The following is a 56,665-nucleotide window of genomic DNA, read 5'->3' as shown; positions in this document are numbered from 1 at the left end:
AGGCATGCCATAGCCGATGTGCTCGTGAATCGCAACAAAGCCCAGCTCGGAAGCCGAAATGGTGCCCAGCACCGTATTTACACGTGTCATTTGACTTCCCCATTGACGCTCAGCAGGTGTGCCGTGTTGGTGATCAGCATGTCTGCGATGTGTTCTTGTGACACCCCTGCGGCGTGGAGCATGGGCACGAACTTCGTCAGTACGTCGCAGTAGGGAATGTCGTTGCCGGGTTCGCCGAACGCCACGCCGGTGGCACTCGACGAGAGGATGATGCGATCGGCGTAGCCCGCTTCGATCAATTCGCGGATCAGCTCGACGCGTTCGGCGTCGCTGATATGGAGCGGATCGGTCGAACCGATGTGGTCCACGCCCACGCGCACGCCCGCGCGTGCGACGGCCATCGGCCAGCCTTGGGCGACGGCGTCGCGGCGGTCCATGCCGCCCATCACGAGGCGTTCCGGGCTCAGCACTTCGTCGAGAGCCAGTTGCATTTCTTCGAGCGCATCGGCGCCGCAGCGGATGAAGACGGGCACGCCATAGCTCGCGCCCGCGCGCGCCGCGCCGCGCACGAGGCTGCCGTCGGTCGGCGTCATGCCGCTGCGGGTGACGGCCGTGGCCACCATGCCCGCGGGCGCGCGGCGCTCCAGGCGGGGCACCACCATGCCTTCGTTCACTTCCCGCCCGAACATCTCGGCGAACTTGGCCGCCGGCCAGGGCGCGGGCGGATTGGTCTGCGGCGTCAGAAAGTAGCCGCCGAGCATGGCTTCCGGTCCTTGTCCGGTCGACGCGACGATATGAACGCCGGTGGCGCGCGACAGCGCCTCGTACAGACGCAGGTCGCGTCCCTCGAACATGCCGGTCGCATCGACGATGGCGCCACCGCCTGCCGCCTTGAACGCGCAGAGCTTGGCCGCGATCGCATCGAAGATTTCGGCGCGGTCGATCTTGATGTCGTACGCGTACTGGGCGCCGGGCAGCACATACAGCAGCGACTCGCTGATCAGCGTGACGCCCAGCTGCCTGGCGTCGACGGGGCCGAGCACCGTGTTGACCAGCGTGGTTTCGGCGCCGCCGTCGTTGCGCGGGGCGAGGATGAGGGAGGTGAAGGGCGGCGTCGGTTCGGGGACGCCCTGGCTGTGTTTAACGCACATGGTTGCCTCCAATGGGCTCCGGGGTGCGATGCACGTCACCAGCAATAGAAACGGTCATGCCTCTCACGAGGATGTCTCCTGTTCGTTAAGGATAATGTTGTATTGTTATGACAAAGTTCGGGGCAAAAAAAACCTGCTAACGACTCAGGCCGAACGCGTACTTGAAGTCTTCGGCGCGATGCACGGCACGGCGCCAGCCGCCCGGCTGCCCGTCACTGCTAAAGAGCGTGGTCTCGGCGACGAGGACGGGCGCGCCCACATCGACTTCGAGCGCTTGCGCCTCTTCCTCGCTGGCGCCCGACGCCCAGATATGTTGCTCGCCGCGCGTGTACACCACGCCGAGAGCCTGCTCGATCAGCGCGAACACGGTGCCGACGCGTTCGAGTTCTTCGACTGACGGCGCAAAGTCGGGCGGCGTGCACAGGTAGGTGCATGCCCAGACCAGCGGCGCGCCCTTGACCGAAATGACGCGCTGGAGATACAGCAGTTTCTCGGCCGCATCGAGCCCGAGCGCCTCCCGCACCCCCTCGGGCGCCTCGACGTGCCGAAGGCCGGTCACCCGCGAAGTGGGCGTGAGCCCTTGCTCGGTGAGGTAGCGGGTCAGGCCGCCGAGTTCCAGCGCCGGAGGCAGGCGGACATTGACGCCGTGTACGGGAAAGGTGCCCTTGGCGCGCTGGCGCACCACGTAGCCCTCGTCGACCAGTTCCTTGAGCGCCTGACGAATCGGCGCCCGGCTCACGTGAAACCGCTTCATCAGGCTGGCTTCCGTCAAGGCCGGCGCGGTGGCGTTGCCCGCGCCCTGTAGCTCGCTGATCAGGATCTGCTTGATCTGGCTATACAGGGGAACAGTCGAAATGCGGTCGATGGTCTGTTGCATGTGAGTTTATTGGTACAGGTGTGTACCAATAATATTGTTATGCCAAAGTGATGTCAACCTGAACCTCGAACGTTAGCGACGTTAGCGACGTTAGCGACGTCAGCGGCGACTGCTCCGCCTGGTTAGAGGCGGTGCGCGGTCAGACGGCGCAGCTTCGGGATCGGGAGGCGATAGTCGAGCGCGGCAGCGGTCGCCGAGCCATCCTGCTGCCGCCAGCGGAGCACACCTTGCCTGCCGGTGCCCTCCACGATCTCCGGCTCGCCGACGACCGGCGTCGGTCCGATCGCCTTGAGCGAGAGACCGAACGCCTCCGTCCAGAAGTACTGCTGAAACGCCAGTTCCGGCGCATCGGGCTTGAGCAGCGCGGCGGCGCTCACCTTCGCCTGATCGATGGCGCTGGTCCACAGCGGCACACGGGCGACGCGCCCCGCGTGCGGGAAGGCCGCGACATCGCCAGCCGCCGCGATAGTCGGGCGGACGAGACCGCGCCTGTCGACCACGAGCGCGCCGCCGGTAAGCAGCCCGCTCGTGGCGAGCCACTCGACATTGGGCGCGTCGCCGATGGCGGTGACGATCACCTCCGCTTCGATCACCGTGCCGTCGCCCAGCGCCACCACCGAGGCGCCGTCGCGTGTGACCACCTCCGCCGCGCCCGTCGTCACGATCGTGAGGCCCTGCGCGCGCGCGGCATCGTGGAACGGCGTCGCGAGCCACGCGCCGAGCTGCGCCGCGAGCGGCATCCCTTTCGCGACGAGTGTCGTCGCGCAGCCGGCCCCGACCGCGCCGGACGCGATCTCCATGCCGAGCGGGCCGCCGCCCACCACCACGACGGACGGTCGTGACGCGAGCCGTGCCCGCAGCGCCAGTGCATCGGCGAGCGTGCGGACGGTGTATTCGTCGCTGCCGCCAGGCGGCCCTAGTCGCCGCGCGCGTGTACCCGTGGCGATCACCAGCGCGTCGTACGGCACCTCGTCGCCATCCGCGAGTCGCACGCGTTGCCGATCGACATCGAGACCGACCGCCGCGACGCCGCGCCGTTCGTCCGCGCCGTGCGTCGCTTCAGGCAGCAAGTGCGAGCTCAGATCGTCGCCATCGCGCAGCAAGGCCTTGGACAAGGCGGGGCGGCTGTACGGCGCGACCGTTTCGTCGCCGATGACCGTGATCCGGCCATCGAATCCTTCGGCGCGCAGCGTGTCGCAAGCGGTCAGGCCCGCGATGCCGTTGCCTACCACCACGATCTCGCGTGGGGCGTTCCGATGCGTGCTCATGAGGTTCACCCTGTCCATTACGTCGCCTTGATCTCGATGAGCCTGAGCGCGGCCACCGGGCAGACGCGTGCCGCAGCCTGAGCCGCCGCGAGGTTCGCGTCGTTGATCTCGTCGACGTCGATGGCGGCATAGCCCTCATCGTCGATATGCAGAAGCTGCGCGGCCACCTCTTCGCAGAGGCCATGACCTTCGCAGCGCGGACGATCGAGAATCAACTTGTTCATACGGTCTCCAGTTCCAGGACGGGAACGGTGTCGAACGACACCGTGACATTGCTCGGGACACGCGCGACTTCGCCAATGCGGAACGACTTGATCTGCGTGGCCAGCGCCTCGATGATCGCCGCGCCTTCCATGCGCGCGAGGCCTTGACCCGCGCAACCGTGCGGGCCATAGCCGAAGGAGAGGTGGTCGATCGGGTTGCGCGTCACATCGAAGACTTCGGGGTTCGCGTAATGGCGCGGGTCGTGGTTGCCCGCGCCCAGCATGAGCGCCACGCGCGAGCCGCCCGGAATCGTCACGCCGCCGATCTCCACGTCTTGCGTCGTCACGCGGCTCCACACATGAACGGGCGAGTAGTAGCGCAGCACCTCGTTGAACGCGGCGGGCACGAGCGAGAGATCGGCGCGCACCTTCGCGAACGCGTCAGGGAAGCGCCCAAAGAGCGCGACCGTGTTGCCGATCGCGGCGAGCGTCGTGTCGAGACCCGCGCCGAGATACTGGTGGATGATGTGGCGCGCGGTGCCTTCGGGAACCACGCCTTTGCGCTCCGCCTCGAAGACGCCCCAGCCGACCGAGCCCGCGGCGAGCGCGTCCTGGGTGATCTGCGAGCAGTAGCCGTAGAGTTCACCCGCGATGGGGAAATGTTCGGCGGTACGCGGGTTCATCGGCCCGATGACTTCCATCGCGGCTTGCCCCCAGCGGAGCATGTTCGTCCGCGCTTCGCCCTGGAAGCCCACGAGGTCGGCGACGACGCCGATCGGAAAGCGGCGGGCGATGTCGTCGATTGCGTCGAAGGACGGCTGCTTGACGAGGCGCGCCACCAATGCCTGCGCGTTGGCCTTGATCTGCTCGCCCAGCCCGCGCAGCGCGCGTGGCGTGAGGTTTTCCGACAGCACCGCGCGCAACTGCGTATGCACGGGCGGATCGGACGCGAGCGAGGTGCCCTGCAAGGCGCGGTTGACGTCGTCGTTGAAGCCGACGCCCTGAGCGGAGGAGAACCGCGCCGGATCGGCCAGCGCGTGCTTGATGACGTCGTAGCCCGTGAGGGCGTAGAGCTTCGAGTGCGTCAGATAGACGACGTCGCCGAGTTCGCGCAGCGCGCGGTAGACGGGGTAGGGGTCAACGAGGACCTCGTCGGCCCAAAGGTCGATGCCTGAATGGGGAATGGGAGTCACAGGCCTGCTTCTCGTAGTGGAGTAAGGCCTGTATTTTTAATTTCACTTTATAATGTGTAAACCCAATGGATACCATAACAGGGTAATCCCTGAATCAGGATGCGCCCAGCATCTTCCACCACAATTCGCTCAATACGTCGAGCGCCGGTTCGGCTTTCAAATCCAGCTCGCCGCGCATCCAGGAGAGCGCGGTCTGTTCGAGCGCGACATAGGCCAGTTCGCCGCGAAAATGCCGCGTGCCCGGTTCGTAGCGGTTGGCTGCATCGAGACCTTCGCAGATGTCGGCCACGACTTCCTCGATCCAGCCGCGCATCAGCGAGCGCATTTCGGCATCGACCGCGGCCGCTTCGGTGACCGCGAGAAGATAAGGCTTGATCGTCGGCCAGCGCGCCGACTGCTCGCGCAGCCAGCCGCCCAGCTTTTCGCGCGAGCCTTCGCGCACCGCCGCCACCAGCGAACTGGCCGTGGAGCTGCCGCCGGGTTCGTCGAGCCGTTCGAGGATGCCGTTGAGGTCGTGGATCAAGGCGCGCATCAATTCGCGGCGCGACTCGAAGTGAGAATAGAAGGTGACGCGGGTGGTGTTCGCGGCGGCGGCAATATCATCGATGGTGGTGGCCACGTAGCCGCGCGAAACGAACGATTCGAGCGCCACGGAAAGGATGCGCTGCCGGGTCGCTTCCTTCTGGAGTTGCCGTTGGTTTTTGCGTTCTTCAGTCATGGCGGCAACGATAACATCAACAGCTACGGCCGCAACGCCAGCAAATGCGGCGTTTTACCGGGCGCGGATGACGCCCGTCTCCCGCTCACCCGCTCACCCACCCCGCCCCTCACACCTCAAGACGCGGCACCGCCGCCACAGCAATACGGAAATTACCGCGCGCATCGCCGCTCGTCTGATCGCGCGGCTGATAACGCTCCTGCACGACGCCATTCTTGCCGAAGCCCGGAATCAGCGAACGCGGCGAACTGCGGCGCAGCCACAGCCGCAGCAAATGGCGGCGGCGCTGCGGTTCCGCGAAGTCGGTGAAGCGCGTGCGCGAATGCAGCGCCGCGTAATTCGACAGCCATTGGATGTCGCCGGGACGGAAATCCATCGCGAGCGACATGCCCGGCTCGTAGGTGATCGCTTCGAACAGATTGAGCACTTCGATCTGTTGCGGCGTGAGGCGCGGCACCTCGGGGTAATCCTGGGCCGTGAAGATATAGAGCGAGCCCGCGTACATGCTGAACGTGCCCTCGGCGAGACTCACGATCGGCGAAACATAGGTGTTCGCAGGCGCGTTGTGATCCTGACGCCGCCAGTCCCAATGAAACGGTTCGAGCAGCAGCGGCGCGAGGTCGGGGCGGCGCTTGAGAATTTCGTTGTAGATCTGCGCGCCCGAGACGAGGCACGACGCGCCGCCATCGAGCGACGGGCGCAGGCACATCAGCGCGACCACGTCGGAGCTATCGGAATGGAACGGCAGCACGTCGCGGATCTTCGAGGAAAGCGCTTCGGGATCGTCGAGCGTTTTGTCGGAGGTGGCGTAGACGTGATCGAGCAGATCGCCGAGTTCGTTCTGGCGGATCGGGTCGCCCATGTGCAGGCCGAGAATGTAGTAGATCGCCGCCGAGAGTGCGTCCGAATACAGATGCGTGCGCAGGCCGCGCACGAGTACGAAGCCGCGGCCATCGTCCACGTCCTGGCACCAGGCGTCGACGGCGTCCGCGCAGGCGTCGACGGGATAATCGGCGGCCTTCACGAAACGCAGATCGGGATCGTCTTCGACGAAGCGGCGGCCGAGCGCTTCAAGCTCCGCAATCTGCGCTTCGCTCAGGTGATAGATCCAGTTTTGCAGGGTGAGAAGCTCGTCACCTCGCCAGGCGGCGGGGCCGGTCACGGGAGACAGCATTGCGGAGGTTGTCATGTCGGTGTCGATGGAAAGTGGCGTGGGGAGGTGATCGGCGATCACCACTGTATCATGGTCAAATTTCCGGCCGCGATCTTGTCTGCGGGCGTATGGCGGCTTGATGTCCGCGCGGGTCGGGCGCGTTGGCGGGTGTCGCGGCAGCCATGCTGGCGGGCGCGACGGCGCGCCACCAGCACAGCGCGCCGAGCGTGACGGCGCCCGCGTGCGCGAGCGCCATGCGCCACGCGCTGTCGAACACGAAGTGCGGCGCGGCGGCGGCAATGCACGCGAACAAGGCCATCTGCACGAAGCTTTGCAGCGACGCCGCGAGTCCGCGCGCGTGAGGCAGATGCGCCTGCGTGATCGCCGACATGCCGGGCATGGCGATGCCCATGCCGAAGGCGTAGACGCCGATCGGCACGACGGCCCACGGCAGTGCGGCAGCACCGTGCGCGTTGCTCGCGAGATTGATCAGCGCGGCGAGCCAGGCCGTGCCGAGTCCCACGCGCACGCTCGCCGCCGCGCCCGCGCGCGTGGCGAGCCGGGCGCTGGCGGCCGAGCCCAGCATCACGCCCGCGATCATCGGCACGAACAGCCACGCGAACGCCGTGGCGGGCCGGTGCAGCACGTGCATCACGAAGTTCGCGGCGCACGAGATATAGAGCGCGAAGCCGCCGAACGCGCAGCCGTTCGCGACGATCCCCAGCACGAAGCGCCGGTGGCGCAGCGCCGACGCGTAATGGCGCGCGAGCGCACGCGGCCGCCACGGCTGGCGATGCTCGGGCGCGAGGCTCTCGGGCAGCCAGCGCAGGCAGGCCGCGAGCAGCGCCGCCGCGAACAGCGCGAGCAACGCGAAGATCGAGCGCCAGCTCCAGTGCGCGTCGAGCTGCCCGCCCACCACGGGCGCGGCGGCGGGCGCGAGCGCGAACACCATCATGATGTTCGACAGCATGCGCTGCACCGCCGCGCCGCGAAAGCGGTCGCGCACGATCGCCTGACCCACCACGATGCCCGCGCCCGCCGAGAGCCCCTGCAAGACGCGCCACGCGAGCAGCGCGCCGAAGCTGGGCGAAGCGGCCGCGCCCGCCGAGGCGAGCGTGAAGATCGCCAGCCCGCCGACGATCACCGGGCGACGTCCGAACGCATCGGAGAGCGTGCCGTAGAGCAGCGTCATCGCCGCATAGCCCATCAAATAGGCGCTCAACGTAATTTGCGCGCTTTCGTCGCCGACGCCGAACGCGCGCGCCACGTGCGGCAACGCGGGCAGATAACTGTCGGTGGCGAACGGGCCGATCATCGCGAGCGCGGCGAGCAGCGTCGTGAGGCCCGCGCCGCGCAGGCGCCGGACGCGTGGATGCCGTGGGCGCGCGCGCGTCATACCGGCTGATTCGTCGACGCCAGCATCAGCTCGCGGATGCACACGTGCTGCGGCATCTCCAGCGCGAAGCGGATCGACTCCGCGACTTCCTCGGGTTGCAGGATCACGCCGCCGATCGACGCCTTCCATTCCTCGAAACCTTGCTTGATGGCCTCGTTGGTCGTGACCGACTGCAATTCGGTGTGGCACGCGCCCGGCGCGATCAGCGTCACGCGCACGTTGTGCGGCGCCAGTTCCTCGCGCAGATTTTCGGAGAGCGCGTGCACCGCGTGTTTCGTGCCGACATACGCGACGTGCGAGGGATAGGTCTTGCGCCCCGACGTCGAACTCACATTGACGATCGTGCCGCGCCGCCGCTCGACCATGCCCTTGACGACCGCGTGGATGCCGTTGAGCACGCCCTTCACGTTCACATCGAGCATGCGGTCCCACTCCTCGGGATCCTGTTCGGCGACGGTGCCGAGCAGCATCACGCCCGCATTGTTGACGAGCGATTCGACCGGACCGAAGCGCGCTTCGGCTTCGGCCACGGCGGCGAGCAGCGCGGCGCGGTCGGTGACATCGGCTTCGCGGCAGAGCGTGTTGGGCAGGTCGAGCGCTTCGAGACGGTCGAGCCGCCGCGCGAGCAGCAGCAGCGGATAACCGCGGCTCGCGAGCAGACGCGCCGTCGCGGCGCCGATGCCGGAGCTTGCGCCGGTGATGAGGGTGAGTCCTGGGGTTCGCTGAGGCACGGTGTCGATCTCCTTCGTTGGGGGACAGGTTGCGCGCACAAGCTTAGACAGCCAGCCCGGCGCGGGCTTGTCCCCACGCGCGCCGCGACTTGATGCGGCGCGCCCGATTTTTGACGGCGGAACGGCGGGATTTTTGACGGAGTATTAAACAAATTGCCACGCGCATTGGGTCAAGAATCCTGGAAATTGCCTGGATAGCGTTGAGCGTGCTGACTCGGGCCGCACAGAGGCGAGCGGCGGCGGTTCGGTTTTCGACAAGTACGTTTCTCCACTACCCAGGATCACGCTATGAAGAAATATCTGCTGGGCGCGCTATTGATGGCCGCCTTCGGGGGTGCGCATGCGCAAAGCTCAGTCACGCTCTACGGTCTCATCGACGCGGGCCTCACCTACATCAACAACCAGGGCGGCGGACGCCTGTTCGAGTTTCAGGACGGCGCGAATTTCGGCAGCCGCTTCGGCCTGAAAGGCTCGGAGGATCTGGGCGGCGGCCTGAAGGCGATCTTCACGCTGGAAAACGGCTTCACGCTCGGCACGGGCGAGTTGCGCAACAACGGCGCGCTGTTCGGGCGACAGGCCTTCGTGGGTCTTTCGAGCCCTTACGGCACCTTGACGATGGGTAATCAGTACGACTTCATCGCCGACTACATCACGCCGTTCAATCTGAACGGCTATGCGAGCGTCTACGCGGGCCACATGGGCGACATCGACCGCATCTCGGCCGTGCAGTTGCCGAACTCCGTGAAGTACCAGAGCCCGGACATCGACGGCTTCAGCTTTGGCGGCATGTGGAGCTTCGGCAACGTGGCCGGCAACTTCAACGAGGACAGCGCGTGGAGCGTGGGCGCGGGCTACAAGCACGGCGGCTTCAGCGCGGCCGCGATCTACGAGCGGCTCTACAACGTCGATATCTATCCGTTCGCGCAGTTCGGCGTGACGAGTTTCCTCGGCCAGACCGTGGCCACGCGCAACGCGGACGGCAGCATCAACGATCTCTACTACACGACGCCGTTCGAGGTCGATCGGCAGTCGGAATTCGGCATCGGTGCGAGCTACACGATCAACCAGCTCACGCTCTCGGCCAACTTCACCTCGACGAATCTGCGCAAGGGTTCGGAGAGCGACACGATGAACGTCTACGAAGTGGGCGCGATGTACTTCCTGCGCCCGCAGATCGCGATTCTCGGCGGCTATCAGTACACGACGTGGGATCACACCCACTGGCACCAGCCGACCATCGGCGCGCAGTACTACCTGAGCAAGCGCACGAGCTTCTACGTGAATGTTTCGTATCTGCACGCGCAGCCCGGCGTCTACGCGAACCAGGGCGCGGGCTTCTACTCGCTGCCGTCGAGCACCAATACGCAGATCACCTCGCGCATCGCGATGATTCACCAGTTCTGATGCGCCCGGCGCGCACGCGGTCGCCGCAGTCAGGTCCGCGTGCGCGCAGCGACAAGACGCGCCGTTTTTGCCCTTTTAACCTGTAGCCATGCCGTGAAGCCGACGAACGCTCACTCAAGACAACGAAGGCCGGCGCGGCGCCGCATAACAAGGACTTCCCCATGACCACTCGCAGAAACTTCATCCAGATGCTCGGCGGCAGCCTGGCCGGACTCGCCGCGCCGGGCGCGGGCACGCTCGGCGGCCTGACCGGCCTCGCGGGACTGGGCGCGCTGACGGCCAGCGGCGCGGCGTCGGCGGCCGCGCCGCTCACCATCGCGTTTCCGACCGACGTGCCGTCGTGGGACCCGCTCGTGCGCGTCGCGCCGAATCCCATTTCGATCTATCGCAGCGTGTTCGACGCGGCCATCGACATCGACGAAAAGGGCGTGCTGCGTCCCGGCGTGGTGACGGCCTGGCGCTGGAAAGACGCCTCGGGCAAGGCGCTCGAACTCGATTTCCGCCCCGACGTGCTGTTCCATAACGGCGACAAGCTCACCTCCGACGACTTCAAGTTCACGCTGTTCGACCGCCTCCAGGCCGACAAGTCGCTTCAGGTCGGCGGCATCTGGTGGGCGCTCGAAGGCATCGAAACGCCGTCGCCCACGCGCGCCGTCATGCACTTCAAGGCGCCGATGGTCACCGCGCCCGCGTTCCTCGGCTACATGGGCAGCTATCTGCTGCCGCGCAAATACTTCGAGAAAGTGGGCGCTCAAGGCTTCGTCGCGAAGCCGGTCGGTTCCGGGCCGTACCGGCTCATGAACTACGAGCGCGATTCGCGCATGACGCTCGCCGCGTTCGACAAGCATTGGCGCGGCGCGCCGAAGATCCGCGACGTGGTGTTCCAGGTCGTCAAGGACCCGACCGCGCGCGTGGCGGCGGTGCAGGCCTCGCAGGCCGACGTCTCCGGCATGCTGCCGCTGCGCGAGGCGCTGCGGCTCGCGCAGGGCGGCACGCACGACAGCAAGATCACGCCGACGATCGACTCGTACATCGTCCACATGGTCAACGGCGGGCCGACGGCCGACCGCAACGTGCGCCTCGCGATGCATCACGCCATCGACAAGCAGGCGCTCGTGCGCGCGTTCTTCAACAACGTGCCGGTGCCGATGGCCACGCCCGCCGCGCCCGGCACGCCCGCGTTCGATCCCGGCTTCACGTTCGCCTACGATCCGGCGCAGTCGAAGCAGCTGCTCGCGCAGAGCGGCTATTCGGCGGCCAAGCCGGTGCGCGTGAAGTTTCTCGCCACCAACGGCGTCTATCCGAGCGATTACGACGTGGCGCGCGCGATCCAGCAGATGTGGAAGAAGGTCGGCATCGAAGCCGATCTGAGCCCGATCGAGCCCGCGCAGTTCTTCTCGCAGGCCGTCGCGGGCACGCTGCCCGGCCCGACGCTGTGGCTCTGGCAGAACGGCAGCGGCGACCCGGAACTTTCGGCGGGCTCGTACCTGAATCCCAAGACCGGCTTTTCCGTGTGGCGCAGCGCCGATGTTTCGCCGCGTCTCGATCCGCTGCTCGTCGAACTCGACGAAACGAAGCGCATCGAGGGCTACAAGGCGTTTCACCGCTGGGCGGTCGGCGAGGGTTACGCGCTGCCGCTGATGCAGGGCATCGCGACCGCCTCGTATCGCAAGGGCGTGCAGTACACGCCGTTCCTGAGCGGCTGGATGCTGCCCGACTACTGGAGCGCCTGAGTCCGCCGCGCGGCTCAAACGCGCAGTTAAACGCTTATCGCAGAGAACCACCGATGAAGACCCGATCCCTGAATCCGAAGTACGACGCAGCGTTCTTCGCCGCGCTCGACCGCTCCGCCGTGCCCGTGAGCCAGGCGGAAACCTTGCCGCCCGACTGCTACACCGACGCCGAATTCTTCGAGTTCGAGAAAGAGGCGCTGTTCAACCACGAATGGCTCTGCGTGGGCCGCGAGGAATGGCTCAAGCAGCCCGGCGATTATTTCACGACCTCGATCGTCGGCGAGCCGCTCGTCATCACGCGCAATGCGCGGCGCGAGATCAAGGCGATGTCGTCGGTGTGCCAGCATCGCGCGATGGTCGTCGCCGAAGGATTCGGCAATGCGCGCGCGCTGCTGTGCCCGTATCACCACTGGGCGTATTCGCTCGACGGCGAATTGATCGCCGCGCCCGCGATGGACGAAACCGAGGGCTTCGAGAAGAAGGACTTCTGTCTGCCGACCATGCAGGTCGAATGCTGGCAGGGCTTTATCTTCATCAACTTCGATCACGACGCGCCGCCGCTCGCGCCGCGCCTCGCCGCGCTCGACGCCGTGCTCGCGCACTTCGATCTCGCCAACGCCGAAGGCCCGCGCCCCGAGAAGCCGTTCCACTTTCCGTGGAACTGGAAGGTGATGTTCGAGAACAACAACGACGGCTATCACGCGAACCGTCTGCATCACGGCCCGCTGCACGATTTCGTGCCGAGCGCGCTCGCCACCTTCCCGACCGATCTGCCGAAGGACACGGCCGGTTACTACCGGTTCAACGGCACGCTGCATCCCGACGCCGCGTTCAACCCCACGCAAAAGGCGCTGTTCCCGATCTTCCCGAAGCTCACCGACGAGGAGCGCCATCGCATGGCGTTCGCGAATCTGCCGCCGACGCTCTCGCTCGTGCTCTCGTGCGACAGCGTGATCTACATGATCCTGCGCGCGGATTCGGCGGGCACGCATCATCTCGATCAGGGCGTGCTCTACGCGCCCGGCGCGATGAAGGACCCGCTGTTCGAGAAGCGCGTGGAGATGAGCATGAGCGCGGTCTCGGACATCATCGCGCAGGATCTGCATGTCGATGAGATGGTGCAGGTCGGCCTGCAATCGCGTTACGCCGTGCGCGGGCGCTATTCGTGGCAGGAGCGCGCGCAGCAGGAACTTAACGCGTGGCTCGTGCCGCGTTATCAGACCGCGTATGCGCGTTTGAGCGAGACGGCAGAAGCGACGGCAGCGGCGACGAGCATCGCGCAAAGCAAGCTCGCCGATATCGCCGTGACGGTCGCCTGAGCGGAGGACGTGCAGATGGAGACGCCAATGCAGACGCAGATCGGCACGCCGATAACCACGCCGGTAACCACGCATGCCGCAACACAAAGCGCGGCGGCCCGCTTCGCCTGGCGCTTCATAACGCGGCTGATTCGACGCGCCGCGATTCTGGCCGCCGTCTCGGTGGTGATCTTCGCCACGCTGCGTCTCCTGCACGCCGATCCGGCGGCGATGCTGCTGCCCGCCAACGCGACGCTCGAACAGGTCGCGGCGATGCGCCATCAGCTCGGCCTCGATCAGCCGATTGCCGTGCAGTATCTGCATTGGCTCGGCGGCATGCTGCACGGCGACTTCGGCCACTCGATGCAGAACGGCCAGCCCGTGGCCGCGCTGATCGGCGCCGCGCTGCCCACGACGCTGCAACTGCTCGCGCTCGGCCTGCTGCTGGGCGTGAGCGCGGGCGTGGGCAGCGCGCTCTACGCGTTCAGCCGGCGCGGCACCTTCGCGGAGCGCCTGTGCGAACTCGTCAACGGCGTGGCGATGGCGGTGCCCGATTTTCTCTGGGGCATTCTGTTCGTGCTGCTGTTCGGCATCGCGCTGCGCTGGCTGCCGTTTCTCGGCCCGATCGACAACGTCTATATCGTCGCGCGCCATACCGGCTTTTTGCTGATCGACACGCTGATCGACGGCCAATTCGCCGCCTTCGGCAACGCGCTGCTGCATCTCGTGCTGCCGTGCGTCGCGCTCGCGCTCGGCATCGCGCCGCCGCTCATGCGCATCCTGCGTTCGAGCCTGCTCGACACATGGGCCGAGGAATACGTGCACGCGGCGCGTCTGCGCGGCCTGAGCGAAGCGCAGATCCTGCGCCGCCACGGCTGGCGCAACGCCGCGCTGCCCACGCTCAACCTGCTCGCGATGCAGGCGAGTCTGCTGATCGGCGGCACGCTGCTGATCGAAAAAGTGTTCGGTCTGCCTGGCATCGGCGCGCTGATGATCAACGCCATCGGCTCGCGCGACTTGCCCGTGATCGAAGCGCTCGCGCTGATCTACGCCGTGGTCGTGCAGTGCGCGAATGCCGCCGCCGACGCGCTCGAAGTCCTGCTCAACCCGCGCCTGAGGATTCAATGAGTACGCCGCTTCTTCCCCATGCCGCGGCCGATCTGTCGACCGCGCATCCGAACGCCGCGCCGTCCTGGCGCACGACGCTGCGCCGCGTGCTGCACGAGCCGCGCGTGCTGTTCGGCGCGTTCGTGCTGTGTGCGATCGTGTTCGCCGCCGTCGCCGCGCCGCTGATCGCGCCGTTTCATCCCGACGATCAGGATCTGCTCAATACCTTGCTGCCGCCCGCGTGGATGCCCGGCGGGATGCGCGAGCACGCGTTCGGCACCGATTCGCTCGGCCGCGACGTGCTGAGCCTCGCGCTCTACGGCACGCGCATCGCCGTGCTGGTGGGCGGCATCGCGCCGCTCGGCACCGCGCTGGTGGGCGGCGCGCTCGCGCTGCTCGCGGGCTGGTGCGGCGGCAAGGTCGACTGGTTCGTGCTGCGCGTCGTGGAAGTGTGGATGTCGTTTCCCGCCGTGGTGCTCGCGCTCGTGCTGGTCGTGGCGCTGTCGCCGAGCGAGACCAACGTCATCATCGCGCTGATTTTCGTCGACTGGACGCGCTTTTGCCGCGTGCTGCGCGCGGAGATCGTCGTGATCCGCCGCCGCGATTACGTGGCCGCCGCGCGCATCGCCGGGGCGAGTCCGCTCGGCATCGTCGTGCGCGATGTGCTGCCGGGCGTGCTGCCCGCGCTCATCACGCTGATGAGTCTCGAAGTGGGCATCGCCATCGTCGCGGAATGCAGCCTCTCGTTTATCGGCCTGACCGGCAATGCCGCGAATCCCGGCTGGGGCGGCATGATTTCCGATGGTCTCGCCAACGTGTTCGCCGCGCCCTGGGGCTTGATCCTGCCGATCGCCTGCATGGTGCTGACCGTGGTGGCGACGACCTTCCTCGGCGAAGGGCTGCGCCGCACCACCGATTCGCGGCTCATCGAGCGCACGGAGTCCGCGTCATGATCGCGCTGTTTCGTTCCCTGCACGCGCATGCGCAAGGCGCGCCCGCTGGCGTGGCGGCGGCTTCGCCTTCGTCGGCTTCGTCGGCTTCGAGCGACACGCCGCTGTTGACGATCGACGCACTCAACGTCGAGCGCAACGGCGTGGCCCTGCTGCGCGACATCACGCTGACGCTGGCGCGCGGACGCACGCTCGGCCTCGTCGGCGAATCGGGCGCGGGCAAGAGCATGCTCGGCCGGGTGCTCGCGCGCAGCCTGCCGCGCGGCTTCGCGCTGAACGCGCGGCGGCTGAATTTCGCGGGCATCGATCTGCTCGCCGCGAGCGACGCGCAGCAGCGCGCGCTGCTCGGCAAGCGCATCGCTTTCATTCCGCAGGAGCCGATGAGCGCGCTCGATCCGACGCTCTCGATCGGGCGTCAGTTCGCGCTGCATCTGGCGCGGCTCGGCGTGTGCGCGAAGGAACGCCGCCAGCGCAGTATCGACGCGCTCGCCGAAGTGCTGCTGCCCGATCCCGAGGCGCTGCTCGCGCGCTATCCGTTCGAACTGTCGGGCGGCATGTGTCAGCGCGTGTGCATCGCGATGGCGTTCGCGAGCAATCCCGACCTCGTGATCTCCGACGAAGCCACCACGGCGCTCGACGTGACCACGCAGCGCCATGTGGTCGAGCTGATGCGCGAGATGCAGCGGCGGCGCGGCACGAGCGTGCTGTTCGTCACGCACGACATCGGCCTCGCGCTGCACGCCTGCGATGAGGTCGCCGTGCTCTACGCGGGCGATCTGGTCGAACGCGGCGGCGTGCGCGAGGTGGTCGGCGCGCCGCGTCATCCGTACACGCGGGCGCTGTTGCGCGCGAATCCGCCGCTCAAGGGCGAGCGCGTGCGCGTGGTGCCGCTCGACGGTCATATGCCGGGCTTCGAGGAAATGGCGGCGCTGGCGGGCTGCCGATTCGCCGCGCGCTGCGCCCATGCGAGCGACGTTTGCACGAGCGCGCCGCCGCCTGAACAGACGATGAGCGCCATCTCGACGGATTCCGTACCCCGCGCCGCACGCTGCGTTCACGCCGATGCCTTGCCCGACGCGCCCGCGCGCGCGCCGCTGCCGCCGCAAACCGCGATGAACGCCGCGCCCTTTCTCGCGCTGCGTGGCGTGACCAAGCACTACGCCGCGCGCGGCGGCGCGAAGACGCCCGTGGCCGCGTTGCAGCCGCTCGATCTGGAGATTGCGGCGGGCGAGTTCGTCGGCGTGGTGGGCGAGAGCGGCAGCGGCAAGAGCACGCTCGGCCGCCTCGTGATGGGGCTTGAGACGCCGGGCGCGGGATCGGTGATGCTCGACGGCGTGCCGCTCGACGCGAGCCGCGCCATGTGGGCGAAGCGCATCGACGCGATCCAGATGATCTTCCAGGACGCGCGCGCCGCGCTCAATCCGCGCCGCCGCCTCGCGAGCATCGTCACGCAGCCGATGGAAAACCGCACGCATCTGCATGTGGACCGCGCGCGCCGCGCGCTCGATCTGCTCGACGAAGTCGGCCTCGCGCCCGAACACGCGGCGCGCTTTCCGTCGCAACTGTCGGGCGGCCAGCGCCAGCGCGTGAATATCGCGCGCGCGTTGTGCGAAGTGCCGCGCCTGCTGGTCGCCGATGAAATCGTCTCGGGCCTCGATGTTTCCGTGCAGGCGCAGATCATGGAACTGCTGCTCGCGCTGCGCGAGTCGCACAAGATCGCGCTGCTGCTGATTTCGCACGATCTCGCCGTGGTGCGCTACCTCTGCTCGCGCGTGCTGGTGATGCAGCGCGGCGTGGTGGTCGAAGCGGGCCCGACCGAAAGCGTGCTCGGCAATCCTCAGCATCCCTATACGCGCAGCCTCATCGCCGCGGCTCCGCACGCCGACCTGAGCGCTCCGTGCTCGACTCTTACCGCCATCGACTCATGACCTCGACTCCGTCCTCCCCGCGCATGCCCGTGATCTTTTTCGGCCACGGCAGCCCGATGAACGCCCTCGACGACAATCGCGCCACGCGCGCCTGGGCCGCGCTCGGCGCGGCGGCCGCGAAGCCGCGCGCGATCCTGATGATTTCCGCGCACTGGCTGCCGCGCGGCGTGGCCGTGACGGCGATGGACGCGCCGCGCACGATCCACGACTTCGGCGCGTTTCCGGCGGCGCTGTTCGCGCAGCGTTATCCCGCGCCCGGCGACCCCGCGCTGGCGCGGCGCATCGCCGAACTGCTCGCGCCGGAGCCCGTCACGCTCGACCAGACCTGGGGCTTCGATCACGGCACCTGGTCGGTGCTGCTGAAGGCTTATCCAAACGCCGATATTCCCGTCGTGCAACTCGGCCTCGACCGCACCCGCGACGCGCGCGCGCATTACGAACTGGGCCGCGCGCTGCGTCCGCTGCGCGACGAAGGCGTGCTGATCGCGGCGAGCGGCAATGTCGTGCACAACCTCGGCGCGATGGACTGGCGCGCGCGCGACAGCGCCTACGACTGGGCGCAATCGTTCAACGATTACATCGCCGATGCGATCGTCGCCAATCGCCCCGAGGACGCGATCCGCTTCATGGAGCAGGGCGCGATGGCTGAACGCTCGGTGCCGTCGCCCGATCATTACTGGCCGCTGCTCTATGCGCTGGGCGCGCGTCACGCCGACGATCCGGTGCGGCTCGAAACCAACTTTCTCGAACACGGCTCGCTGAGCATGCTGAGCTTCATGCTCGGCGAACCGGTGCGCGCGCTGGAGGCCGTATGAATCTGCACGACGCTTCGGCCGCGCACCTCGACATGCGCCTGAGCCTGCGCGTGGCGGCGCGCGAGGACATCGCGCAGGATATCGTCGCGTTCGATCTCGAAGCCGCCGATTATCTGCCGCTGCCGGGGTTCGAGGCGGGCGCGCATATCGAAATCGATTGCGGCGGCGTGGCACGCCAGTATTCGTTGTGCGGCGACCCGCGCGCGCCCGAGCGCTGGCGGATCGCCGTGCAGCGCGAAGCCGAAGGACGCGGCGGCTCACGCTTTCTCTGCGAGCAGGTGAAGGTCGGCGACACGCTCGACGCGCGTGGTCCGCGCAATCTGTTTCCGCTCGTGCCCGGCACGGCCCGCGCGCTGCTGATCGCGGGCGGCATCGGCCTCACGCCGATGCTTTCGATGGCGTGGGCCTTGCATTCGGCGGCGCAGGATTTCGCGCTGCACGCCTATGCGTCCACGCCCGAGCGCCAGCCTTTCGCGGATGCGCTCTCCCGCATGCCGTGGGCCGCGCGCGTGACGCAGCACATCGGACGCGGCGCGGGTTTCGCCGATGTCGTCAGCGCGTTCGAGCCGGGCCGCCATCTCTATGTCTGCGGGCCGTTCGCGATGATCGACGCGGTGCTCGATACGGCGCGCGCGCTCGGCTGGCCCGAGGATCATCTGCATTGCGAGCGCTTTGCCGCGCCGTCGCCGAATGTCGCTGCGCAGGCCGATCGCGCGCCTGATACGGCTTTTGAAGTCGAACTCGCGTCGAGCGGCAAACGTATTCACGTCGCGGCGCAACAGAGCGTCTGCGACGCGCTCGGCGCGGCGGGCGTCTACGTGCCGGTCTCGTGCGGCGAGGGCGTGTGCGGCTCGTGCGCGACGCGCGTGCTCGCGGGCACGCCCGAGCATCGCGACTGGTGCCTGAGCGCCGAACAGCAAGCCGCGAACACGCTCTTTACGCCGTGCTGCTCGCGCGCGGCATCGTCGCTGCTCGTGCTCGATCTTTAAACGCTCGATCTTCGAGCTATTCCTTTCCCGCTCACCGAAACGGACCTTCCATGGCACTGATTTCCTCCGAAGCCGCCGCGCGCGAGCGCGTCGAACCGGGCGCGCTGCACACGCTGCGCGCCACGCGCGAGAACGTTCACTGGGGCTACTTCGACGCCTCGCTCGCGCCCGCGCTGACCGTGCGCAGCGGCGACCTCGTCTACGCCGAAGCCGTCACGCACCACGCGGGCGACGCGCCCGAGCTGATGATGGACGAAGCGCTGCACGCGCTATGGCGCGCGATCCCCGAGCACGACCGCAATCCCGGCGTGCACATCATGACCGGCCCGATCTATGTCGCCGACGCGCAGCCGGGCGACATGCTCGAAGTGCGCTTCCTGAACCTCACGCCGCGCTGCCGCTACGGCTCGAATCTCGCGGCGAACTGGGGCTGGCTCTACAAGGAAATGGGCGAGAAGGAGCGCGTGACGATCTACGAACTGGACGAGGGCGCGAATCACGCCTCGGCGCTCTACGCCTACGATTTCAAGGGCAAATACATGACGCCGGGCACGATCACGAATTGCCCGGTCTGCGACCGCGAGACGGCGCTCGACGGCGTGCGCGTGCCCGCGCGGCCGCATCTGGGCACGGCGGGCGTCGCGCCGGCGGTCGATGGACGCGTGAGCACGATTCCGCCTGGCCGCCACGGCGGCAATATCGACAACTGGCGCATCGGCGCGGGCGCGACCATGTATTACCCGGTGCAGGTGCCGGGCGCGCTGTTCTCGATCGGCGATCCGCATGTTTCGCAGGGCGATGGCGAGATCAGCGGCACGGCCATCGAGTCCTCGCTGAACGTGACGATGCAGATCGTGCTGCGCAAGGATTTCGCGTTCCCGACGCCGCTGCTCGAAACTGCCGATAGCTGGATCGTGCACGGCTTCGATCCGCAACTCGACCGCGCGCTGCGCAACGCGACGCTCGACACGATGCAACTGCTCGAAGATCACATCGGCCTGTCGCGCAACGACGCCTATTCGCTGCTGAGCGTGGCGGGCGACGTCGGCATCACGCAGGTCGTGGATGCGACGCTCGGCGCGCACGTGCGCCTGCCGCGCGGCATCTTCCCGAAGCTCGGCAAGAAGTGAACCGGCTGCGCGAGATCGAAGCGTTCGTGAGCGTGGTGGACTCGGGCGGCTTCGCGGCGGCCGCCGACACCGAGGGCATTTCGCGCGCGCTGGTCTCGCGCACGATTCAGGGACTGGAAACGCGACTCGGCGCGCGGCTGCTGCATCGGACCACGCGCAAGATCGCGCTTACGGCGGCGGGCGAGGCGTATTACCGTTCGTGCCGCGAGATTCTCACGCAGCTCGATCACGCCGAACGCGCGGCTCAGGGCGAACGCGAGCACGCGTCGGGCGAGTTGCGCATCAGCGCGCCCGTGAGCTTCGGCATCAAGCATCTCGCGCCGCTCTGGCCGGGCCTGCTCGTGCGCGCGCCCGACGTGCGGCCGGCCATCGCGCTGTCCGATGCGTTCGTCGATATCGTGGCCGAGGGCATCGATCTCGCCATCCGCATCGCGCGGCCCGCCGAATCGTCGCTCGTGCACCGGCGCCTCGCGAGCACGCCGCTCGTGATTTGCGCGTCGCCGTCGTATATCGCGCAGCACGGCGTGCCGCACACGCCCGCCGACCTCGCGGCGCATCGCTCGATCGCTTACGGACACGTCGCGGAGCGCGGCGAATGGCGTCTGCTCGACCACGCCACCGGATGCGAGCAGATGGGCCGCCCGCATCCGGCGATGACCGCCAACAACGGCGAAACCTGCGTGGCCGCCGCCGAAGCGGGCCTCGGCCTCGTGCTCCAGCCCGCGTTTCTCGTCATGGACAGCCTCGCGCGCGGCACGCTGGTGAGCGTGCTGGAATCGTTCGCGCCCGCGCCGATCGGCATCTACGCCGTGTATCCGAGCCGCCATCAGCTGCCCGCCAAGACGCGCGTAACGATCGACTATCTCGCCGAGCAGTGGCAGGGCGCGCCGTGGACGGCATAAGTGCGAGGCATACGCGGACGGCATACGCGAACCGCGAGCGCGTTCAGCACGGTGCGAGGCATGCACTCATACGGAACGCATAGACGCCCGTTTGGGGCAATCGGCGGACAATCGGCGGCCGCGACGCACGCCAATACGCCGAAAACCGTTGTTCACGCTGGCGCGACAATTGCATAGCTTGATCTGCATCAATGTTCACGCGGAGGCTATGCATGTCGCTGAAGTCCTGGCATTTTTCCACGCAAGCGGGTACGGCCGATCAGCGGTCGCACGTGTGGCGCGAGGCGATGGATACGGTCTGTCTGCCGTCGAGCATGATGCCGGTCGACGAGCACTTCAGCGGCGACGTGGTGGGCATCGAGTCGCCGGTCGGTATCGAATTTTCGCGCGTGCGCGCGACGCCGCTGACCATTTCCGGTAGCGCGCGCAACGATCACGCGGCGCTGTGGCTCGCGCTGCTGCTCGACGGGCAGTCGGTGTTTCTCGAATCGGGCGAGCGCGTGGAAGTTTCGCGCGGCGACATGCTCTACGGCCCGTGCGGCCGCGATTCGACGCTCGAACTCTGCGCCGACTTCCGCCTGCTCTACGTGCGCGTGCCGATGACGCTGCTGCCGCCGCGACTCGTCGATCCGCGCCTGCTTGCGTGCGGGATCCTGCCCGGCAACGCGGGGCTCACGCGCGTGCTGGGCGGCATGCTGCAGGCGGTGGGCGAGGAACTGGAGTCGTTCGAGGCGAGCGACCTGCATCCCGTGGAAGTCGCGCTGGCCGAGTTTCTGACCGCGAGTCTCGCGCGCCTGCTCGATACGCCCGGACTCGGCGATCATCGGCGCACCGCGCATTTTCTGCGTATTTGCGAGTCGATCGACCGGCAACTCGGCGACGCCGATCTCTCGCTGAATCAGATCACGGACCAGCATCGCGTGTCGTCGCGCTATGTGCAGAAGCTGTTCGCCGATGTGGGCCTGAGTTTTACGGGCTATCTGCGCGACAAGCGGCTCGAACGCTGCAGCCAGGACTTGAGGAGTCCGGCGCATCGCGCGTTGTCGGTGTCGGAGATCTGCTTTCGCTGGGGCTTTAACGACGCCGCGCATTTCAGCCGCACATTCCGTGCGCGTTTCGATATGACGCCGCGCGAGTGTCGGCGGCGCGCGGGGCTGTGAGGCGGGCCGCTCGCGGTTGCGCGGCATAGCGGTGTCGATATGAAAACGCCGCGTTTCCCTGGGGAAACGCGGCGTTTTTGATTGGCGGCGGCGTTGCGGTTGGCGTGAGCCGCCGAGGCTTGCGTTAGCGCTTGATCCAGGTGGGCGCGATCTGCACGCCGAGTCCCGCGCCGTAGCCGAGATAGATGTTAAGGCCCGCGACGCTTTCGAGGTAGCGCGCGTTCTTGAGACCGCCCGCGTCGACGATCGCGAAGCCCATCGATTCGCCGAGCGCGGCGACTTGCGCCTTGGCGTCGGCGTCGTCGCTCGCGACGAACACGCTCGCGGCCTGCGACGGGAACTCGGCGCCGCCATCGAGCACCTGCGCGAACAGCGTGTTGAACGCCTTGACGACGCGGGCCTTCGTGAGCCTGGCGATTTCCTCGCCCGCCGACGTGGTGTGACCGAGCGTGAGACCCATGTAGTCGCTCGTGAGCGGATTCGTGACGTCGACGAGCACCTTGCCGTCGAGCGCGCCGAGTTCCGCGAGCGCGGCGGCGGCGTTGTCGTAAGGCACGGCCAGCACGACGATTTCGGCTTGCGATGCCGCGGACGAGAGCGGCGCCGCGTTCGCGCCATGCGCTTGCGCGACATCGCGCGCGCCGCTCAGTTGACGTCCCGTCACGGTGACGGCGTGGCCCGCCGCGGTAAGCTGCTTGACCATCGCCTTGCCCACGTTGCCGTAACCCACCACGGTAATGTTCATTCGTTCGCTCCTCGCTGGAGTTGTGTGTGAGCGAGTAATTTACGTGGCGGGCGAGCGTGGATAAATGGCGGTGAGGTTGACGGTGTGTCAACTTGCTTCGGGCATCGGGCGTGGCGGCGAGCGCTTCGATTTAGCCCATCCGGTTCCCTTAAATTTCTCCCGACGCGGTCATTCAACGCCAGGCGGGCCGAGCGCATCAAACCGTGCTCCAACTGCATCCATCTGGCTTTCCAACGCCTGCTCGACATACGCGATGAAGGCTCTCGCTTTGGCATTCATCGCGGATCGCTCGGCGACGCAGGCATAGAGTTCCATCGGCTCGGGTTCGGCATGGACGAGGCTCAGGTCGCGTGGCTCGAACAGCGTGACCAGCTTGCCGCTGTCGATCAGCGGTTGCGCCACGAAGCTCGCGAGCCGCGCGATTCCCCCGCCGTTCGTGGCGATTTGCGCGAGCATATCGATGTCGTCGCAGATGAACGCCGGGTTGACGGGCGCGTCGAAACGCCGGCCTTCGCGCACGAATCCCCACGGCAGGAAACGGCCATCGGTCGGATACCGGAAGACGACGCAGGCGTGATGTTTCAGATCCTCGGGCGTGAGCGGCACGCCCGCCTGGTTCAGATACGAGCGCGACGCACAGAACAGAAACGGTCTTGACGCGATTCGCCGGGCGACCAGCCGATCGTCGAGTTGCGCGGCGATGCGGATACTCACGTCGACGCCCTCCAGCCGGTGATCGACGGACCGGTCGGTGCTGATGAGTTCAAGGTCGATGCGCGGGTAAGCGGCCTTGAAACCGGGCATCAGCGGCGCGAGCACGTGGCGGCCAAACGCCGCCGTCGTGGCGACGCACAGCGACCCTTGCGGCGCGGCCTCGACCGTTGCCGCCTGCGAGGCCAGATCGATATCGCCCGGAATATGGCGCACCTTCGCGTAGTAACGCGCACCGCTCTCGGTCAGCGCCATGCTGCGTGTGGTTCGCGACAGCACGCGCACGCCCAGGTGTGTTTCGAGCCGCGCGATGCTCTGGCTCACGGCGGCTGCGCTGACGCCTTGCGCGCGCGCCGCCGCCGCAATGCTTCCGGTCTCCACGACGCGGATGAAGCAGTTGATCAACCCGAGAATATCCATCGTCCTGTGTCGCTCTCATCGGCTATTTCGTAAATTTTACTTATAAATGAATCAAGTCTCTCGCGGCTAGTGATGGATGGACCGGCTTGTTACGCTGACCGTCCGTTAAACAGCTCACGCTAAAGAGGTCGAATTCATGCCTGATGAATTGATGCAAGCCCGCAGTATTCGCTTTCCCATCGCCGCTACGCCTTATGTTTTCGCGCTTTATATGGCGACTATCATGGCGTTTCTCATGTGTCTCGTGATTACGGTCGCCGAGTTTGGTATCGACGCGCATTACATGGAAAACGTGATGAATGCGTATCGGGTGGCGATGCCATCGGCGTTTGTCTGCGTGCTGATCGTGCGTCCGGTTGTGGCCCGGCTGGTGGCGTGGACGGTGCATGCGCGCTGAGCCTGCACGTTGGACCTGCACGGAAAGCGGAATGGCAATGCAGATGTTCTTTTATTCGCTGTAACCCCGGGAACGTTTACATGACGACTCAATGCGTTGCCACTTTTTTTCTGGCAGCACAATAGGACTTTCGTCCGATAGCTCTGCTGCGCTGTTCATCGACAATGGGGCGCGAATTCCAAATGGAAGATGGGCGATCTTGACTGTTTTGTGACTTCCAGACAGGGCCGACAGTGCAGACCATGGACACGACGTACGCGACCTCTAAAGATTGTCGATTCACGCTCGTCCTCATCAAGCCGACCCATTACGACGACGACGGCTACCCGATTCAGTGGCTCCGCTCGGTCATGCCGTCCAACACGCTCGCCTGCATGTATGCGCTCGCCGATGACGCGCGAAAGCGAAACGTGTTGGGCGCTGGCGTCGATATCGAAATCGAAACCTGCGACGAGACCAATCAGCGCGTGTGGCCGGCGCGCGTGATTCGCGACCTGAAATCAAAGGGCGGGAGAGCGATGATCGGGCTGGTCGGCGTTCAGTCGAACCAGTACCCGCGCGCGCTCGACCTCGCGCGTCAGTTTCGCGCCGCGGGCTTGCCGGTAGCGATCGGCGGCTTCCACGTTTCGGGCTGCATCTCCATGCTGCCCGAGATGACCGCCGAGCTGAAGGAAGCGCAGGCGATGGGTGTGGCACTGTTTGCGGGCGAGGCCGAGGAGCAGCGTTTCGACGAGGTGCTGCGCGACGCGTGGAATGGGGCCATGAAGCCGCTGTACAACTTCATGGACGCGTTGCCCACGCTCGAAGGCGCGCCCCAGCCTTTTTTGCCGCGCAAGCATATCGAACGCACGGCAGGCACTTATACCTCGGTGGATCTCGGTCGGGGTTGTCCGTATCAGTGTTCGTTTTGCACGATCATTAACGTGCAGGGGCATAAGAGCCGCTTTCGCACGCCTGACGATCTGGAAAGAATCATTCGCGAGAATGCCAAACAGGGCATCGACCGGTTCTTTATCACGGACGATAATTTCGCTCGTAATCACGACTGGGAAATCCTGCTCGATCGCGTAATCGAACTTCGCGAAAAGCAGGGCATTCACTGCGGCTTCACGATCCAGGTCGACACGCTCTGTCACAAGATTCCCGACTTCATTGAGAAGGCGACGCGCGCGGGTGTGCGCCGCGTATTCATCGGGCTTGAGAATATCAATCCCGAGAATCTGATTGCCGCGAAGAAGCGGCAAAACAAGATCACCGAATACCGCGCCATGCTCCAGAAGTGGCGCGCGCACGGCGCAATTACCTACGCGGGCTATATCATCGGATTTCCGGCGGACACGAAAGAATCGATTCTGCGCGACATCGAAATCATCAAGCGCGAATTGCCGATCGACATTCTCGAATTCTTCATGCTCACGCCGCTACCGGGTTCCGAGGACCATCAGACGATGGTGAAGAACGGCGAGTGGATGGACCCGGACATCAATAAATACGATACCAATCATCGCGTCACGCATCATCCGAAAATGTCGGACGCCGAATGGGAAGAAGCGTATCGGTGCGCATGGAGCGCGTTTTACTCGTACGAGCACATTCGCACGATCGTGAAGCGCGCCGCGCAGATTCCGAATGGCCGGCCGAAGACGATCATGCGGACCATCGCCTGGTTCAGACTGATGATCGAACACGAGGGCGTGCATCCGCTCGAAGGCGGCGCGCTGCGAATGAAACATCGCCGAGATCGCCGTTGGGGGCTGCCTGTCGAATCGCCGCTTCGCTTCTATCCGCGCTACTGGAGCGAGACCGTTGTCAAGGCGGGCAAGTATCTGCGCTTCTACCTGAAGACAGAGACGACGCTCCGGGCAGTCATGAAGTCGGCGGATCGCTACGCCTACACGGATCTCGCTATCACGCCGCTACAGGACGAGGAGTTCGAGCAGCTTGGGCTCTTTCACGCTACGAGCGGTGGCGAGGCGGCGCTGGCGGTCCACCACCGGCGTATTGCCATCCGCTCGACGGGGCCGACTGCCGCGTGATTTTTTTGGCGGCTCAATGCTCCCAACTGAGCAGGTAATCGCGCCGATACCGGCGCGCGCGCACTCACGCACTCAAGCGATCGTCCGGTTGCCCGCAAAGGGCAATTCGGCACTGGCGGATTCGATTTCGTGAATGACGCGATCGCTGCCGTGATTCATCTGCTCGTTCCAGATCTGACTATCGGGAAACCAGAAAGCATCTTGACGCGGCGGCACGGCGAGTTTCACTCGCAGCGACGGATTGAATATCTTCGACCACGCCGAGAGATAGGACGGCGTCTTGATCAGCGATCCGCATTGGGCGAGCAGCAGGCTCGTGACCAGCGCTTCGCGGCCGATCGCGAGTCCTGGATGGCCGCTGAAGTGAACGGGCTTCTCACCGCTCGCAAGCAGCGTGGCGGGCGCGACGCTGACCGGCACGGCGAATCCCCAATTCACGAAGAAGTCGAGAAACGCCGGCTCATCGCTCGATACGAAGAGATTGGTGAGGTGGGGTTCGTCGGCGAGCGTTTTCTCGACCAGACGGCAAAACGCGTCCCGTTCGATCGTATGGGCTTCGAAGCGCTTGTCGGTGCCGCGAAAATGAACGGCAAGTGTCGACGCGCCGATATCCAGCCGCTGGCGAATCTGATCGACTTCCTCGCGGATCGATTCGGCGGGTCGATAATTCGACAGGAATAGCGTACTCGCGCGTTCGAGACCGAGGCCGTGTTCATACCGGCGGAAACCCAGATCGCCGAGATCGCGCACGACGGATGTTCGCAAACGCGGGCTCGCGGCCATCGATGCAGGTGCGAGGTTTTCGAAGCATTCGGCGAACCAGTCGATCTTGCCTTGCGCATCGCCATAACTGCCGCCGCGCGCGGAAATGACGGGCTTCAGATGTTTTTCATCGCAGTACAGCAGGATGCATAAAACAATCTGCATCACGGAGAAAAAGCCGGAATCCGCCCGGATCTCGATGGCGAAGTGACCGCGGTTGAGGCGCTGCACCGCGTGCAGGGAAAGCCGCGTTGGCGTATTGAGCGCATTCTTGACGCCTTCGCTGCGTCGGACGTGTCTTGCGAACCCGATGAAATCTCCAAACATGCGATTTCCCCTTGTCGCCAGTATTGGATAGCAGGCCAGCGTGAGTTTGAGCGTTGATTTGTCGCGCGTGAAAAGCGGATTCGCGCTCTCATCGGTTAATCGGGTGCGGCATTAAGCAATGGAGCGGTATGGCATTTTTATCACTTGCCCCATCCTAGCCGACGTCGATGTGTGTGCTCGACTGAAAAAAATAAGGCTATGTGGGGCGCCGTACGCAGTGCGCGCTGTAATCGTTTTACGAGGCGGCAGCGGGATCGGTGTTGCCTGCTTGCCGTGCAGCCACAAGTGCAGCCGATATGCACGTTTGTGCACGTTTACATTCTCGTTGTTGCACGATATCATTGGGCATGAACGAGGATATTCCGCTTGCCCGCCGTGAACTGATCGCCAGCCGCCTGAGCGCCGGCGAGTCCGTCGTGGCCGCCACGCTCGCCGCTGAATTCGGCGTTTCCGAAGACGCCATCCGCCGCGACCTGCGTGCGCTCGCCGCCGAAGGGCGCTGCCGCCGCGTCTACGGCGGCGCGCTGCCCGTTTCGCCCGCATCGGCGCCCATGTCCGCGCGCATGGACGCCGCGCGTGAGCGCAAGGCGGCGCTCGCGCGCGCCGCCGTCGCGCAGATCGGGCGCGGCGAGTTGCTGTTTCTCGACAGCGGCAGCACGCATCTCGCGCTCGCCCACGCGCTGCCCGAAGACCACGATCTCACCGTCGCCACCAATTCCATCGACGTCGCCGCCGCGCTGCTGCGGCGCGCCGATATCGCGCTGATCATGGTGGGCGGCGGCGTGGACCCGGTGGTGGGCGGCAGCGTCGACGCGGCGGCGGTCGCCGCCGTCGCGCAGATGAACATCGACCGCTGTTTTCTGGGCGCGTGCGCCGTGGCGCCGCAAGAAGGCGTGAGCGCGTTCGAGTTCGCCGACGCCGGTTTCAAGCGTGCGTTGCTCGCGCGCAGCCGCCACGCAACCATACTCAGCACCACGGATAAGCTCGGCGAGACGGCGGCGCACCGCGTGGCAGCCATCGACGAGATCGCGAACGTGATCGTCGAGCACGACGCGCCCGCCGCGCAAATCAAGGCGCTCACGAAGGCGGGCACGGTCGTCATCAAGGCCGAACGCCCCGACGAACGCTGAAGCGTCCGCCCGCATCCAGTCGCCCATCTAGCCACCCATCAAGCCACCCAACCTCATCGCATGGAGCCTGTTCCGATGGATTTCGCCGATCGTCCCGCCACGCGTCTCGCGACGCGGCTGGCTTTTCTCGTCGCCGGATTCGGCATTGCGTGCTGGGCGCCGCTGGTGCCGTTCGCGAAGCACCGGCTCGACGTGGACGACGGCCTGCTCGGCATGCTGCTGCTGTGCATCGGCCTCGGCTCGGTCGCGGCGATGATGGTCACCGGCGCGCTGAGCGCGCGCTACGGCAGCAAGCCGATCATCGTGACGAGCGGCGTCGGCCTCGCGGTGATCCTGCCGCTGCTGACCGTCGCGGCTACGCCGCTCGCGCTCGGCGTCACGCTGCTCGCATTCGGCGCGGCACTCGGCTCTCTCGACGTCGCCATGAACGTGCACGCGGTGGAGGTCGAACGCGCGGCGCAACGGCCGCTGATGTCGGGCTTTCACGCGCTGTTCAGCGTGGGCGGCTTCGCGGGCTCGACGTTCATGACGTTTCTGCTCTCGATGCATGTCGGCGCGCTCGAAGGCACGCTGCTGTGCTCGGTGCTGATGCTGGCGGCGATGCTCGTGGCGCGTCCGCGTTTGATGCGATCGAAGCAGGTGGCGGGCGGGCCGCTGTTCGTCACGCCGCGCGGCATCGTGCTGTTGATCGCGGCGCTCACGGGCATCACGTTTCTCGCCGAAGGCGCGCTGCTCGACTGGAGCGCGCTGCTCATCACGGGCAAGGGGCTCGTGAACGCCGCACAGGGCGGCCTCGGCTACATGCTGTTCGCGATTGCGATGACGGCGGGCCGCCTGACCGGCGACGCCGTGACCGCGCGCATCGGCGACCGCGCGACGCTGATCTGGGGCGGCGCGGTGGCGGTGGCGGGATTCGCGGTCGTGCTGCTGTCGCCGCTCGCGACGCTGGCGCTGGGGGGCTTTCTGCTGATCGGCCTCGGTGCGGCGAATATCGTGCCGGTGCTGTTCCGCCGTGCGGGTTCGCAACAGGCGATGCCGGCCGCGATGGCGATTGCTGCGATTACCACCACGGGTTACGCGGGCATTCTGGTCGGGCCAGCTGGCGTTGGGTTCGTGGCGAAGGCCGTGGGACTGGAGACGGCGTTCTGGGTGCTGCTGGGTTTGTTGTGCATCGTGCCGTGTTGCGCGACGCTGGTGACGGCGAACGCCAAGCAATAATTCGGATATCGAACCAAAAAGTAAAAAGCGGCGCCGCCCTGCCCGGGCGAGCGCCGCAAACACGCATGCTGGCGTAGCGATGGGCGTTATCGATGCCGCCGCTCACATAATCATGGGGCGCCGGGTAGCCCCGGAATTCGATGAAACCGCAGTTGGGGTGCGCGGTAATCGTTCGAATGGAGATTCGGACTACCTGCGCCCCTTTAGCGTGAACGGTGCGAGAAGCGACTGAACGTCGACCTGCTGTCCTTGCAGTAACAACAGCCGCGCGTGCAGCACGGTATTTTCCAGAACGAGCTTCGCGGTGCTGAGAAGGTACAGCGCGTGGATATCGGAGGCCGGCATGCCCTCTTCGACAACATGGTGCCGTTCTACGAGGGAGCTCATCACAAGACGCCTGAGTTCTTCCTCGCCAAACGGCAAGTCCGCATAGTCTATGGGGTCCTCGGCTTCGACTTCACGCAGCATTTCAACCAGGGTGTCGGTGCTCACTTGCATGTGCAGCTCCTTAACGTCGGGTCGCGAAACACTTTCAGGCTAACGGCTTCCTCAATGGGTGTCCAGTGGGCAAACTAAACCGGCTGTGCGGACGCGCCGCGCAGCGGGCGAGCAACGAGCGCGCCGCGAAATCGGGCTCTCGGTGTATTCATGCGCTGTGGCTATCCGCTGGATTGCCTCTGTGCGGTTGCCTACTTTGACCTGGAATATCGCAACGCTTCAACGAGCAGAGCGAACGCGGGGGTAGGTTGACGGCGGCTCGGGTAGTAAAGGTGATATCCAGAAAACGGCTCGCACCAATCTTCCAGTACGCGGACCAGCCGGCCGTCCGAGAGATACGGCGCCATTTGGCCTTCCGTGAGATAGGCCAGGCCTCGCCCGTCAATCGCTGCATGCAGAATGAGGTGACTGCTGTTGAAGACGAGTTGACCGTCCACGCGCACGTTCAGCTTGCGCCCGCGTTTTTCGAATTCCCACGTGTAGAGCCCGCCGTGGCCAGATAGCCGAAGATTGATGCAGCCGTGGTTCGTGAGCTCCTGTGGAGTTCGCGGTGGCTTTCGTCTGGAGAAGTATTCTGGCGACCCGGCTACGGCCATTCGCATCGGCGGCCCAATCCGCACCGCAATCATGTCTTTCGCAATCGTTTCGCCTGGTCTCACGCCAGCGTCGAAGCGGTCTCGCACGATGTCGGTCAAGCCGTAGTCAATCAGCACCTCGACCTTGATGTCGGGATACTCATCAACCAGTTTTGCGATTGCAGGCCAGAGCACAGCTTCCGCTGCGTATTCGGTGGCCGTCAGCCGAATGACGCCCGACGGCTTTTCGCGCAATCCGCTCAGTACCATGAGCTCCCGCTGAATCTCTTCGATGCGCGGCCCGATGGACGCCATGAGTCGTTCGCCGGCTTCGGTCGGCACAACGCTGCGCGTCGTGCGCGTCAGCAAACGCATGCCGAGACGCGCTTCCAGCGCGCGAACAGTTTGACTCAACGCTGACTGGGAAACGCCGAGGCGCTTTCCGGCACGCGTGAAGTTTCTTTCCTGCGCGACGACCATGAAAGCCGCCAGGTCATTCAGGTTGTCGGCCGCCATTGAGAAGTTCCTCTTATAGGTCCAATCTCATTTTAGCACCTAGTTTCTTATTAATGCCTCGCCTACATTTGAGGCACTGGGACAGCGGCTACAGGATGCGCAGGTCTCAATCGACACCTGTCGCCCGAGCGCTTGTTGCGCGATGAAGCTCGCGTCCTGACCCGAATGAATACGAGGTAACGATGAAGCATGTACTGGCAGCAGCCGCGACAGCGGCAGGCATTGCCTCGAATGCGGCGATGGCGGCTGGCATCGAGATCCGCCATGGCGCGGAAGTTCAGGCGGTCGCAGGAAAGCCTGGCAACTTTACTGGCGATGCTCGCGTGAGGCCGCTTCTTCCTCCCAACGATTCCACGCGTGCGAACGTAGGTCTTGTCGATTTCGCACCCGGCGCGCGAACCACCTGGCACACGCATCCGGCGGGGCAGCTTCTGATTGTGACGTCGGGCATGGGGTGGATACAGGAGGAGGGCGAGGAGCGTCGCGTCATCGAGTCCGGAGACGTTGTCTGGATTCCCGCCGGTGCAAAGCATTGGCATGGAGCGACCGACACAACCGCGATGAGCCATGTCGCGATGACTTACGTTGTCGACGGTAAAAACGTGGATTGGCTTGAGCCGGTCTCTGAAGACGAATATCGATAGTCATCCAAATCAAATAATCCAGAAGGAACTGTGTCATGTCATCAGGCATTGAAAACAAGGTCGTTGTAGTTACGGGTGCCAGTAGTGGTCTCGGTGCTGAAACCGCGCGTTACCTCGCGAAGGCAGGGGCCAACGTCGTACTCGGTGCGCGTCGCATTGAGCGTCTCGAAGCCTTGGCGGGCGAAATTGGCCTTAATCCGCGGGCTATCCAGCAAACAGACGTCACCGACCGCAACCAGGTCCAGGCGCTGGTAGATCGCGCTATCGACCTTCATGGTCGCGTCGATGTGATTTTGAATAACGCCGGCCTCATGCCGAGTTCGATGCTCGACAAGCTCAAGGTCGATGAATGGGACCGCATGATCGACGTTAACATCAAGGGCGTTCTGTATGGCATCGCGGCGGTGCTGCCGCAGATGCAGAAGCAGATGTCCGGCCAGATTATCAATGTGTCTTCGGTTGCGGGTCACAAGGTCGGTCCTGGCGGCTCGGTGTATGCGGGCACGAAATGGGCGGTGCGAGCCATCTCCGAGGGACTGCGCCAGGAAGTGAAACCCTGGAACATCCGAACCACAATCATCTCGCCGGGCGCCGTGGCGACTGAACTCACCAGCACGATTACGGACAGTGATGTCGCTGCTGGCATGGCAAAGACCTACGAAAAAGCGATTTCTGCCAGCGCCTTTGCGCGTGCTGTCGAGTTCGCTATCAGTCAGCCGGAAGACGTCGACATCAACGAGATTCTGTTTCGTCCGACAAGTCAGATGTCCTGATGGTCATGATCGCGCTGCCATGTGGCCGTTCAGTGGCCACCTCTTCGCTGAATCAACACATTGAGGTAAGCACATGCCACACGTCATTGTGAAAGCATGGCCCGGAAAAACCGAAGCGCAGAAGCATGCGCTAGCCGTGGCGATTACACGGGAAATCGTGTCCATTCTGGGAAATGGGCCGGACTCGGTGTCAATCGCGTTTGAAGAAGTCGAGCCGAGTCGTTGGAAAGAGGCGGTCTATGTTCCAGACATTCAAGTGCGCCCCGACATTCTGCTGAAAAAGCCCGGCTATGAAATGTAGGAAATCGTTGGATGCTGGATTCAAAATCTCTCAAGCCGAGCGAAAGCTCGGTTCTGGTGACCTTGATGCCTATCATGGCCACCGTCCTCGTCGGCTTCGCGATTATCGGTGTCGCACTGCCGGTTCTTCCTCTGCATGTTCACAACGACCTGGGCTTCGATACGTTTGTCGTTGGACTGGTTGCAGGGGCTCAATTTGCAGCGTCATTGGTCTCGCGCATCTGGGCTGGTGCGTATGCTGACCGGCATGGTGCGAAGCAGGGCGTTGTAACCGGACTGGCCGCCGCCGTCGCGGCAGGCGTGCTCTATCTGCTGTCTCTCGCGTTCGTGAAGACGCCGGTTTTGTCGGTCGCCATTTTGCTTCTGGGCCGCGTGGTTCTCGGCGGCGCGGAAAGCTTTATCATCACGGGCGCAGTATCGTGGGGATTGGCTCTCGTTGACAGGGAACACGCCGGTAAAGTCATCGCCTGGGTCGGCACAGCCATGTTTGCGTCGATGGCTTTTGGCGGTCCGATTGGAACGATGCTGTTCGACTCGTTCGGTTTTGTTGCGATCGCCTCGACCACATTGCTCCTGCCAATGCTGGTTCTGATTTATGTTGCGCCGATGCCGGGTGTGGCTCCGCATGCGTCCAGCGAACATGCTTCGGCGAGGGCGGTGCTGCGCGCAGTCTGGCTGCCGGGGATGGGGGCGGCTTTCGCCAGTATTGGTTACTGCGCAATCCTCGCCTTCAGTTCGCTGTTCTACGCCCACATGCATTGGCAACCCGTATGGCTTGCATTCACGGCCTTCGGCATTGCGCTCATGTTCGCGCGCACAGTCGGCGGCCATCTTCCGGACAAGCTTGGCGGCGCGAAAGTCGCACTGATATTCGTATTTGTCCAGGCGATTGGCTTGCTCGTGATGGGGCTCGCACACACGTCGCTAGTCGCGGCGACAGGCGCAGCGATAGCAGGCTTTGGCTATTCGCTTGTCTATCCCGGGCTCGGCGTAGAAGCCGTCAGGGCTACGGCTTCGCAGAACCGTGGGTTGGCAATGGGCATCTACACCGCCTTCCTCGATGTCGCGATGGCGGTCGGGAGTCCGGCACTCGGGTGGATTGGAGGTCGAGCCGGCCTTGATGCTGTGTTTCTGGCAAGCTCGATGGTCGTTTTCTGCACAGCCGGAGTGGCGCTCATTCTGTTGAGAAGGAATTAGCCCGAGCACCCGATTAGTTCTGAGCGATGTAGTTTCAAAGCATGCGAAGTACGCACGTCGAGACTCCATTGGCCAGGTCATCATCGCAATCGGGTTAGCGACGATCCCGCTGGCATCTTGAGCCAATCCAATAACGTTGATTCCGCAACGTCATAAAAAAGCGGCGCCGCCCCACCCGGGCGAGCGCCGCAAACACGCATACAACACTGGAGCAAATCCAGCCGACTAAACTGCGGCCACCGTGTGCCGCAATTCCTGATAGCTGCGCAAACCCGCCAGTCCCAGTTCGCGCCCGAGACCGCTCAAGCCCATTCCGCCCCAGCACACCTGCGGGAAGATCAATTGCGGCGTGTTGACCCAAACGAGTCCCGCGCGCAGTTCCGCCTTGTAACGGCGCTGTGCTTCGACGTCCTGCGTCACGACCGTCGCGACCAACCCGTAACGCGTGCCGTTGGCGAGCGCGATCGCCTCGTCGTCGGTGCGGAACGACTTCACGCACGCGACCGGCCCGAACACTTCATCGGTCCACAACACGTTATCGGCATCGGGCTCGGCCACCACCACGGGCGCCATGAAAAAGCCCGCGCCGCGCGCGCTGTCCGCGTTGCCGCTGAAGGCGATCTGCGCGCCCGCCGCCACGCCTTGCTCGACGAGCGCCTGCACGCGCGCGCGCTGCGCCTGCGAGATCAGCGGCCCCATCGACACGTTCTCCGCGCCCGGCGCGCCCACGTTCACCGCGCGCACCGCCGTTTCGAACGCCGCCATGAATTTGCGGTAGACGTCGTCCTGCACGAGAATGCGCGCCGTCGCCGAGCACATCTGTCCGGCGTTCGCGAAAGCGCCGCTCACGGCGAGCGAGACCGCGTGATCGATGTCCGCATCGGCGCGCACGATCAAGGCCGATTTGCCGCCGAGTTCGAGCGTCACGCGCTTCATGTCCAGCGCCGCCGTCTGCATCACCTTGCGGCCCACGGCCGTGCTGCCCGTGAACGAAATCTTGTCGACGAGCGGATGCGCCGAGAGTTGCGCGCCCACGTCGCCGCCGCCGTTGACGAGATTGACGACGCCATCGGGCACGCCCGCTTCGCTGACGATCTGCGCGAGCAGATGCTCGACCGGCGAAGTCAGTTCGGACGGCTTGAGCACGACGGTGCAGCCCGCCGCGAGCGCGGGCGCGAGCTTCCACGCGGTCGTCACCATCGGGAAATTCCACGGCACGATCAGCGCGGCCACGCCGACCGCTTCGTAGTAGCGCTCGCCCGTGACGGTCTCGTCGGGCAGCGCGATCGTTTCGGGCGCGAACGCGCCGGTCTCCGCGCAGAGGTCGCCGTAATACGTGAACGTGGCGATGGCGTCGCTGACGTCGAGATCGGCTTCGAACGGCGGCTTGCCGCTCACCTGCATCTGCATCGCGGCGAGGCGCGCGCGGTCCGCTTCGATCAGTTCGGCGATCTTGCGCAGCAGCTTGCCGCGCGCGGCGGGCGAGGTCGCGCGCCATGCGCCGAGCGCGTCATGCGCGGCGCGCACGGCGGCGTCGATCTGCGCGGCGCTCGCGTGTTCCTGCCAGCCGATCGTTTCGCCGGTCGAGGCGTTGTGGATCGGCGTGGCGCGTTCGGCGTCGTCGGCGTGCAGCGTGGCGCCCGCCACGAGGGCGGCGGGCAGCACGAGCGGGTCGTTGCCAGGGTCGCGGCGAAGGGGAGTGACGGTGGTCATGAGGTTAGCCCTTGAGAGTTCAGCGATACGCGACGCCCGGCATCACGCAGAGCATTTCGAACGCGAGATTCGCGCCCACGAGCGCGGTCGTGCCGGCCTGGTCGTAGGGCGGCGAGACTTCGACGAGATCGGCGCCCACCACGTTGAGGCCCTTCATGCCGCGCACGATTTCGAGGCCCTGCTGCACGGTGAGGCCGCCCACTTCGGGCGTGCCGGTGCCGGGCGCGAACGACGGATCGAGACCGTCGATATCGAAGCTCAGATACACGGGCGTATCGCCCACACGTTCGCGCACCTGCGCCATCAGCGGTGCGAGCGACTTGTTCCAGCATTCCTCGGCTTGCACGACGGTGAAGCCTTGCTGACGACACCAGTCGAAATCGTCGGCGTGATAGCCGGTGCCGCGCAGGCCGATTTGCGTGACCTTGTCGCATTGGAGCAGGCCGTCTTCCACCGCGCGGCGAAACGGCGTGCCGTGCGCGATCTTCTCGCCGAACATGGTGTCGTTGACGTCGGCGTGCGCGTCGATGTGCACGACCGCGACCTTGCCGCACTTCTTGTGCAGCGCGCGCAGGATCGGCCACGCGATCGTGTGGTCGCCGCCGAGCGTGATCGGCCGGCAGCCGGTCGCGACGATCTCGTCGTAGGCCGCTTCGATCAGGCGGATCGAGTCCTTCAGATCATAGGGATTGGTGGCGACGTCGCCGATATCGGCCACTTGCAGCGAGTCAAACGGCGCGGCGCGCGTCGCCATGTTGTAGGGCCGCAGCAGCACCGATTCCGAGCGGATCTGACGCGGACCGAAGCGCGCGCCCGAGCGGTTCGAGGTGCCGAGGTCGAGCGGCACGCCGACGAAACAGGCGTCGAGGCCTTCGGTGCTGGTCGCTTGCGGCAGCCGCATCATGGTGGCGATGCCGCCGAAACGCGGCATGTCGTTGCCGCCGAGCGGCTGGTTGAGTTCGCGCTGCATGTCCGGTGTCTCCGATCTTGAAGTGATGACGATCGGGCGATGGTAGGCGAGACGCGCGCCGCGCGAATTACGAAGTGGAGATGTTTACATCGACGCCAATCGATGCAAAAGGCGCGTTACGCGCCCTGCAAACGGGGGCAAGCCTGGCCCCAGCCGACCAGTTCGCGCTTGGTGCGCACGCCGAGTTTCGCGAACGCGCGCTTCACATAGGACTCGGCCGTGGCGGTGCGCACGCCGAGAATTTCGGCGGCTTCGGGCACCGTGCGGCCCGTGATCAGATGCGCGCAGATTTCGTATTCGCGCTTGGAGAGACGAATGGCGTCGGCGGCGATGCGCGCGTCGAATTGCGCGAGCGGATGCAGAAACGAAGTGGGATGCGCGACGCGCCGCGCGGCGCTGGTGGTCGCGTGCAATTCGAGCAGCGGAAACAAAAAGTCACTCACGTTGCGAAAGCGGTTCATCTCCGCGAGCGTGAACGGCGGCGCATTGAGGGCGCGTTCGAGCGCGATCGAATGCTGGCCGTGGCGCGTGCCGCGCGCGAGCACGCATTCGTGCGCGATCAGCGCTTCGTCGAACAGGCGCTGGCGGAATTCGCCCGGTGGAATCGCGCCGATGTCGCGCACCACGAGCAGCGTGCCCACCTTGCCGCGTATGCCCGCGAACAGCGGATCGCTTTCGTAGAAGCGGTCGTAGTAGAGCGTCATCACGTCGGCAATCGTGCCGCTGTCCACGCCCACGCCGCTGCTGCCGATCCACTCGCAGCGAAATCCCGTGGGCATGCTGCTGTCCACACGCGAGCGTTCGATGTGCACGACGTTGAGCGGCACGATTTCGTTGAGCAGCACTGTGAGGCGCGGCACGAAATCGGGCGTGCCGACGGCTTCGATCACCTGACCGAGCGTCTTGAACGAGAGCGGGAAATTCGCGGAATCGGCGTGCGGAGGGACGTTGAGCAGCATGGCGCGCACCGGAAAACAAGGCGAATCGATTATAGCCGAAGGGCTGGAGGCTCCCGAGGCGGGGTTTTGCGCGCGTCGATCACACGCGCGGCAATAAGCAAGGGAAAACCCCTGGAAATATGACGAAAATGCGGCAAAAGGCCTATTGCCCCCCCTGAGGGGGGGCATACCAGTGCGTCGCGAGTCGGTAACTTTGGCGCCACCGAATCATTTGAAACCGACACATCGAAGGAAACCAACATGAGCAAGCTGATTCACGACGTCAAGGAACTGGGCGCAGGTCTGGGCGACTACACCAAGCTCGATTACGGCATGGACGAAGGCGACTGGCGCGGCGCCGAAGGCCAGAGCGGCAACTACGTGGTGGGCTGGTGGGAAGGCAAGGTCGGCTCGGTCGAGTTCCCGGCCACGGGCGCCGACGAAGCCGTGTGGCTCGTCGAAGGCAAGATCGCGCTGACCGACGTGAACGGCGGCCGCAAGGAATTCACGGCGGGCCAGGGCTATCTGCTGCCCGCCGGTTTCGCCGGCCGCTGGGAAACGGTCGAGGACGCGAAGAAGTTCTACGTCCTGCTCGAACCGCAGCAATAAGTCCCCCAAACCGCGCCGCCCGCCGAGGGCGCGCGGTCTCTCCCGCCTCAAGCAGTGAAGCCATCATGAGCCTCTTCGCGCACCTCCGCACCACGCCCGCCGCTCGCGGCGCATCGGCGTCCGCTTTCGTCACGACCCGCCGCGTCTGCGGCCACGCGCTTCGCCGCGCCGCCCAGGCGCTGGAACAGGAGACGCATCATGAATGATCGCGCCCAACTCTTTGAAGCGGGCATGCCCGCCGATGCACAGACCGACGCGCGTCCCGCCGCCCGTCCGCCCGTCGCGCTGGGCGTGGAAGCCGCGCTCGCCCGCACGAAACTGTTTCCCTACTGGCTCGACAATCCCGCCGAGCCGCCCGCCGAGCCGAAACTCACGAGCGACACGCGCGCCGATCTGCTGATCGTCGGCGGCGGCTTTACCGGTTTGTGGGCCGCCGTGCAGGCGAAGGAGCAGATGCCCGAACTCGACGTGGTGCTGATCGAAGCGGGCCAGGTCGCGCATGGCGCGTCGGGCCGCGCGGGCGGCATCATCTCGACGTCGGTGATGCACGGTCTGCCGAACGCGGTGCGTGTGTTCCCCGACGATATCGCCGAACTCGAAGAATTCGGCCAGCACAATCTCGACGGTTTCGAAGAGACGCTCAAGCGCTACGACATCGACGCGGATATCGAATGGAACGGCGAAATGACCGTGGCCGTCGATCCCGAGCACGTCGCGCATCTGCAGGACGATTACGATCTGCACACCGCCTACGGCCATAACGTCGTGCTGCTCGACGAGCAGGCCACGCGCGAACAACTGAATTCGCCGCTGTTCGCGGGCGCGCTCTGGTCGCGCAATCGCAGCGGCATCGTGCATCCGGCGAAGCTTGCGTGGGGTCTCAAGCGCGCGGCGCTCAAACTGGGCGTGCGGCTCTACGAACATAGCCCGCTCGTGACGGTGACCGACGAAGGCGCGACCGTGTTCGTGAAGACGCCCGAAGGCAGCGTGCGCGCGCCGCGTGTGGTGTTCGGCAGCGGCACTGCGAAGGTGGGCATTCCCGACATCAATCGCCGCGTGCTCCAGGTGCGCGACCACGTGCTCGCCACCGAGCCGCTCACCGACGAACAACTCGCGCGCATCGGCTGGAAAAATCGCCAGGGCATTTACGACACGCGCACGCAGCTCAATTACTTCCGCCTCACGAAGAACAACAACATCATTTTCGGCGGCCTCGTGAGCTATCACTTCGACGGCAATCCCGATCCGCAGCAGGATCAGCGCCGCGAAACGTATTACCGGCTCGCGCAGGCGTTCTACAAGACCTTTCCGCAACTCGCCGACGTGCGCTTCTCGCACGCGTGGGGTGGGCCGATCGATTACTGCTCGCGCGGCTCGGTGTTCGCGAAACGCTATCTCGGCGACAAGGCCGTGTTCGTCGCGGGCTACACGGGTTTCGGCGTGGCCGCGAGCCGCTTCGGCGCGTTCATGGGCCTGAACATCCTGTTCGATCGAAAGAGTCCCGAACGCATGCTCGACATCGCCAATCAGAGCCCGACGTATATCCCGCCGGAGCCGGTGCGCTGGCTCGCCGCGAAGGTCACGTTCCATGCGTTCGACGGCGCGGACGCCGAAGGCGGCTGGAAGCGCGCGTGGATCAAGGGCATCAAGGCGATGGGTTTCCCGATGTAAGCACAGGCGGCGCAGCGGCATGTTCTCCAATACTTCCGATCTCGACCTGCGCCTCGTGCGGGTCTTCCTCGCCGTCGTGGACGCGCGCGGCATCACCGCCGCCGAAGCCACGCTCGGCGTACGGCAATCCACCATCAGCTCGCAGCTTTCGGCGCTGGAAGCGCGCGTGGGCTTCACGCTCTGCGAGCGCGGACGCGGCGGCTTTCGTCTCACGTCGAAGGGCGAGCGCTTCGTGGCGTCGGCGCGTGCGCTGCTGTCGGCGACCTCGCAATTCGTGGCGCAGGTGCGCGATATCGATCGCAAGCTCGTCGGCACGCTTTCGATCGGCTTGATCGGGCAGGCCTCGCATGTGGAGAACGCGCGCCTCGCGGAAGCCATCGGCGCGTTTCGCAAGCGCGATCAGGCCGTGCGGTTCGCGATGCGCGTGGCGCCGCCGCAAGAGCTCGAAGAAAGCCTCGTCAATCATCAGCTCGATCTCGCGATTGGGTATTTCTGGCATCGCGTGGCGGGGCTCGATTACACCGAACTCTTCAGCGAGCGCCAGGTGATCTGTTGCGGGCGCGGGCATCCGCTCTTTCACGAAGCGCCCAACGTGACGCTCGACGATCTGCGCACGCACGACTGGATCTGGCGCAGCTATCCGGTGCCCGAGGAACTCGCGAGCATCGGCGAGCGCCAGGTCACGGCGATCGCGGACAGCATCGACGCGGCCACGGTGCTGATTCTTTCAGGCAGTCATATCGGCTATCTGCCCGAGCATCACGCGGAGCCGTTCGAACAGCGCGGCTTGATTCGCGTGTTGGGACGCTCGGCGTTCGGCTTCGATGTGCCGCTGCATCTCGCGGCCAAGCGCGGCACCGCCGATAAGCCCATCGTGCGCGCGTTTTGCGAGGATCTGCTCAACGTGTATGGCGCGCATGGCAACGAACGCGCGGCGGCATGAGCGGCACCGCGTCGCTCAGGCGTCGATACATTGGCAACGTGTGATGTGAACGTTTCGAATACGCAATATGGCGCGCACTCGCGTGATTTAGAGTGACCGTCAAAGTGGAAGACAGTGCATCGCCACGATGCGCAAGGAGTGAGACACATGGCTGACAATACGAGTATTACGCAGATCGAAACATTCGGTTTCGAACGCATTCCCGATGCTTCGCGTTACGCGCGTCCCATCGATCTGTTCCGGCTGCTGTTCGGCGGCTGCAATACCTTTTCGACATCGGTGCTGGGCGCGTTTCCGGTGCTCGTCGGCTTGTCGTTTCAGGCGAGCCTGTGGTCGATCGTGATCGGCGTGCTGGCGGGCACCTTCATGCTCGCGCCGATGAGTTCGTTTGGCCCGCGTAACGGCACCAGCGACCCGGTTTCGTCGGGCGCGCACTTCGGCATTCATGGCCGGATCGTCGGCTCGTTTCTCGCGCTGCTGACCTCGATCGCCTTCTTCTCGCTCGCTGTGTGGAGTTCGGGCGATGCGCTCGTGGGCGGCGCGCACAACATGGTGGGCGTGCCCGTGAATGGCTGGACGCTCGGCTCGGCCTACATGGTGTTCGCGGTGCTCGTGCTGGTCGTGTGCATCTACGGTTTCCGCTTCATGCTGTGGGTGAACAAGATCGCCGTGTGGGCCGCGAGCCTGATGTTCATCCTCGGCGCGTTCGCGTTCGCGAAGACCTTCGACATTCACTACGCGGGCACGCTGCAACAAGGCAGCGCCGGATTCTGGGCCGCATTCATCGGCGCGACGCTGGTGGCGCTGAGCAATCCGGTCTCGTTCGCTTCGACGCTCGGCGACTGGGCGCGCTACATTCCCGAGACCATTCCGCGCCGCCGCGTCATGGGCGCTGTCTACGCCGCGCAGATCGCGACCTTCGTGCCGTTCTTCTTTGGCCTCGCCACGGCGACGATCATCGCCACGCACGCGCCGAGCTATATCACGTCGAACGATTACGTGGGCGGCCTGCTCGCGGTGTCGCCGCGCTGGTTCCTGTTGCCGATGTGCCTGATCGCGATTATTGGCGGCATGTCGACGGGCACGACCGCGTTGTACGGCACGGGCCTCGATATGTCGAGCATGTTCCCGAAGTTTCTCAACCGCGTGCGCGCCACGCTGCTGATCGGCACGCTCGCGATTGCGTTCATCTTCATTGGCCGCTTCGCGTTCAATCTGGTGGAAAGCGTGTCGACGTTCTCGACGCTCATCTGCACGTTCAGCTGCCCGTGGATGGCGATCATGGTGATCGGCTACATGCAGCGGCGCGGCTTCTATCTCGCCGACGATCTGCAGGTGTTCAATCGCGGCGGACGCGGCGGTCACTACTGGTTCACGCACGGCTGGAATCTGCGCGCGATGGGCGCGTGGCTGCCGGCGGCGTTTATCGGCCTGTCGTTCGTGAATCTGCCGGGCCAGTTCGTCGGTCCGCTCGGCTCGCTCGCAGGCGGTTGCGATTTGAGCGTGCCGATCTCGTTCGCGATGGGCGGCGTGCTGTATATCGTGATGCTCTCGCTCTTTCCCGAACCGGATGCTGTGTATGGTCCGCAAGGTCGCCGCTTTGTGCGCGGTGCGGGCAAGACGAACGCGGCGCGCGAAGATCGCGATGGCGTGCGCGCGTTTTCGACGAATCGTGAATATGCCGAGTAAGCTGAATCGAAGCGCTGAATCGAAGCGCGCAGTAAGCGCCGATCGATCGATGTAACCGCATCGAAAGACGCAGGCATGCCGCCTGCTTCCAACTTACCAGTGCGAGCTTGCAGACTGGCCCCGTTTGATCGCCGCTTGAAGCGGCGAGGGGTGCAGCGCAGGCTCGCGTCCTTTTTTGCGCGATTTTTCGCAACAGGCTGGTGAGCGACCATGGAAGATTTTTTCAATCGATTGTTTCATTTGCAACCCTCGCTGCTCGACTCGGTGACGCACGACGTGGTTCATCTGGTCGCGGCGGTGCTGATCCTCGCGGTGGGCTGGTGGATTTCGAATCGCGTCGCCCAACTCTCCGAGCACATGCTGGCGCGCTCGCACGCCGACCCGACGCTCGCGCCGATGCTCGCGGGCATCGTGGCGTGGGCCGTGCGCGTGATCGCGATCGTGGCGGCGCTCAGCGAAGTCGGCATCGCGACGGCGAGCGTGCTCGCGGCCCTCGGTGCGGCCGGTCTTGCCATCGGTCTCGCGCTGCAAGGCACGCTGCAAAACATCGCGGCGGGCATCATGCTGCTGTTTCTGCGGCCGTTTCGCGCGGGCGACGTGATCGAAGGCAGCGGCGCGGCGGCGGGCATCGTGCGCGAAGTGGGACTGTTCACGACGCGTATCGAGCGCGGCGACGGCAATGCCGCGTTCGTGCCGAACAGTCAGATCTGGAGCAATCCGGTCATCAATTACAGCAGCGGCGGCACGCAGCGCGTGGACGTGACGATCGATCTCGCGCGACGCGAGCAGGTCGATCCGGCGATCGGCGAACTCAAGAAGATGGTCGCCAATGAACCGCGTGTGCTGGCGGGCACGACGCTCGCCCCCGCGATTGTCGTGGACAGTTATCCCGGCGACGGCGGCGTGCGGCTGCGCATGAGCGTGTGGGTGCGCGATCCCGATGCCGCGTTCGCCATCGACGATCTGCGCGAGCATGCGGGCGAGGCGCTCGCGAATGCAGGGATTGCGATGACGGGCGACGCGAAGGCGCGCGAGCGCGAGGATGCGGACGCGGCGTTGGCGCACTGACGTTTCAGCGGCTCATCATTTGCGAATCACGCGCACCGGCAATCCCATTGTCGCGGCCAGACACAAGCCATGCAGCGCGGCGAGCAACACGAACGCGGGCACGAAGTGATGTGCCTGCGTTGCGCCGCTATCGCGCATCGCCAACGCCACGGTCAGCGAAATGAGCGTGGTCGCGAACGGTCCGCCAATGCGCTGCGCGATATTCAACGCGGTGTTGGCCGTCGGCAGATTCGCCTTCGGCAACGCAGCGTAAGCCGCCGAAATCGACGGCACGCTAATCGTGCCCTGACCGATTCCGGCCAGTGCGAGACTCACGAGCGCCCACGCGGTGGAGTAGGTGTGCGCGGCCATCCACGCGAACACGAACGTGGCGGCGCACGCGAGCAGCGCGCCGCCTGCTGCGAGCGCGCGGCAGCCGAATCGCTCCGTCAACGGCCCGAGCACGGCGAACGCGGCCATCATGCCGACGCCCGTCGCCGCGAGCAACACGCCCGCCTGCGCCGCGCTCAATCCGCAGGCGAGAATCAGATAAAGCGGCACGAGCAACTGACGCCCGAATAACATGCCATTCGCGCAGAATTGCGTAACGGCGGCGAACGCAAAAATGCGCGTGGAGAAAATGCGCACGTCGATCAGCGCGGCGTCGCCTTTACGGGCCGAATACACGATGAACGCCGCGAGCAGCAGCACGCCTGCGAGCACGCAGGCCAGCCCTGCGCTGTGCGCCGCATTCTGCAAGCCGTAGACGAGTGCGACGAGCCCCGGCGAAATCAGCGCAAAACCCAGGAAATCGAAACGCCGCCTGTCGAGCGTGTCGGCGTCACGCGGCAGCAATCGCCAGGCCATCGCTACGCCGATCACACCAATCGGCACGTTGACGAAATAGAGCCACGGCCACGCGGCGTGCGTGAGAATTGCGCCGGCCAGCACGGGGCCGAGTATCGGTCCGAGCAGAATGGGTAGCGTCGCGTAACCCATCACGCGTTCGAGATGCTTGCCCGCCACGCGGCCGATCATCATCTGCGCCATCGGCACGAGCATGCCCGCGATGAGCCCCTGAAACAGCCGCGCGGCGATCAGCGCGCTCATGCTGTGCGCGAATCCGCAGAGCGCCGAGGCGAACGTGAACGTCGAGAAGCAAAACAGGTACAGGCGTTTCGCGCCGATGCGATCGACGAGCCAGCCGTTGAGCGGCAGCGTAAGCGCCATCGCGAGCAGATAGCCGGTCACGATCCATTGCGCGGTGGCGAGACGCGCGTCGAGCGCGTGGCCGATGGTGGACAGCGACACGTTCACGAGCGTCGAATCCATCTGCGACATGAACGAGCCGACCGACACCACCGCCGCGACTTTCCAGACAGCGGGGGCAATGCGGTCCGCCGCTGCGGGGCGTGGGGCGTTCGTCGTCATGCGAGTGGGCGTGGGTGCGGATCAGCCGCAAGCATGACGATTCGCCGCGCGGCTGGCAAGGGCCGACGCGGCATTTGTGCGCTTGCGGGCCGCGCATGCGCGATGCCATTACAATGCGGGACTTCGACTCACTTTCGATATTGCAATCGCCATGCGCGCCATGAAATTCTTTCACGCCTTCGCTCTCGCCACGCTTTCGCTGACCGGCGCCACGCTCGCGCACGCGCAAGCCGCGAGTAACGCGCCGCAACAATCGTGCTCGATCGGCACGGCGAGCGGCGTGGCCGGCGCCGCGTCGAGCATGAGCGAGTACCTCGCGCTGCCCGAGCGCGACCGCTATAAATACTTCTCGGATCATCAGATCGAGTGCGACGTGACCGACGATGGCCGCGCGAAGAAATGCGTGGGCCTGATCAATCTGCGCAACGATAAAGTCAGCGTCTACGACGACAGCGATAGCGTGACCACCACCGTGGTCGCGAAGATCGAACTGGAACACGGCACGTTTCCGGCGATCATCGTGGTGCGCAAGCAAGACATCAAATGCGAGGACTGAGGTTCGCGGCGTCGCATTGAATCAACGCGGCGCGTGATGGGCGTTTTCGTTAGCGCCGCGCGTCGAACTGTTCGAACCAGCGCCACGGAAAGATGCCGCGATCGTGTCCGTCGCTGAAGACGAGTTGCACGCCATAACCCATCGGCGCAATTTCGCGCACGCGGACCGCTTCCGCAATCTCCAGCGTGTTGCCCGCGAGGCGCGCGCTTCTGCACGCGGCACACGGACAGGCGCGCCGTAAATCGGCGTGCGCGAAACGCTGGGTTTCGCCGTTCGGCCAGACGAGCGAAAGCGCATCGGGCGCGTTGCGCACTTCGAGCGGCGTGTTCACGATGCCTGTCCTTCGCGCTGCTGCAAAGCGATGCGCACAGCCTTGCGAACTTCAGGGTCACGGTCGTCGAGCGCCGCGCGCAAGGGCGCGATCACGTCGGGCGTATCGAGTTCGCCTAGCGCGAGCGCGGCCTCTTTGCGCAGATTGCTGATCGTGTGATCGAGCAGCGCGATCAAGGCCGGTGCCGCGTCCACCTCCGCCATGCGGCCCAGCGCGCGCGCCGCGCGCAGGCGCACCTGCCAGTAGTCGTCCGCGAGCGCGGCAATCAGCGGATCGCGCGCGCGCGGCACGGGCAACTTGCCGAGCGTGGTGGCGGCTTCCTCGCGTACTTGCCAGTCGGCGTCGCGCAACGCGTGCAGCAAGGCATCGCCGAGCGCCGTGTCGTCGATCGGACCGAAACCCAGCGCGCCGGTCGCCGCGCGGCGCACACCGGCTTCCTTATCGTGGGCCGCCACGCTCGCGAGTGGCGGCAGGGCGCGCGCATCCTTGAGCCAGCCGAGCACGGCCACGGCTTCGAGCCGCACGTCGGCGTGCGCGTCGGCGAGCGCGTCGAGCGCGGGCTCGAAGGCGCTGGCGTCGCGCAATTCGCGCAGGCCGCGCAAAGCCGCGCGCCGCACGAACGGCTCGGGACGCTGCGCCCAGCGGCGCAAGACTGGCGCGCTCGCGCTGTCCTTTAGTTCGGAAAGCGCCTGCGCGGCGGCGTCGCGCACGCCTTCGTCGCTATCGAGGAGCGCGCCGCACAGCGCTTCGGCCACGCTCTCGCTTTCCCACGACGCCAGCACAGTGGCGGCTTCGCGGCGCACGTCCGGCGCGGCGTCGTCGCGCAGCGCGCTCACCAGCACGCCGACGAGCGCGGGCGCTTCGAGGTCGCCGATATCGAGCACGGCGATGCGGCGCACGGTGGCGTCGTCGCTCGCGAGCCGCGCCAGCACGGCGGCGGCTTCGGGCGGCAGATCGGTTTGAGTCGAATGATTCATTGTGCAGGATGGCTAATTAATGGCGATGGGGAAGCGTTGATCAATGACGTCTCCTTCGCTATCGAAGCAAATAGGGAATTTCGACTTTCACCGCGCCGGTCGGGCAATCGCGTTCGCAAGGCATGCAATACCAGCATTCGTCGAACTGCATGTACGCCTTGCCTTTCGACGTGTCGATGGCGAGCAGATCGAGCGGGCAGACGTCGACGCAGACCGTGCAGCCTTTATCCGCGATGCAGCGTTCCTCGTCGATGGTCACGGGCGCGCTGCTGCGTTGAAAAATCTCGTGGGGCGTATAGCTCATGATCGTTTCCTGAAGAAAACCGAGGCTCAATGCGCGGCGGCGAGGGCGTCGTCGCGCTGAATGCGCATGCGGTCGTAGGCGCCGCGTTCATCGTTCGAAACCGGCACGATGTACGGCTCGACGGGACGTTTTTCGCTGACCATGCGGCCCGCTTCGTCCTTGCGCAGATGCGTGTGGCAGAACCATTGCGCGTCGTCGCGCTGCGGATAATCGACGCGATGGTGATACAAACCCCAGCGGCTCTCGGTGCGGAACAACGAAGCGCGCGCGGCCATTTCTGCGCAGTCGCGAATGGCGCGCACTTCCGCCGCGCGCATCAGTTCATGCGGATGATGGGCCTTGATCGCGCCGATATCCTCCTCGATCGCTTCGAAGCGCTGCAAGCCGATTTCCATTTTGCGCGTGGCCTTCGGCGGTTGCAGATAATCGTTCACCATGCGGCGCAATTTATATTCGACCTGAGACGGCGAAAAGCCGTGCTCGCGTTCGAGCGGGGCGTAGATGCGCGCGCGTTCGGCTTCGACCTGGGCCGTGTCGAGCGGCGCGTGATCGCGGCCCGCGACGTATTCCGCGGCGTTTTCTCCCGCGAACCAGCCGTAGGTAAACGCGCCGAGCATGTAGTTGTGCGGCACGGCGGCCATATCGCCCGCAGCATAAAGTCCGGGCACGGTGGTCTGCGCGCGCGCATCGACATAAACGCCCGACGCGCTATGACCGCTGCAAAAGCCGATCTCGGAGATATGCATTTCCACCATTTGCGAACGGTAGTCGGTGCCGCGTCCCGCGTGAAAACGTCCGCGGCTCGGGCGCTCGTTGGTGTGCAGAATCTGCTCGATGGTTTGAATCGTTTCTTCGGCGAGATGATCGAGTTTCAGGAATACCGGGCCGTTGCCGCTTTGCAGTTCGCGATAAAACTCCCACATCATTTGCCCGCTCCAGTAATCGCATTCGATGAAGCGTTCGCCCTTGCCGTTGGCCGTGAAGCCGCCGAGCGGACCCGTCACGTAGGCACACGCCGGGCCGTTATAGTCCTTGATTAGCGGATTGATCTGGAAGCATTCGAGATTCGCGAGCGCCGCGCCGGCGTGATAGGCCATGGCGTAGCCGTCGCCCGCATTGGTGGGATTCTCGTACGTGCCCATCAAATAGCCCGACGCGGGCAAGCCAAGTCGACCGGCCGCGCCGCAACAGAGAATCACCGCTTTCGCACGCACCACGGTGAATTGCGCCGTGCGGCAGTCGAAACCGATCACGCCACACACGGCGCCGCGCGCATCGGTGAGCAGGCGTGTGGTCACGATACGATTCGTCATTTCGATGCGCGCGCGTTTCAGCTGGCGATACAGAATCTTCTTGATATCGTGGCCTTCGGGCATCGGCAACACATACGCGCCCATGTGATGCACTTTCTTGACCGCATAATCGCCATTGCCGTCCTTTTCGAATTTCACGCCCCAACGGTCGAGCTGTTCGATGGTCGTGAAGCTGTGTTTCGCGTAGGCGTACACGGCTTCCTGATCGACGATCCCGTCATTGGCGATGGTGATTTCGCGCGTATATTGTTCGGGCGTGGCGTGGCCGGGAATCACGGCGTTGTTCAGGCCGTCCATCCCCATCGAAATCGCGCCGCTGCGTTTCACATGCGCTTTTTCCAATACCAATACCTTGAGCGCGGGATTGCGCTCCTTCGCCTTGATGGCGGCCATCGGGCCGGCGGTGCCGCCGCCAATCACCACGATGTCGTAATCGAGCACTTCGGTATTCATTGCGTTTTCCTCGGTTGCGAACGGCCGCGCGTGCGCGGTTGAGCAGCTTTCTCGCGATCCACGCGCAAGCGGTACTGGAAGGCGTCGCCGCGAAAGTAGAGATATTCGAAGTCGATCGGCGTGCCTTGCGCATCGTGTGTCGTGCGTTCGATGCGCAGGATGGGACTGCCTTCTTCCACGCGCAGCGCGTCGCCGATCTCGTCGTCGGCGAGCATCGCGTCGATCGAGACATCGGCATGACCGAGCGCGACGCCGCAATCGTTTTCGAGTATCAGGAAGATGTCGCGCGTGGCGAGATCGGCATTCGCGAGCCGCTTGCCGAGCGACTCGGGCAGCCACGTGAGTTCGAGTGAAACGGGCTCGCGATTGAGCAGGCGAACGCGGCGGATTTCGGTCACGTTCGCGCCTTCAGGTAGATCGAGTTTCGCGGCGATAAGGCGGTCGGCTTTCGTGACGCGAAAGCGCCGCAATTGATTGACGATCTCGTAGCCCATCGACGACATCGCCTCCGCGAAACCTTGCAGCGAAGTCACGTTCTGGAACGCGCGCGGCTTGGACACAAACGTGCCCTTGCCATGCAGTTTGAAGACGAGCCCTTCCTTTTGCAGATCGCCGAGCGCCTGACGCACGGTGATGCGGCTCACGCCGAACATCGCGCAGAGTTCGTGCTCGGACGGCATGCGGCTGTGCGGCGGATAAGCACCGTCGAGAATGCGCGCGCGCAGCGTCTCCTTGATTTGCGCATAGAGCGGCTGCGGTGCGAGCGCGATGAGATTCGTATTGGCCATCGGTTTGCGGGGTTGCCGTGTCGCGGACTTGTTATGACAAGATGATCCGCAGTGTAGGCAAGCCCGCGTGCGCGGCAAACGAAGGATTTCTGCTAAGGATGTGCCGTCGCGCAATTTGCGCGCGGGCGCGGCCAGCGACGGCCGCGCCCCGCTGGCGCGCGTTGTGTCGTGTGCCGCTTACGGCGCAGCAGTCGGAATGCCTTCCGTCGTGGCCGGGGAGGCCGCCGATTGCCGGACGTGAGTCAGGTCGATGATCTCGTTCCCATGGCCGTGCAAGGGCGGCAACGCGGGCACGGTGTCGTCCTTGATCATCCAGTTATCGGACTGGTAACTGGCCGAGCGCGCCTGCATATAGCCGTAGCGATCGGAGGCAATGGCCTGAAGCATCGCGCCGTCGCGCACGATCACGGGGCGCAGAAAGATCAGCAGATCCTTTTTCTCGCGGCTTTTCGTTTCATGCCGGAACAATGCGCCGATCACGGGAATTTTCGAAATCCATGGCGTGCGCGTATTGCCGTTCGTGTAGCTGTCGCTGATGAGGCCGCCCAGCGCCACGATCTGTCCGTCGTCCGCGAGAATCGTGGTTTGCAACGAACGTTTGTCGATGGTAAAGCCGCCCGATTGATCGCTCGTGCCGCTCTCGACGCTCGAATCTTCCGAATAAACCTGCATCGTGATCGTGCCGCCTTCGTTGATGCGCGGCTTGACGTTCAGAATGATGCCGACGTCCGTACGCGAATACGTATTGAACGCATTCGCCGCCGACGAACTCGACGAACTCGTGGAATACGAGCCCGATTCGATCGGCACGTTGCTGCCCACGAGAATGCGCGCCTCGTGATTATCGAGCGTGACGAGGCTGGGCGTCGAAAGCACGTTCACGTCGGAGTTCGTCTGCAAGGCGCGGAACAGGCCTTTCGTCCCGAGAATATTCCCGAAGCCCGCCACGACGCCCACATCGGTCGTGGACGCGGCGAGCGACGTGAGACCCGACGTGGTCAGCCATTCAATACCGAATTCGCCGTCTTTCTCGGAGGTGACTTCCATGATCAGCGATTCGATATACACCTGAACCTTGCGCTGATCGAGTCGCGCGATCACCGTGCTGAGATTCCTGAATACCGGTTCTGGCGCGGTGATGATCAGCGAATTCGTGGAGGTATCCGCGACGATTTCACTGCTGCCTTTCTCGCCTTGATCGTCGCCGGAATGCGAGTCGCCAGAGCCGCTGCTCGCGGAACTGCCCGACGTCGACGATGTCGTGCTTTTCGTGGAAGACGACGTGTCCGATGTGCTCGGCAAAGGCGGCAACGATCCATTGCTGCTCGGCAGGCCGGAGGAACTTTGCGCGCTGCCGAGCGCGCTCGCGAGCGAGTCGCTGCTGCCGCTCGATTGCCCCAGAATCTCGCGCAGCGTCTTCGCGAGATCGGTCGCATCGGCGTTACGCAAGGTGACGATATGGATATTGCCGGGCGCGCGCGTTGGCGTGTCGAGCTTGACGATCAGCGATTGCGCTTCGTCGAGCCGCGCCGCGCTGCTCGAACGCAGCAGGATCGCGTTGCTGCGCGTGTCCGCCGTGACCACTACTTTCTGTGTCGGATCGTTATTGCCGATGCCGTTCAGATCGAGCATCTTGGAGGCTTGCTGCACGACGTCGGTAGCATCGGCGTAGTTCAGCTGCACGACCGCGATGTGCGGCGCGGATGCGGCTTCCATTCCCGCGATGATGGTCGCGATGCGCCGCACGTTGTCGGCGTAATCGGTCACGACCAGCGTGTTGTTGCTCGCATTCGCGGTGATCGTATTGTTCGGCGAAATCAGCTGCCGCAAAGTCGGTTGCAGCGCGGTGGCGGATTCGCGATGAAGCTGAAACACCTGCGTGATGACCTGATCGCCGTGCGCGACGGGCTGATTGCCCACGTAGGTCGGCACGCCCTGATCTTTGGCGTCCACTTCGGGCACGATCTTGAGTACGCCATGATCCTGGAGCAGCGAGAAGCCGCGCATCCGCAGGGCCGATTGCAGCGTCTTGAGCGCCTCGTCGTCGGGCACCGGATTGGCGGAGACGAGATCCAGCTGGCCTTTGACACGCGGATCGACAATGATGGTCTTGCCGGTCGCTTCGCCAATGGCGTGCGCCACGGCGCCGATATCCGCGTGCGCGAAGTTCATGACCACGGAAGCGGCGGCGGCCTGGGCGTAAAAGGCGAGGCACGCGGCGGCGGCCAGTAGCGCCGTTTTCGGGCGCGAAGGCGGAAGCGGTGCAGCCGTTCCGCGTTGTGGGGCGTTCATTGTCGCGTGGGCGTCGAAGAAATGTGCAAACATTGGCTTAGGGGCGAGCCATGGTAATTAGATTGAATCGCAGTACGAATCGACGATTTTTAATGGCGGACGGGGAGGCGTGAGGAGGGCGTCGTCTGATACTCAAATGGATGGGCCGGCTGACTCGATTCGATAGAGCGACGAAGTCTATTTTTTCAACGTGGCCGGAGAGTGACGTTTCGTGGGCGCAAAAATTAGCGAATATTTCCAGAGCGCATGCGCATGCCATCCATTCCTCACCGTGGTGTAGTGAATGGATAGAAAAGGTAAGTGTGTGATCCACGCCGGCCGGCATGGCGATCGAAGCCTTGCCAGCCGGGCGGAAAGCGCTTTAGTTCGCGCCCTGGCGGCAATCCGGCGGCGGTCCATTGGGCGGCGGACCGTCGGGATGATGGGGCGGCGCCGAGCCATCGAAGCGGGCGTTTGCATCGTCGGATGGCGGATGACCAGGAGGCGGTCCGGGCGGCGGACTGCCGCAAGGCGGCCGAGGCGGCATGCCGTTTGAATCGGCGTTTCCGTTGTACTGCTGGGCGAGCGCGCAACATGACGCGCCCGCCAATACAACGAGCGTAATGAAGTGCTTGAGTCTCACAAGATGCTCCGTCTGATCTTCTGGTTTTTGATCTTTGATGGTTGATCGCGCAACGGCATTGGAGTGCGTTACGGATGCGCAGTATTGCGTGAATAGATGACACTGCACATCACGTATTCATGCTTTCTCTTATGTATTTTTTTGGAAGGAATTCAATTGGAAAGAATCGTGAATAAGCGGTGTTCTGGTTGAAATAATCGATACGTTTCGACGTCACATTGGCCATGCATCATTCCCCGCGCTGGAAAAAGAGCGAAGTCGTAGTCATTCAAAGAACAGCAAATCAACGAGAAAAGAAGGGGATTTTGATGCGCCGAAAAGTGACAGCCATTACGCTGGCTGCGATTGCAAGCTGGCTAGCCGCGTGCGGCAGCAGCACCAACAGCACCACAGTCAGCGCGCAGGATGCGCTGACCACCGCCACCCCGATCAAGCATCTCGTGGTGATCTACGGTGAGAACCAGTCGTTCGATCATTACTTCGGGACTTATCCGAATGCGGATAACCCGTCGGGCGAACCGGCATTCACGGCGGCTTCCGGTACGCCGACCGTCAACGGCCTGACGACCACGCTGCTGACCGATAACCCGAACTCGTACAACGCCACCAATCTGACGATCTCCGGCATTACGGCGGCGTATCTCGAGCCGTTCCGTATCGACCGCTCGCAGGCGAACACGGCTTCGCAGAACCACAACTACAGCCCCGAACAGGAAGCCGAGGACAACGGCGCGATGGACGAATTCCCGTATTACACGGGTAAAGCGACCACGAGCGGTTCCGGCGTGTTCGACACGAAGGGCATGGTGATGGGTTACTTCGACGGCAACACCGTCACCGCGATGTGGAACTACGCGCAGCACTTCGCGATGAACGACAACGCCTACACGGGCACGTTCGGCCCGTCCACGCCGGGCGCGCTCGAAGTCATTTCCGGTCAGACCAACGGCGTCACGCTGACGACGGGCACGAGCACGAACAGCACGAGCATTTCGACCGGCACCTCGCTGAGCACGCAGGCGATCGCGGACGGCGCGGACGGCTTCACGCTGATCGGCGACCTCGATCCGACCAACGACACGTGCACGATTTCGAACGACAGCAGCACCACGGTCACGGCCGCGATGACGTCGTCGAACAAGAACATCGGCGATCTGCTGAACTCGGCGGGCATCACGTGGGGCGGCTTCATGGGCGGCTTCAATCTGGATACCGTCAACGCCAACGGCACGACCGGTTGCTCGCGCAGCACGTATTCGTCGGTGCTCAATTCGTCGATCGTCGACTACGTGCCGCATCACGCGTGGTTCCAGTACTACACGACGACCTCGAATCCCGCGCATACGCGCCCGACCTCGACGGCCGACATCGGCTACACCGAGCCGAAGGACAGCACGTCGACGCCGGTGCATCACCAGTACGACATCAACGACTTCTATACGGCGGTGAAGGCCGGCAATTTCCCGTCGGTGAGCTTCCTGAAGGCGCCGGCAGTGCAGGATGCGCACGCGGGTAATTCCGATCCGCTCGACGAGCAGGCGTTCGTGACCAACGTCGTGAACTTCCTCGAAGAACAGCCGGACTGGAAGAACACGGCGGTCATCATCGCGTATGACGATTCGGACGGCTGGTACGACCACCAGTACATCACGCCGACGAGTGCCTCGTATTCGAGCAACGACTACCTGAACGGTTCGAGCACCTGCGGTTCGGGTACGGCGCCGCTCGGCGTGGCGGGTTCGCCTGCCAATGGCCGTTGCGGTCCGGGCACGCGCACGCCGTTCATCGTGATTTCGCCGTGGGCGCGCAGCAATTACGTGGATAGCACGGCGATTACGCAGGCGTCGATCACGCGCTTCATCGAGGACAACTGGCTGGGCGGCACGCGCATCGGCAGCGGTTCGTTCGACGATACGGCGGGCAGTATCACGGCGATGTTCAATTTCAGCGGCAGCGGCAATAACAGCAAGCTGTATCTGGATTCGAACTACGGCACCAAGCTGTCGTCGGCGCCAGCCATATCGGTGACCAACTAGCGGCACGGCCACATTTCAGGCGTGACCTGAATGGCGAGTCAGCGCGATGTGCTGACTCGCTGCTTGCCGTTTTGCTGCTTCGCTGTTTCGCCAATTCGAAGAACGTCCGTATCACGCTTTAATTTTTCGTTGCCGTCACCATGAATTCAAGCTCGAATGTTGTTCCGCCATCGGCCGCGCCGGATAAACAGGCTCCTGCCGGGCGAAGCCGATATGGCTTCGTTATCTGTTTCGTGCTGGCCGTCCTGCTGCTGCTGATGGCGTGCGGCGCGTATGCCTTCATGCACCCGGAGCGCATGCCGAATGCCGTCGGTGAACTGCTCGAAGATGAGTTCGGTGTGAACCCGCATCCGGTCCATCTGATGCGGCCGCAAACTGCGCAGCTGAGTTTGCTCGCGCAGATCGGCAAACAGATTTTCTACGATCCGTTGCTGTCCGCTTCGGGTACGCAGTCGTGCGCGTCGTGTCATAGCCCGCAGCACGCGTATGGTCCGCCCAATGCGCTTTCGGTGCAGTTGGGCGGCGAGCATTTGACGTTGGCGGGTTACCGGCCGCCGCCTTCGCTGACTTATCTGTATCGTCAGGCCAACTTCAGCATCGGTCCCGATCCGGTCGATATGGACACGACGCCCGTGAGCCTCGCCGATACCGCGCAACAGGCGCAGGGCGTGGCGCGCGCGCAGAAGAACGCGGGCGTGGCGCCCGCCGCGCCCGCGATGGTGCCGCAAGGCGGGCTGTTCTGGGACGGCCGCGCCGACACCTTGCAGGCCCAGGCGATGGGGCCGCTGTTCAACCCGGTTGAAATGGCCAACACGAGCGAAGCCGAAGTCGCGCAGAAATTGCAGCGCGCGGGCTACGCGGAGCAACTGAAGAAACTGTTTGGCCCGGCCATGATGCGTTCGCCGGTGATGCTCGTGGATGAGGCGATGTCCGCGGTCAGCCGTTACCAGATCGAAGATGCGTCGTTCCATGAATTCAACAGCAAATACGATGAATGGCTCGAAGGCAAGGCGCGCCTGAGCAAGACGGAACTGCGCGGCCTGCGTCTGTTCAACAATCCCGACAAGGCGAATTGCGCCGGTTGCCACTTGAGCAAGCCTGGCCGCGATGGTTTGCCGCCGCTCTTTACCGATACGCAGTACGAAGCATTGGGCGTGCCGCGTAATCCGGCGCTTGCGCAGAACAAAGACCCGAAATTCTTCGACATGGGTGTGTGCGGACCGTACCGCCAGGATATCGCGAGCCAGACGCAATATTGCGGTATGTTCCTCACGCCGACGCTGCGTAACGTCGCGACGCGCCAGACTTTCTTCCATAACGGCGTGTATCACGACCTCAAACAGGTGATGGACTTCTACAACCTGCGCGAGACCAGCCCGGAGAAAATCTATCCGCGCGATGCGGCAGGCAAGGTGGAGAAGTACAACGATTTGCCCGCGAAATACGCGGCGAATGTCGATATCGCGGACGCGCCCTTCGATCGAAAATTCGGTGACAAGCCAGCGATGACGGATCAGGATATCGACGACATCATCGCGTTCCTGAAGACGTTGAACGACGGATACAAGCATTGAACGCGGTTCTCGACAATCTGGCGCCGTCGAGCGAAAAGTATTCGTCGATGGCG

53 protein-coding genes (1 of these 53 cut by a window edge) are annotated in these 56,665 nt (G+C 64.5%); 28 read left to right on the top strand and 25 right to left on the bottom strand.

Annotation, left to right across the window (positions count from 1 at the left end):
• The 10 genes from U4Y88_RS28100 to U4Y88_RS28055 form a co-directional block, all read right to left on the bottom strand.
• Positions 1–90: the 5' portion of a phosphotriesterase gene (locus tag U4Y88_RS28100; protein WP_321787773.1), read on the bottom strand. Its footprint begins 888 nt before the window's first position; the window shows 90 of its 978 coding nt (coding positions 1–90); it begins with the start codon at positions 88–90; its stop codon lies off the left edge, out of view.
• Complete coding sequence (locus tag U4Y88_RS28095; protein WP_321787989.1) at positions 87–1,190, bottom strand: phosphotriesterase; 1,104 nt, start codon at positions 1,188–1,190, stop codon at positions 87–89. The genes U4Y88_RS28100 and U4Y88_RS28095 overlap by 4 nt, the downstream gene beginning before the upstream one ends.
• A gap of 97 nt (positions 1,191–1,287) precedes the next feature.
• Positions 1,288–2,028: a GntR family transcriptional regulator gene (locus U4Y88_RS28090; protein ID WP_321787771.1), complete on the bottom strand. Its 741-nt coding sequence runs from the start codon at positions 2,026–2,028 to the stop codon at positions 1,288–1,290.
• A 122-nt stretch (positions 2,029–2,150) separates the two neighbouring features.
• Positions 2,151–3,296, bottom strand: a complete 1,146-nt coding sequence (locus U4Y88_RS28085; RefSeq protein ID WP_321787769.1) for an NAD(P)/FAD-dependent oxidoreductase — start codon at positions 3,294–3,296, stop codon at positions 2,151–2,153.
• A gap of 17 nt (positions 3,297–3,313) precedes the next feature.
• The gene (locus U4Y88_RS28080) at positions 3,314–3,520 is read right to left on the bottom strand and encodes a ferredoxin (RefSeq protein WP_321787768.1); all 207 of its coding nucleotides are present in this window, start codon (positions 3,518–3,520) and stop codon (positions 3,314–3,316) included.
• Entirely contained in the window at positions 3,517–4,692 is a 1,176-nt protein-coding gene (locus tag U4Y88_RS28075) for a cytochrome P450 (protein WP_321787766.1), read from the bottom strand. The genes U4Y88_RS28080 and U4Y88_RS28075 overlap by 4 nt, the downstream gene beginning before the upstream one ends.
• A 94-nt stretch (positions 4,693–4,786) precedes the next feature.
• Positions 4,787–5,410 (bottom strand): helix-turn-helix domain-containing protein, encoded by a 624-nt coding sequence (locus U4Y88_RS28070; protein ID WP_321787763.1) that lies wholly within the window; start codon positions 5,408–5,410, stop codon positions 4,787–4,789.
• Positions 5,411–5,519: 109 nt separating this feature from the next.
• Entirely contained in the window at positions 5,520–6,599 is a 1,080-nt protein-coding gene (locus U4Y88_RS28065) for a TauD/TfdA family dioxygenase (protein ID WP_321787761.1), read from the bottom strand.
• A gap of 58 nt (positions 6,600–6,657) precedes the next feature.
• Entirely contained in the window at positions 6,658–7,959 is a 1,302-nt protein-coding gene (locus U4Y88_RS28060; RefSeq protein WP_321787759.1) for a multidrug effflux MFS transporter, read from the bottom strand.
• On the bottom strand, positions 7,956–8,690 hold the full coding sequence (locus U4Y88_RS28055) for an SDR family oxidoreductase (RefSeq protein WP_224012824.1): 735 nt from the start codon (positions 8,688–8,690) through the stop codon (positions 7,956–7,958). Before U4Y88_RS28055 ends, U4Y88_RS28060 begins: the two co-directional genes overlap by 4 nt.
• A gap of 288 nt (positions 8,691–8,978) precedes the next feature.
• Between U4Y88_RS28055 and U4Y88_RS28050 the strand changes: the two genes are divergently transcribed.
• The 11 genes from U4Y88_RS28050 (at position 8,979) to U4Y88_RS28000 (ending at position 22,106) form a co-directional block, all read left to right on the top strand.
• Positions 8,979–10,094, top strand: a complete 1,116-nt coding sequence (locus U4Y88_RS28050; protein WP_224012825.1) for a porin — start codon at positions 8,979–8,981, stop codon at positions 10,092–10,094.
• 161 nt (positions 10,095–10,255) lie between these two features.
• Positions 10,256–11,827, top strand: coding sequence for an ABC transporter substrate-binding protein (locus U4Y88_RS28045; RefSeq protein WP_321787757.1), 1,572 nt, complete (start codon positions 10,256–10,258; stop codon positions 11,825–11,827).
• Positions 11,828–11,880: 53 nt separating this feature from the next.
• A complete protein-coding gene (locus U4Y88_RS28040) occupies positions 11,881–13,146 on the top strand; it encodes an aromatic ring-hydroxylating oxygenase subunit alpha (protein WP_321787756.1) in 1,266 nt (421 codons plus the stop codon).
• Between the two features lie 15 nt (positions 13,147–13,161).
• Positions 13,162–14,253, top strand: a complete 1,092-nt coding sequence (locus U4Y88_RS28035; RefSeq protein ID WP_321787754.1) for an ABC transporter permease — start codon at positions 13,162–13,164, stop codon at positions 14,251–14,253.
• Positions 14,250–15,185 carry an ABC transporter permease gene (locus U4Y88_RS28030; protein WP_321787752.1) on the top strand — a complete coding sequence of 312 codons (936 nt, stop codon included), beginning with the start codon at positions 14,250–14,252 and terminating at the stop codon, positions 15,183–15,185. The genes U4Y88_RS28035 and U4Y88_RS28030 overlap by 4 nt, the downstream gene beginning before the upstream one ends.
• Positions 15,182–17,110, top strand: coding sequence for an ABC transporter ATP-binding protein (locus U4Y88_RS28025; protein WP_321787750.1), 1,929 nt, complete (start codon positions 15,182–15,184; stop codon positions 17,108–17,110). Before U4Y88_RS28030 ends, U4Y88_RS28025 begins: the two co-directional genes overlap by 4 nt.
• Positions 17,107–17,925 (top strand): 4,5-DOPA dioxygenase extradiol, encoded by an 819-nt coding sequence (ygiD, locus tag U4Y88_RS28020; protein ID WP_310633952.1) that lies wholly within the window; start codon positions 17,107–17,109, stop codon positions 17,923–17,925. The genes U4Y88_RS28025 and ygiD overlap by 4 nt, the downstream gene beginning before the upstream one ends.
• A complete protein-coding gene (locus U4Y88_RS28015; RefSeq protein WP_321787748.1) occupies positions 17,922–18,914 on the top strand; it encodes a PDR/VanB family oxidoreductase in 993 nt (330 codons plus the stop codon). Before ygiD ends, U4Y88_RS28015 begins: the two co-directional genes overlap by 4 nt.
• Before the next feature lie 50 nt (positions 18,915–18,964).
• Positions 18,965–20,044 (top strand): acetamidase/formamidase family protein, encoded by a 1,080-nt coding sequence (locus U4Y88_RS28010; RefSeq protein WP_321787746.1) that lies wholly within the window; start codon positions 18,965–18,967, stop codon positions 20,042–20,044.
• The gene (locus U4Y88_RS28005) at positions 20,041–20,946 is read left to right on the top strand and encodes a LysR family transcriptional regulator (RefSeq protein ID WP_321787743.1); all 906 of its coding nucleotides are present in this window, start codon (positions 20,041–20,043) and stop codon (positions 20,944–20,946) included. Before U4Y88_RS28010 ends, U4Y88_RS28005 begins: the two co-directional genes overlap by 4 nt.
• Before the next feature lie 212 nt (positions 20,947–21,158).
• Positions 21,159–22,106: a helix-turn-helix domain-containing protein gene (locus U4Y88_RS28000; protein WP_224012835.1), complete on the top strand. Its 948-nt coding sequence runs from the start codon at positions 21,159–21,161 to the stop codon at positions 22,104–22,106.
• 124 nt (positions 22,107–22,230) lie between these two features.
• On the opposite strand, the gene U4Y88_RS27995 is transcribed toward U4Y88_RS28000, so the two are convergent.
• Both U4Y88_RS27995 and U4Y88_RS27990 read right to left on the bottom strand, forming a co-directional pair.
• Complete coding sequence (locus U4Y88_RS27995) at positions 22,231–22,890, bottom strand: NADPH-dependent F420 reductase (RefSeq protein ID WP_321787987.1); 660 nt, start codon at positions 22,888–22,890, stop codon at positions 22,231–22,233.
• A gap of 129 nt (positions 22,891–23,019) precedes the next feature.
• Entirely contained in the window at positions 23,020–23,982 is a 963-nt protein-coding gene (locus U4Y88_RS27990; protein WP_321787740.1) for a LysR family transcriptional regulator, read from the bottom strand.
• A 136-nt stretch (positions 23,983–24,118) separates the two neighbouring features.
• Here U4Y88_RS27990 and U4Y88_RS27985 point away from each other — a divergent pair, with 136 nt between their 5' ends.
• Both U4Y88_RS27985 and U4Y88_RS27980 read left to right on the top strand, forming a co-directional pair.
• Positions 24,119–24,379 (top strand): DUF2798 domain-containing protein, encoded by a 261-nt coding sequence (locus tag U4Y88_RS27985; RefSeq protein ID WP_321787738.1) that lies wholly within the window; start codon positions 24,119–24,121, stop codon positions 24,377–24,379.
• Between the two features lie 242 nt (positions 24,380–24,621).
• Complete coding sequence (locus U4Y88_RS27980; RefSeq protein WP_321787736.1) at positions 24,622–26,415, top strand: radical SAM protein; 1,794 nt, start codon at positions 24,622–24,624, stop codon at positions 26,413–26,415.
• A 72-nt stretch (positions 26,416–26,487) separates the two neighbouring features.
• On the opposite strand, the gene U4Y88_RS27975 is transcribed toward U4Y88_RS27980, so the two are convergent.
• The gene (locus U4Y88_RS27975) at positions 26,488–27,504 is read right to left on the bottom strand and encodes a hypothetical protein (RefSeq protein ID WP_321787734.1); all 1,017 of its coding nucleotides are present in this window, start codon (positions 27,502–27,504) and stop codon (positions 26,488–26,490) included.
• A gap of 347 nt (positions 27,505–27,851) precedes the next feature.
• Between U4Y88_RS27975 and U4Y88_RS27970 the strand changes: the two genes are divergently transcribed.
• Both U4Y88_RS27970 and U4Y88_RS27965 read left to right on the top strand, forming a co-directional pair.
• The gene (locus U4Y88_RS27970; RefSeq protein WP_415774512.1) at positions 27,852–28,634 is read left to right on the top strand and encodes a DeoR/GlpR family DNA-binding transcription regulator; all 783 of its coding nucleotides are present in this window, start codon (positions 27,852–27,854) and stop codon (positions 28,632–28,634) included.
• Between the two features lie 75 nt (positions 28,635–28,709).
• Positions 28,710–29,852, top strand: coding sequence for an MFS transporter (locus U4Y88_RS27965; protein ID WP_224012840.1), 1,143 nt, complete (start codon positions 28,710–28,712; stop codon positions 29,850–29,852).
• A gap of 189 nt (positions 29,853–30,041) precedes the next feature.
• On the opposite strand, the gene U4Y88_RS27960 is transcribed toward U4Y88_RS27965, so the two are convergent.
• Both U4Y88_RS27960 and U4Y88_RS27955 read right to left on the bottom strand, forming a co-directional pair.
• A complete protein-coding gene (locus U4Y88_RS27960) occupies positions 30,042–30,350 on the bottom strand; it encodes a hypothetical protein (RefSeq protein WP_224012841.1) in 309 nt (102 codons plus the stop codon).
• A gap of 191 nt (positions 30,351–30,541) precedes the next feature.
• Positions 30,542–31,441 (bottom strand): LysR family transcriptional regulator, encoded by a 900-nt coding sequence (locus tag U4Y88_RS27955; RefSeq protein WP_321787730.1) that lies wholly within the window; start codon positions 31,439–31,441, stop codon positions 30,542–30,544.
• Positions 31,442–31,623: 182 nt separating this feature from the next.
• Between U4Y88_RS27955 and U4Y88_RS27950 the strand changes: the two genes are divergently transcribed.
• The 4 genes from U4Y88_RS27950 to U4Y88_RS27935 all read left to right on the top strand — a co-directional run bounded on the left by U4Y88_RS27950 (position 31,624) and on the right by U4Y88_RS27935 (position 34,355).
• Positions 31,624–32,085 (top strand): cupin domain-containing protein, encoded by a 462-nt coding sequence (locus U4Y88_RS27950; protein WP_321787729.1) that lies wholly within the window; start codon positions 31,624–31,626, stop codon positions 32,083–32,085.
• Between the two features lie 35 nt (positions 32,086–32,120).
• Entirely contained in the window at positions 32,121–32,858 is a 738-nt protein-coding gene (locus tag U4Y88_RS27945; protein ID WP_321787727.1) for an SDR family oxidoreductase, read from the top strand.
• A gap of 73 nt (positions 32,859–32,931) precedes the next feature.
• The gene (locus U4Y88_RS27940; RefSeq protein WP_321787725.1) at positions 32,932–33,159 is read left to right on the top strand and encodes a tautomerase family protein; all 228 of its coding nucleotides are present in this window, start codon (positions 32,932–32,934) and stop codon (positions 33,157–33,159) included.
• An 11-nt stretch (positions 33,160–33,170) separates the two neighbouring features.
• Entirely contained in the window at positions 33,171–34,355 is a 1,185-nt protein-coding gene (locus U4Y88_RS27935; RefSeq protein WP_321787723.1) for an MFS transporter, read from the top strand.
• Between the two features lie 225 nt (positions 34,356–34,580).
• Here U4Y88_RS27935 and U4Y88_RS27930 read toward each other — a convergent pair whose 3' ends face one another.
• From U4Y88_RS27930 to U4Y88_RS27920, 3 genes are all read right to left on the bottom strand, one after another.
• Positions 34,581–36,068, bottom strand: a complete 1,488-nt coding sequence (locus U4Y88_RS27930) for an aldehyde dehydrogenase family protein (RefSeq protein ID WP_321787721.1) — start codon at positions 36,066–36,068, stop codon at positions 34,581–34,583.
• Positions 36,069–36,087: 19 nt separating this feature from the next.
• Positions 36,088–37,038 (bottom strand): agmatinase, encoded by a 951-nt coding sequence (gene speB / locus U4Y88_RS27925; protein ID WP_321787719.1) that lies wholly within the window; start codon positions 37,036–37,038, stop codon positions 36,088–36,090.
• Between the two features lie 116 nt (positions 37,039–37,154).
• Positions 37,155–37,997 carry a helix-turn-helix transcriptional regulator gene (locus tag U4Y88_RS27920; protein WP_224012848.1) on the bottom strand — a complete coding sequence of 281 codons (843 nt, stop codon included), beginning with the start codon at positions 37,995–37,997 and terminating at the stop codon, positions 37,155–37,157.
• Positions 37,998–38,237: 240 nt separating this feature from the next.
• Between U4Y88_RS27920 and U4Y88_RS27915 the strand changes: the two genes are divergently transcribed.
• The 6 genes from U4Y88_RS27915 to U4Y88_RS27890 all read left to right on the top strand — a co-directional run bounded on the left by U4Y88_RS27915 (position 38,238) and on the right by U4Y88_RS27890 (position 43,956).
• On the top strand, positions 38,238–38,585 hold the full coding sequence (locus U4Y88_RS27915) for a cupin domain-containing protein (protein ID WP_321787717.1): 348 nt from the start codon (positions 38,238–38,240) through the stop codon (positions 38,583–38,585).
• Positions 38,586–38,650: 65 nt separating this feature from the next.
• On the top strand, positions 38,651–38,791 hold the full coding sequence (locus tag U4Y88_RS27910) for a hypothetical protein (RefSeq protein WP_321787715.1): 141 nt from the start codon (positions 38,651–38,653) through the stop codon (positions 38,789–38,791).
• A 25-nt stretch (positions 38,792–38,816) separates the two neighbouring features.
• A complete protein-coding gene (locus tag U4Y88_RS27905) occupies positions 38,817–40,256 on the top strand; it encodes an FAD-dependent oxidoreductase (protein ID WP_321787985.1) in 1,440 nt (479 codons plus the stop codon).
• Between the two features lie 19 nt (positions 40,257–40,275).
• Positions 40,276–41,199: a LysR family transcriptional regulator gene (locus U4Y88_RS27900; protein ID WP_224012851.1), complete on the top strand. Its 924-nt coding sequence runs from the start codon at positions 40,276–40,278 to the stop codon at positions 41,197–41,199.
• Positions 41,200–41,346: 147 nt separating this feature from the next.
• The gene (locus U4Y88_RS27895) at positions 41,347–42,888 is read left to right on the top strand and encodes a purine-cytosine permease family protein (protein ID WP_321787713.1); all 1,542 of its coding nucleotides are present in this window, start codon (positions 41,347–41,349) and stop codon (positions 42,886–42,888) included.
• A 210-nt stretch (positions 42,889–43,098) separates the two neighbouring features.
• Complete coding sequence (locus U4Y88_RS27890) at positions 43,099–43,956, top strand: mechanosensitive ion channel family protein (RefSeq protein ID WP_321787711.1); 858 nt, start codon at positions 43,099–43,101, stop codon at positions 43,954–43,956.
• A gap of 15 nt (positions 43,957–43,971) precedes the next feature.
• On the opposite strand, the gene U4Y88_RS27885 is transcribed toward U4Y88_RS27890, so the two are convergent.
• Positions 43,972–45,366 carry a DHA2 family efflux MFS transporter permease subunit gene (locus tag U4Y88_RS27885; RefSeq protein ID WP_321787709.1) on the bottom strand — a complete coding sequence of 465 codons (1,395 nt, stop codon included), beginning with the start codon at positions 45,364–45,366 and terminating at the stop codon, positions 43,972–43,974.
• Positions 45,367–45,526: 160 nt separating this feature from the next.
• Here U4Y88_RS27885 and U4Y88_RS27880 point away from each other — a divergent pair, with 160 nt between their 5' ends.
• The gene (locus tag U4Y88_RS27880; protein WP_310632817.1) at positions 45,527–45,922 is read left to right on the top strand and encodes a hypothetical protein; all 396 of its coding nucleotides are present in this window, start codon (positions 45,527–45,529) and stop codon (positions 45,920–45,922) included.
• A gap of 49 nt (positions 45,923–45,971) precedes the next feature.
• Here the strand turns inward: U4Y88_RS27880 and U4Y88_RS27875 are convergent, their stop codons facing one another.
• From U4Y88_RS27875 to U4Y88_RS27850, 6 genes are all read right to left on the bottom strand, one after another.
• Positions 45,972–46,253: a DUF971 domain-containing protein gene (locus U4Y88_RS27875; RefSeq protein ID WP_310632818.1), complete on the bottom strand. Its 282-nt coding sequence runs from the start codon at positions 46,251–46,253 to the stop codon at positions 45,972–45,974.
• On the bottom strand, positions 46,250–47,230 hold the full coding sequence (locus U4Y88_RS27870; RefSeq protein ID WP_321787707.1) for a HEAT repeat domain-containing protein: 981 nt from the start codon (positions 47,228–47,230) through the stop codon (positions 46,250–46,252). Before U4Y88_RS27870 ends, U4Y88_RS27875 begins: the two co-directional genes overlap by 4 nt.
• A gap of 58 nt (positions 47,231–47,288) precedes the next feature.
• Positions 47,289–47,534, bottom strand: a complete 246-nt coding sequence (locus tag U4Y88_RS27865; RefSeq protein ID WP_224012858.1) for a ferredoxin family protein — start codon at positions 47,532–47,534, stop codon at positions 47,289–47,291.
• 26 nt (positions 47,535–47,560) lie between these two features.
• Positions 47,561–49,300 (bottom strand): fumarate reductase/succinate dehydrogenase flavoprotein subunit, encoded by a 1,740-nt coding sequence (locus tag U4Y88_RS27860; protein WP_321787705.1) that lies wholly within the window; start codon positions 49,298–49,300, stop codon positions 47,561–47,563.
• A complete protein-coding gene (locus tag U4Y88_RS27855; RefSeq protein WP_321787703.1) occupies positions 49,297–50,088 on the bottom strand; it encodes a GntR family transcriptional regulator in 792 nt (263 codons plus the stop codon). The genes U4Y88_RS27860 and U4Y88_RS27855 overlap by 4 nt, the downstream gene beginning before the upstream one ends.
• Positions 50,089–50,265: 177 nt before the next feature.
• The gene (locus U4Y88_RS27850) at positions 50,266–52,380 is read right to left on the bottom strand and encodes a secretin N-terminal domain-containing protein (RefSeq protein ID WP_321787701.1); all 2,115 of its coding nucleotides are present in this window, start codon (positions 52,378–52,380) and stop codon (positions 50,266–50,268) included.
• A 930-nt stretch (positions 52,381–53,310) separates the two neighbouring features.
• Between U4Y88_RS27850 and U4Y88_RS27845 the strand changes: the two genes are divergently transcribed.
• Together U4Y88_RS27845 and U4Y88_RS27840 are read left to right on the top strand one after the other, a co-directional pair.
• Positions 53,311–55,038, top strand: coding sequence for a phospholipase C (locus U4Y88_RS27845; RefSeq protein WP_224012862.1), 1,728 nt, complete (start codon positions 53,311–53,313; stop codon positions 55,036–55,038).
• 140 nt (positions 55,039–55,178) lie between these two features.
• Positions 55,179–56,612, top strand: a complete 1,434-nt coding sequence (locus U4Y88_RS27840) for a cytochrome-c peroxidase (RefSeq protein WP_415774511.1) — start codon at positions 55,179–55,181, stop codon at positions 56,610–56,612.
• Positions 56,613–56,665: the final 53 nt, after the last annotated feature.

Source organism: Paraburkholderia sp. J94, assembly GCF_905220285.1.
Taxonomy (GTDB): Bacteria; Pseudomonadota; Gammaproteobacteria; order Burkholderiales; family Burkholderiaceae; genus Paraburkholderia; species Paraburkholderia tropica_A.
This window is presented reverse-complemented; position numbering and strand designations above follow the sequence as displayed.

What these genes read in the sequence shown, in the direction of transcription:
- U4Y88_RS28090 (WP_321787771.1), bottom strand. Translation starts at nt 2,028, where the DNA reads ATGCAACAGACCATCGACCGCATTTCGACTGTTCCCCTGTATAGCCAG.
- U4Y88_RS28085 (WP_321787769.1), bottom strand. Translation starts at nt 3,296, where the DNA reads ATGAGCACGCATCGGAACGCCCCACGCGAGATCGTGGTGGTAGGCAAC.
- U4Y88_RS28080 (WP_321787768.1), bottom strand. Translation starts at nt 3,520, where the DNA reads ATGAACAAGTTGATTCTCGATCGTCCGCGCTGCGAAGGTCATGGCCTC.
- U4Y88_RS28070 (WP_321787763.1), bottom strand. Translation starts at nt 5,410, where the DNA reads ATGACTGAAGAACGCAAAAACCAACGGCAACTCCAGAAGGAAGCGACC.
- U4Y88_RS28065 (WP_321787761.1), bottom strand. Translation starts at nt 6,599, where the DNA reads ATGACAACCTCCGCAATGCTGTCTCCCGTGACCGGCCCCGCCGCCTGG.
- U4Y88_RS28060 (WP_321787759.1), bottom strand. Translation starts at nt 7,959, where the DNA reads ATGACGCGCGCGCGCCCACGGCATCCACGCGTCCGGCGCCTGCGCGGC.
- U4Y88_RS28050 (WP_224012825.1), top strand. Translation starts at nt 8,979, where the DNA reads ATGAAGAAATATCTGCTGGGCGCGCTATTGATGGCCGCCTTCGGGGGT.
- U4Y88_RS28045 (WP_321787757.1), top strand. Translation starts at nt 10,256, where the DNA reads ATGACCACTCGCAGAAACTTCATCCAGATGCTCGGCGGCAGCCTGGCC.
- U4Y88_RS28040 (WP_321787756.1), top strand. Translation starts at nt 11,881, where the DNA reads ATGAAGACCCGATCCCTGAATCCGAAGTACGACGCAGCGTTCTTCGCC.
- U4Y88_RS28035 (WP_321787754.1), top strand. Translation starts at nt 13,162, where the DNA reads ATGGAGACGCCAATGCAGACGCAGATCGGCACGCCGATAACCACGCCG.
- U4Y88_RS28030 (WP_321787752.1), top strand. Translation starts at nt 14,250, where the DNA reads ATGAGTACGCCGCTTCTTCCCCATGCCGCGGCCGATCTGTCGACCGCG.
- U4Y88_RS28025 (WP_321787750.1), top strand. Translation starts at nt 15,182, where the DNA reads ATGATCGCGCTGTTTCGTTCCCTGCACGCGCATGCGCAAGGCGCGCCC.
- ygiD (WP_310633952.1), top strand. Translation starts at nt 17,107, where the DNA reads ATGACCTCGACTCCGTCCTCCCCGCGCATGCCCGTGATCTTTTTCGGC.
- U4Y88_RS28015 (WP_321787748.1), top strand. Translation starts at nt 17,922, where the DNA reads ATGAATCTGCACGACGCTTCGGCCGCGCACCTCGACATGCGCCTGAGC.
- U4Y88_RS28010 (WP_321787746.1), top strand. Translation starts at nt 18,965, where the DNA reads ATGGCACTGATTTCCTCCGAAGCCGCCGCGCGCGAGCGCGTCGAACCG.
- U4Y88_RS28000 (WP_224012835.1), top strand. Translation starts at nt 21,159, where the DNA reads ATGTCGCTGAAGTCCTGGCATTTTTCCACGCAAGCGGGTACGGCCGAT.
- U4Y88_RS27990 (WP_321787740.1), bottom strand. Translation starts at nt 23,982, where the DNA reads ATGGATATTCTCGGGTTGATCAACTGCTTCATCCGCGTCGTGGAGACC.
- U4Y88_RS27985 (WP_321787738.1), top strand. Translation starts at nt 24,119, where the DNA reads ATGCCTGATGAATTGATGCAAGCCCGCAGTATTCGCTTTCCCATCGCC.
- U4Y88_RS27980 (WP_321787736.1), top strand. Translation starts at nt 24,622, where the DNA reads ATGGACACGACGTACGCGACCTCTAAAGATTGTCGATTCACGCTCGTC.
- U4Y88_RS27975 (WP_321787734.1), bottom strand. Translation starts at nt 27,504, where the DNA reads ATGTTTGGAGATTTCATCGGGTTCGCAAGACACGTCCGACGCAGCGAA.
- U4Y88_RS27970 (WP_415774512.1), top strand. Translation starts at nt 27,852, where the DNA reads ATGAACGAGGATATTCCGCTTGCCCGCCGTGAACTGATCGCCAGCCGC.
- U4Y88_RS27965 (WP_224012840.1), top strand. Translation starts at nt 28,710, where the DNA reads ATGGATTTCGCCGATCGTCCCGCCACGCGTCTCGCGACGCGGCTGGCT.
- U4Y88_RS27960 (WP_224012841.1), bottom strand. Translation starts at nt 30,350, where the DNA reads ATGCAAGTGAGCACCGACACCCTGGTTGAAATGCTGCGTGAAGTCGAA.
- U4Y88_RS27955 (WP_321787730.1), bottom strand. Translation starts at nt 31,441, where the DNA reads ATGGCGGCCGACAACCTGAATGACCTGGCGGCTTTCATGGTCGTCGCG.
- U4Y88_RS27950 (WP_321787729.1), top strand. Translation starts at nt 31,624, where the DNA reads ATGAAGCATGTACTGGCAGCAGCCGCGACAGCGGCAGGCATTGCCTCG.
- U4Y88_RS27945 (WP_321787727.1), top strand. Translation starts at nt 32,121, where the DNA reads ATGTCATCAGGCATTGAAAACAAGGTCGTTGTAGTTACGGGTGCCAGT.
- U4Y88_RS27940 (WP_321787725.1), top strand. Translation starts at nt 32,932, where the DNA reads ATGCCACACGTCATTGTGAAAGCATGGCCCGGAAAAACCGAAGCGCAG.
- U4Y88_RS27935 (WP_321787723.1), top strand. Translation starts at nt 33,171, where the DNA reads ATGCTGGATTCAAAATCTCTCAAGCCGAGCGAAAGCTCGGTTCTGGTG.
- U4Y88_RS27930 (WP_321787721.1), bottom strand. Translation starts at nt 36,068, where the DNA reads ATGACCACCGTCACTCCCCTTCGCCGCGACCCTGGCAACGACCCGCTC.
- speB (WP_321787719.1), bottom strand. Translation starts at nt 37,038, where the DNA reads ATGCAGCGCGAACTCAACCAGCCGCTCGGCGGCAACGACATGCCGCGT.
- U4Y88_RS27920 (WP_224012848.1), bottom strand. Translation starts at nt 37,997, where the DNA reads ATGCTGCTCAACGTCCCTCCGCACGCCGATTCCGCGAATTTCCCGCTC.
- U4Y88_RS27915 (WP_321787717.1), top strand. Translation starts at nt 38,238, where the DNA reads ATGAGCAAGCTGATTCACGACGTCAAGGAACTGGGCGCAGGTCTGGGC.
- U4Y88_RS27910 (WP_321787715.1), top strand. Translation starts at nt 38,651, where the DNA reads ATGAGCCTCTTCGCGCACCTCCGCACCACGCCCGCCGCTCGCGGCGCA.
- U4Y88_RS27905 (WP_321787985.1), top strand. Translation starts at nt 38,817, where the DNA reads ATGCCCGCCGATGCACAGACCGACGCGCGTCCCGCCGCCCGTCCGCCC.
- U4Y88_RS27900 (WP_224012851.1), top strand. Translation starts at nt 40,276, where the DNA reads ATGTTCTCCAATACTTCCGATCTCGACCTGCGCCTCGTGCGGGTCTTC.
- U4Y88_RS27895 (WP_321787713.1), top strand. Translation starts at nt 41,347, where the DNA reads ATGGCTGACAATACGAGTATTACGCAGATCGAAACATTCGGTTTCGAA.
- U4Y88_RS27890 (WP_321787711.1), top strand. Translation starts at nt 43,099, where the DNA reads ATGGAAGATTTTTTCAATCGATTGTTTCATTTGCAACCCTCGCTGCTC.
- U4Y88_RS27885 (WP_321787709.1), bottom strand. Translation starts at nt 45,366, where the DNA reads ATGACGACGAACGCCCCACGCCCCGCAGCGGCGGACCGCATTGCCCCC.
- U4Y88_RS27880 (WP_310632817.1), top strand. Translation starts at nt 45,527, where the DNA reads ATGAAATTCTTTCACGCCTTCGCTCTCGCCACGCTTTCGCTGACCGGC.
- U4Y88_RS27870 (WP_321787707.1), bottom strand. Translation starts at nt 47,230, where the DNA reads ATGAATCATTCGACTCAAACCGATCTGCCGCCCGAAGCCGCCGCCGTG.
- U4Y88_RS27865 (WP_224012858.1), bottom strand. Translation starts at nt 47,534, where the DNA reads ATGAGCTATACGCCCCACGAGATTTTTCAACGCAGCAGCGCGCCCGTG.
- U4Y88_RS27860 (WP_321787705.1), bottom strand. Translation starts at nt 49,300, where the DNA reads ATGAATACCGAAGTGCTCGATTACGACATCGTGGTGATTGGCGGCGGC.
- U4Y88_RS27855 (WP_321787703.1), bottom strand. Translation starts at nt 50,088, where the DNA reads ATGGCCAATACGAATCTCATCGCGCTCGCACCGCAGCCGCTCTATGCG.
- U4Y88_RS27850 (WP_321787701.1), bottom strand. Translation starts at nt 52,380, where the DNA reads ATGAACGCCCCACAACGCGGAACGGCTGCACCGCTTCCGCCTTCGCGC.
- U4Y88_RS27845 (WP_224012862.1), top strand. Translation starts at nt 53,311, where the DNA reads ATGCGCCGAAAAGTGACAGCCATTACGCTGGCTGCGATTGCAAGCTGG.
- U4Y88_RS27840 (WP_415774511.1), top strand. Translation starts at nt 55,179, where the DNA reads ATGAATTCAAGCTCGAATGTTGTTCCGCCATCGGCCGCGCCGGATAAA.